This is a genomic window from Mesorhizobium sp. WSM4829 (assembly GCF_055811475.1).
On record NZ_JBVVQJ010000034.1, the window covers coordinates 1 to 55645 of the forward strand.

At 62.4% G+C, this 55645-nt stretch carries 58 protein-coding genes and 1 pseudogene (1 of these 59 cut by a window edge); 29 read left to right on the forward strand and 30 right to left on the reverse strand.

Features of this window, described 5'->3' with window-relative positions; all coding sequences use genetic code 11:
* The 5 genes and pseudogenes from AC0L17_RS26195 to AC0L17_RS26215 all read left to right on the forward strand — a co-directional run.
* Positions 1–923: pseudogene (locus AC0L17_RS26195) on the forward strand (FAD-dependent oxidoreductase); the annotation flags it as partial.
* Positions 892–1089, forward strand: a complete 198-nt coding sequence (thiS, locus tag AC0L17_RS26200; RefSeq protein WP_287100067.1) for a sulfur carrier protein ThiS — start codon at positions 892–894, stop codon at positions 1087–1089. The pseudogene AC0L17_RS26195 and the gene thiS, both read left to right, overlap by 32 nt.
* 4 nt (positions 1090–1093) lie before the next feature.
* On the forward strand, positions 1094–1867 hold the full coding sequence (locus tag AC0L17_RS26205; RefSeq protein WP_473517934.1) for a thiazole synthase: 774 nt from the start codon (positions 1094–1096) through the stop codon (positions 1865–1867).
* Entirely contained in the window at positions 1864–2469 is a 606-nt protein-coding gene (locus AC0L17_RS26210; RefSeq protein WP_473517935.1) for a thiamine phosphate synthase, read from the forward strand. The genes AC0L17_RS26205 and AC0L17_RS26210 overlap by 4 nt, the downstream gene beginning before the upstream one ends.
* Positions 2460–3224, forward strand: a complete 765-nt coding sequence (locus AC0L17_RS26215) for a hydroxymethylpyrimidine/phosphomethylpyrimidine kinase (protein ID WP_473517936.1) — start codon at positions 2460–2462, stop codon at positions 3222–3224. The genes AC0L17_RS26210 and AC0L17_RS26215 overlap by 10 nt, the downstream gene beginning before the upstream one ends.
* Before the next feature lie 116 nt (positions 3225–3340).
* On the opposite strand, the gene AC0L17_RS26220 is transcribed toward AC0L17_RS26215, so the two are convergent.
* The 7 genes from AC0L17_RS26220 to AC0L17_RS26250 all read right to left on the reverse strand — a co-directional run bounded on the left by AC0L17_RS26220 (position 3341) and on the right by AC0L17_RS26250 (position 10578).
* Positions 3341–4309: an ABC transporter ATP-binding protein gene (locus tag AC0L17_RS26220; protein WP_473517937.1), complete on the reverse strand. Its 969-nt coding sequence runs from the start codon at positions 4307–4309 to the stop codon at positions 3341–3343.
* A gap of 2 nt (positions 4310–4311) precedes the next feature.
* Positions 4312–5319 carry an ABC transporter ATP-binding protein gene (locus AC0L17_RS26225; protein ID WP_128247496.1) on the reverse strand — a complete coding sequence of 336 codons (1008 nt, stop codon included), beginning with the start codon at positions 5317–5319 and terminating at the stop codon, positions 4312–4314.
* A gap of 2 nt (positions 5320–5321) precedes the next feature.
* Positions 5322–6239, reverse strand: a complete 918-nt coding sequence (locus tag AC0L17_RS26230) for a dihydrodipicolinate synthase family protein (RefSeq protein WP_473517938.1) — start codon at positions 6237–6239, stop codon at positions 5322–5324.
* Positions 6240–6258: 19 nt separating this feature from the next.
* On the reverse strand, positions 6259–7161 hold the full coding sequence (locus AC0L17_RS26235; RefSeq protein ID WP_473517939.1) for an ABC transporter permease: 903 nt from the start codon (positions 7159–7161) through the stop codon (positions 6259–6261).
* Complete coding sequence (locus tag AC0L17_RS26240; protein WP_091590302.1) at positions 7161–8120, reverse strand: ABC transporter permease; 960 nt, start codon at positions 8118–8120, stop codon at positions 7161–7163. The genes AC0L17_RS26235 and AC0L17_RS26240 overlap by 1 nt, the downstream gene beginning before the upstream one ends.
* Before the next feature lie 81 nt (positions 8121–8201).
* On the reverse strand, positions 8202–9788 hold the full coding sequence (locus tag AC0L17_RS26245; protein ID WP_236371914.1) for an ABC transporter substrate-binding protein: 1587 nt from the start codon (positions 9786–9788) through the stop codon (positions 8202–8204).
* 40 nt (positions 9789–9828) lie between these two features.
* Positions 9829–10578: a FadR/GntR family transcriptional regulator gene (locus AC0L17_RS26250; protein ID WP_473517940.1), complete on the reverse strand. Its 750-nt coding sequence runs from the start codon at positions 10576–10578 to the stop codon at positions 9829–9831.
* A gap of 110 nt (positions 10579–10688) precedes the next feature.
* Here AC0L17_RS26250 and AC0L17_RS26255 point away from each other — a divergent pair, with 110 nt between their 5' ends.
* The 4 genes from AC0L17_RS26255 to AC0L17_RS26270 all read left to right on the forward strand — a co-directional run bounded on the left by AC0L17_RS26255 (position 10689) and on the right by AC0L17_RS26270 (position 14463).
* Positions 10689–11660 carry a Gfo/Idh/MocA family protein gene (locus AC0L17_RS26255; RefSeq protein ID WP_473517941.1) on the forward strand — a complete coding sequence of 324 codons (972 nt, stop codon included), beginning with the start codon at positions 10689–10691 and terminating at the stop codon, positions 11658–11660.
* Positions 11657–12652: a Gfo/Idh/MocA family protein gene (locus AC0L17_RS26260; RefSeq protein ID WP_473517942.1), complete on the forward strand. Its 996-nt coding sequence runs from the start codon at positions 11657–11659 to the stop codon at positions 12650–12652. Before AC0L17_RS26255 ends, AC0L17_RS26260 begins: the two co-directional genes overlap by 4 nt.
* On the forward strand, positions 12642–13595 hold the full coding sequence (locus tag AC0L17_RS26265) for a dihydrodipicolinate synthase family protein (RefSeq protein WP_473517943.1): 954 nt from the start codon (positions 12642–12644) through the stop codon (positions 13593–13595). The genes AC0L17_RS26260 and AC0L17_RS26265 overlap by 11 nt, the downstream gene beginning before the upstream one ends.
* Before the next feature lie 97 nt (positions 13596–13692).
* A complete protein-coding gene (locus tag AC0L17_RS26270; RefSeq protein WP_473517944.1) occupies positions 13693–14463 on the forward strand; it encodes a TIGR01458 family HAD-type hydrolase in 771 nt (256 codons plus the stop codon).
* 39 nt (positions 14464–14502) lie between these two features.
* Here AC0L17_RS26270 and AC0L17_RS26275 read toward each other — a convergent pair whose 3' ends face one another.
* Complete coding sequence (locus AC0L17_RS26275) at positions 14503–16035, reverse strand: FAD-dependent oxidoreductase (protein WP_473517945.1); 1533 nt, start codon at positions 16033–16035, stop codon at positions 14503–14505.
* Between the two features lie 279 nt (positions 16036–16314).
* On the opposite strand from AC0L17_RS26275, the gene AC0L17_RS26280 reads away from it, so the two are divergent.
* Both AC0L17_RS26280 and AC0L17_RS26285 read left to right on the forward strand, forming a co-directional pair.
* Positions 16315–17286: an SDR family oxidoreductase gene (locus AC0L17_RS26280; protein ID WP_287052323.1), complete on the forward strand. Its 972-nt coding sequence runs from the start codon at positions 16315–16317 to the stop codon at positions 17284–17286.
* Between the two features lie 88 nt (positions 17287–17374).
* Positions 17375–19087: an HAD family hydrolase gene (locus AC0L17_RS26285; protein WP_473517946.1), complete on the forward strand. Its 1713-nt coding sequence runs from the start codon at positions 17375–17377 to the stop codon at positions 19085–19087.
* A 165-nt stretch (positions 19088–19252) separates the two neighbouring features.
* Here the strand turns inward: AC0L17_RS26285 and AC0L17_RS26290 are convergent, their stop codons facing one another.
* Both AC0L17_RS26290 and AC0L17_RS26295 read right to left on the reverse strand, forming a co-directional pair.
* Positions 19253–19699, reverse strand: a complete 447-nt coding sequence (locus tag AC0L17_RS26290; protein ID WP_473517947.1) for a TIGR02588 family protein — start codon at positions 19697–19699, stop codon at positions 19253–19255.
* Positions 19696–20454, reverse strand: coding sequence for a TIGR02587 family membrane protein (locus AC0L17_RS26295; protein WP_245277751.1), 759 nt, complete (start codon positions 20452–20454; stop codon positions 19696–19698). Before AC0L17_RS26295 ends, AC0L17_RS26290 begins: the two co-directional genes overlap by 4 nt.
* Before the next feature lie 284 nt (positions 20455–20738).
* On the opposite strand from AC0L17_RS26295, the gene AC0L17_RS26300 reads away from it, so the two are divergent.
* The gene (locus AC0L17_RS26300; RefSeq protein ID WP_473517948.1) at positions 20739–21182 is read left to right on the forward strand and encodes a PPC domain-containing DNA-binding protein; all 444 of its coding nucleotides are present in this window, start codon (positions 20739–20741) and stop codon (positions 21180–21182) included.
* Between the two features lie 42 nt (positions 21183–21224).
* Here AC0L17_RS26300 and AC0L17_RS26305 read toward each other — a convergent pair whose 3' ends face one another.
* From AC0L17_RS26305 to AC0L17_RS26315, 3 genes are all read right to left on the reverse strand, one after another.
* Positions 21225–22499, reverse strand: a complete 1275-nt coding sequence (locus tag AC0L17_RS26305; protein ID WP_473517949.1) for a DUF763 domain-containing protein — start codon at positions 22497–22499, stop codon at positions 21225–21227.
* Positions 22500–22649: 150 nt separating this feature from the next.
* Positions 22650–23186 (reverse strand): GFA family protein, encoded by a 537-nt coding sequence (locus tag AC0L17_RS26310; protein WP_473517950.1) that lies wholly within the window; start codon positions 23184–23186, stop codon positions 22650–22652.
* Complete coding sequence (locus tag AC0L17_RS26315) at positions 23084–23731, reverse strand: alpha-ketoglutarate-dependent dioxygenase AlkB (RefSeq protein WP_473517951.1); 648 nt, start codon at positions 23729–23731, stop codon at positions 23084–23086. The genes AC0L17_RS26310 and AC0L17_RS26315 overlap by 103 nt, the downstream gene beginning before the upstream one ends.
* Here AC0L17_RS26315 and AC0L17_RS26320 point away from each other — a divergent pair.
* Positions 23725–24078, forward strand: a complete 354-nt coding sequence (locus AC0L17_RS26320; protein ID WP_473517952.1) for a KTSC domain-containing protein — start codon at positions 23725–23727, stop codon at positions 24076–24078. The two genes, AC0L17_RS26315 and AC0L17_RS26320, sit on opposite strands and share 7 nt — an antisense overlap.
* 79 nt (positions 24079–24157) lie before the next feature.
* On the opposite strand, the gene AC0L17_RS26325 is transcribed toward AC0L17_RS26320, so the two are convergent.
* Entirely contained in the window at positions 24158–24385 is a 228-nt protein-coding gene (locus AC0L17_RS26325; protein ID WP_236378400.1) for a hypothetical protein, read from the reverse strand.
* Between the two features lie 177 nt (positions 24386–24562).
* On the opposite strand from AC0L17_RS26325, the gene ku (AC0L17_RS26330) reads away from it, so the two are divergent.
* Both ku (AC0L17_RS26330) and ligD read left to right on the forward strand, forming a co-directional pair.
* Positions 24563–25432: a non-homologous end joining protein Ku gene (ku, locus tag AC0L17_RS26330; RefSeq protein WP_473517953.1), complete on the forward strand. Its 870-nt coding sequence runs from the start codon at positions 24563–24565 to the stop codon at positions 25430–25432.
* A gap of 3 nt (positions 25433–25435) precedes the next feature.
* Positions 25436–27985: a DNA ligase D gene (gene ligD / locus AC0L17_RS26335; RefSeq protein WP_473517954.1), complete on the forward strand. Its 2550-nt coding sequence runs from the start codon at positions 25436–25438 to the stop codon at positions 27983–27985.
* Positions 27986–28017: 32 nt separating this feature from the next.
* Here ligD and AC0L17_RS26340 read toward each other — a convergent pair whose 3' ends face one another.
* The gene (locus AC0L17_RS26340; RefSeq protein ID WP_473517955.1) at positions 28018–29058 is read right to left on the reverse strand and encodes an ATP-dependent DNA ligase; all 1041 of its coding nucleotides are present in this window, start codon (positions 29056–29058) and stop codon (positions 28018–28020) included.
* Between the two features lie 41 nt (positions 29059–29099).
* On the reverse strand, positions 29100–29903 hold the full coding sequence (ku, locus tag AC0L17_RS26345) for a non-homologous end joining protein Ku (RefSeq protein ID WP_473517956.1): 804 nt from the start codon (positions 29901–29903) through the stop codon (positions 29100–29102).
* 301 nt (positions 29904–30204) lie between these two features.
* Between ku (AC0L17_RS26345) and AC0L17_RS26350 the strand changes: the two genes are divergently transcribed.
* Positions 30205–30909 carry a phosphoribosyltransferase gene (locus AC0L17_RS26350; protein ID WP_473517957.1) on the forward strand — a complete coding sequence of 235 codons (705 nt, stop codon included), beginning with the start codon at positions 30205–30207 and terminating at the stop codon, positions 30907–30909.
* Between the two features lie 208 nt (positions 30910–31117).
* On the opposite strand, the gene AC0L17_RS26355 is transcribed toward AC0L17_RS26350, so the two are convergent.
* Both AC0L17_RS26355 and AC0L17_RS26360 read right to left on the reverse strand, forming a co-directional pair.
* Positions 31118–31333 carry a hypothetical protein gene (locus tag AC0L17_RS26355; protein WP_287216950.1) on the reverse strand — a complete coding sequence of 72 codons (216 nt, stop codon included), beginning with the start codon at positions 31331–31333 and terminating at the stop codon, positions 31118–31120.
* 16 nt (positions 31334–31349) lie between these two features.
* Positions 31350–31595, reverse strand: coding sequence for a hypothetical protein (locus tag AC0L17_RS26360; protein WP_128247512.1), 246 nt, complete (start codon positions 31593–31595; stop codon positions 31350–31352).
* A gap of 704 nt (positions 31596–32299) precedes the next feature.
* On the opposite strand from AC0L17_RS26360, the gene AC0L17_RS26365 reads away from it, so the two are divergent.
* Positions 32300–33622 (forward strand): NAD(P)/FAD-dependent oxidoreductase, encoded by a 1323-nt coding sequence (locus AC0L17_RS26365; protein ID WP_473517958.1) that lies wholly within the window; start codon positions 32300–32302, stop codon positions 33620–33622.
* Positions 33623–33872: 250 nt separating this feature from the next.
* Here the strand turns inward: AC0L17_RS26365 and AC0L17_RS26370 are convergent, their stop codons facing one another.
* The 3 genes from AC0L17_RS26370 to AC0L17_RS26380 form a co-directional block, all read right to left on the reverse strand.
* Positions 33873–34118 carry a hypothetical protein gene (locus tag AC0L17_RS26370; RefSeq protein ID WP_473517959.1) on the reverse strand — a complete coding sequence of 82 codons (246 nt, stop codon included), beginning with the start codon at positions 34116–34118 and terminating at the stop codon, positions 33873–33875.
* 164 nt (positions 34119–34282) lie between these two features.
* Positions 34283–34531, reverse strand: coding sequence for a hypothetical protein (locus tag AC0L17_RS26375; protein ID WP_023801331.1), 249 nt, complete (start codon positions 34529–34531; stop codon positions 34283–34285).
* Between the two features lie 85 nt (positions 34532–34616).
* Positions 34617–35438 carry an SIR2 family NAD-dependent protein deacylase gene (locus AC0L17_RS26380; protein WP_091590274.1) on the reverse strand — a complete coding sequence of 274 codons (822 nt, stop codon included), beginning with the start codon at positions 35436–35438 and terminating at the stop codon, positions 34617–34619.
* A 200-nt stretch (positions 35439–35638) separates the two neighbouring features.
* Here AC0L17_RS26380 and AC0L17_RS26385 point away from each other — a divergent pair, with 200 nt between their 5' ends.
* Positions 35639–35959, forward strand: coding sequence for a hypothetical protein (locus AC0L17_RS26385; protein WP_473517960.1), 321 nt, complete (start codon positions 35639–35641; stop codon positions 35957–35959).
* Positions 35960–36164: 205 nt separating this feature from the next.
* On the opposite strand, the gene AC0L17_RS26390 is transcribed toward AC0L17_RS26385, so the two are convergent.
* From AC0L17_RS26390 to AC0L17_RS26400, 3 genes are all read right to left on the reverse strand, one after another.
* Positions 36165–36452 (reverse strand): GIY-YIG nuclease family protein, encoded by a 288-nt coding sequence (locus tag AC0L17_RS26390; RefSeq protein ID WP_473517961.1) that lies wholly within the window; start codon positions 36450–36452, stop codon positions 36165–36167.
* A gap of 308 nt (positions 36453–36760) precedes the next feature.
* On the reverse strand, positions 36761–36898 hold the full coding sequence (locus AC0L17_RS26395; RefSeq protein ID WP_287216954.1) for a hypothetical protein: 138 nt from the start codon (positions 36896–36898) through the stop codon (positions 36761–36763).
* A gap of 18 nt (positions 36899–36916) precedes the next feature.
* Positions 36917–37378 (reverse strand): GFA family protein, encoded by a 462-nt coding sequence (locus AC0L17_RS26400; RefSeq protein ID WP_473517962.1) that lies wholly within the window; start codon positions 37376–37378, stop codon positions 36917–36919.
* A gap of 170 nt (positions 37379–37548) precedes the next feature.
* On the opposite strand from AC0L17_RS26400, the gene AC0L17_RS26405 reads away from it, so the two are divergent.
* Entirely contained in the window at positions 37549–38160 is a 612-nt protein-coding gene (locus AC0L17_RS26405; protein ID WP_473517963.1) for a TetR/AcrR family transcriptional regulator, read from the forward strand.
* Positions 38161–38233: 73 nt separating this feature from the next.
* Here AC0L17_RS26405 and AC0L17_RS26410 read toward each other — a convergent pair whose 3' ends face one another.
* The 4 genes from AC0L17_RS26410 to AC0L17_RS26425 form a co-directional block, all read right to left on the reverse strand.
* The gene (locus AC0L17_RS26410; protein ID WP_473517964.1) at positions 38234–39184 is read right to left on the reverse strand and encodes an NAD(P)/FAD-dependent oxidoreductase; all 951 of its coding nucleotides are present in this window, start codon (positions 39182–39184) and stop codon (positions 38234–38236) included.
* Between the two features lie 59 nt (positions 39185–39243).
* Entirely contained in the window at positions 39244–39717 is a 474-nt protein-coding gene (locus AC0L17_RS26415) for a DUF2269 family protein (RefSeq protein ID WP_473517965.1), read from the reverse strand.
* Positions 39717–41003 carry an SDR family oxidoreductase gene (locus AC0L17_RS26420; protein WP_473517966.1) on the reverse strand — a complete coding sequence of 429 codons (1287 nt, stop codon included), beginning with the start codon at positions 41001–41003 and terminating at the stop codon, positions 39717–39719. The genes AC0L17_RS26415 and AC0L17_RS26420 overlap by 1 nt, the downstream gene beginning before the upstream one ends.
* A gap of 141 nt (positions 41004–41144) precedes the next feature.
* Positions 41145–41363: a hypothetical protein gene (locus AC0L17_RS26425; protein ID WP_473517967.1), complete on the reverse strand. Its 219-nt coding sequence runs from the start codon at positions 41361–41363 to the stop codon at positions 41145–41147.
* A gap of 860 nt (positions 41364–42223) precedes the next feature.
* On the opposite strand from AC0L17_RS26425, the gene AC0L17_RS26430 reads away from it, so the two are divergent.
* Positions 42224–42514 carry a hypothetical protein gene (locus AC0L17_RS26430; protein ID WP_473491532.1) on the forward strand — a complete coding sequence of 97 codons (291 nt, stop codon included), beginning with the start codon at positions 42224–42226 and terminating at the stop codon, positions 42512–42514.
* A 2-nt stretch (positions 42515–42516) separates the two neighbouring features.
* Positions 42517–43209 (forward strand): DUF899 domain-containing protein, encoded by a 693-nt coding sequence (locus AC0L17_RS26435; RefSeq protein ID WP_473517968.1) that lies wholly within the window; start codon positions 42517–42519, stop codon positions 43207–43209.
* A gap of 587 nt (positions 43210–43796) precedes the next feature.
* On the opposite strand, the gene AC0L17_RS26440 is transcribed toward AC0L17_RS26435, so the two are convergent.
* The gene (locus AC0L17_RS26440; RefSeq protein WP_023801316.1) at positions 43797–44036 is read right to left on the reverse strand and encodes a hypothetical protein; all 240 of its coding nucleotides are present in this window, start codon (positions 44034–44036) and stop codon (positions 43797–43799) included.
* Between the two features lie 166 nt (positions 44037–44202).
* A complete protein-coding gene (gene tssH, locus AC0L17_RS26445; protein ID WP_473517969.1) occupies positions 44203–46977 on the reverse strand; it encodes a type VI secretion system ATPase TssH in 2775 nt (924 codons plus the stop codon).
* A gap of 333 nt (positions 46978–47310) precedes the next feature.
* On the opposite strand from tssH, the gene tssA reads away from it, so the two are divergent.
* The 8 genes in view from tssA to tagH are tightly spaced (at most 48 nt apart) and all read left to right on the forward strand, a layout consistent with a single transcriptional unit that may run on beyond the window.
* On the forward strand, positions 47311–48507 hold the full coding sequence (gene tssA, locus AC0L17_RS26450; RefSeq protein ID WP_473517984.1) for a type VI secretion system protein TssA: 1197 nt from the start codon (positions 47311–47313) through the stop codon (positions 48505–48507).
* 6 nt (positions 48508–48513) lie between these two features.
* Complete coding sequence (gene tssB, locus AC0L17_RS26455) at positions 48514–49053, forward strand: type VI secretion system contractile sheath small subunit (RefSeq protein WP_027154109.1); 540 nt, start codon at positions 48514–48516, stop codon at positions 49051–49053.
* Between the two features lie 2 nt (positions 49054–49055).
* Positions 49056–50561, forward strand: a complete 1506-nt coding sequence (gene tssC, locus AC0L17_RS26460; protein ID WP_236378436.1) for a type VI secretion system contractile sheath large subunit — start codon at positions 49056–49058, stop codon at positions 50559–50561.
* A gap of 48 nt (positions 50562–50609) precedes the next feature.
* On the forward strand, positions 50610–51065 hold the full coding sequence (locus tag AC0L17_RS26465) for an Hcp family type VI secretion system effector (protein ID WP_023801311.1): 456 nt from the start codon (positions 50610–50612) through the stop codon (positions 51063–51065).
* Positions 51052–51807, forward strand: a complete 756-nt coding sequence (gene tssE, locus AC0L17_RS26470; protein ID WP_473517985.1) for a type VI secretion system baseplate subunit TssE — start codon at positions 51052–51054, stop codon at positions 51805–51807. Before AC0L17_RS26465 ends, tssE begins: the two co-directional genes overlap by 14 nt.
* Position 51808: 1 nt before the next feature.
* On the forward strand, positions 51809–53683 hold the full coding sequence (gene tssF / locus AC0L17_RS26475) for a type VI secretion system baseplate subunit TssF (protein WP_473517970.1): 1875 nt from the start codon (positions 51809–51811) through the stop codon (positions 53681–53683).
* Complete coding sequence (gene tssG / locus AC0L17_RS26480) at positions 53647–54732, forward strand: type VI secretion system baseplate subunit TssG (RefSeq protein ID WP_473517971.1); 1086 nt, start codon at positions 53647–53649, stop codon at positions 54730–54732. Before tssF ends, tssG begins: the two co-directional genes overlap by 37 nt.
* On the forward strand, positions 54729–55645 hold the 5' portion of the coding sequence (gene tagH, locus AC0L17_RS26485; RefSeq protein WP_473517972.1) for a type VI secretion system-associated FHA domain protein TagH. The gene runs 565 nt beyond the window's last position; only the first 917 of its 1482 coding nucleotides appear in the window; the start codon lies at positions 54729–54731; the stop codon falls past the right edge of the window. Before tssG ends, tagH begins: the two co-directional genes overlap by 4 nt.

Here is a 55645-nt window from a genome sequence, read left to right on the forward strand (position 1 = left end):
CATTGCCGAGACCCGGCATGGCCTTGGCGGCAACGCATCATGGATGGCCGGCGGCATGCTGGCGCCCTGGTGCGAGCGCGAAAGCGCCGAGCAGCCGGTGCTGGATCTCGGACGCGATGCCGCCGACTGGTGGGATGCGGTCCTGCCGGATCACGTCACGCGGGCCGGAACGCTCGTTTTGGCAATGCCGCGGGATGCGGGCGAACTCGACCGGTTTGCAAGCCGCACGTCGGGTCATCGGCGGGTCGACGAAGACGAAATCGCGCTCCTGGAACCCGATCTCGCCGGCCGCTTCCGTCGCGGGCTGTTCTTCCCGGGCGAAGCCCATCTCGACCCACGCCGAGCAATGGCGGCGCTGCATGAAAAACTCGCCGCAAGCGGCGTCGAGTTCCGCTTCGGAATGGACGCCCGGCACATGACGGGATTCGACCGCGAGATCGACTGCATAGGAATGGCGTCCGGCGATGAAAGGCTTCGCGGCGTTCGCGGCGAGATGCTGGTCCTGCGTACACCGGACATCTCGCTGTCGCGCCCGGTCAGGCTGCTGCACCCGCGTTTGCCGCTCTATCTGGCGCCGCGCGCCGACCACCATTTCATGGCGGGTGCAACGATGGTCGAGAGCCTGTCCACGGAGCCGGTCACGGTACGGGCGATGATGGAACTCCTGAACGCCGCCTATTCGGTTCATCCCGCCTTTGGCGAGGCCGCGATCGTTGAGACGGGCGTCGGCATTCGCCCGGCGTTTTCCGACAACCTGCCGCGCGTCGAAGCGCATGGCAGGACCGTCGCGATCAACGGGCTCTACCGCCATGGTTTCCTTCTGGCCCCCGCCATGGCGCGTCGGGCGGCCGACCTTGTTTTCGATTCTGACAAACCGGTGGAACTTGCCTGATGAAACTGACGGTCAACGGCGAAGCGCATGAGATCACCGCCGCCACCCTGGCGGAGCTTCTCGCGGCGCTCGACTACGAAGGCAACTGGCTTGCAACGGCCGTGAACAGCGAGCTTGTGCACGCGACTGAGCGGGCGCTGTTCCAGCTGAAGGACGGCGACCGGATCGAAATCCTCTCACCCATGCAAGGAGGTTAGTGACGTGATCGAGCTTTACGGAACCAAGCTTCCGTCGCGCCTGCTTCTCGGCACCGCACAGTACCCCTCGCCCGCCATTCTTGCCGATGCGGTCAAGGCATCCTGCGCGTCCGCGGTGACCGTCTCATTGCGCCGCGAAATGGCCGGCGGCAAGGGTGGCGAGAAATTCTGGTCGCTTATCCAATCGCTGCGGCTGCATGTCCTACCCAACACCGCCGGTTGTCACTCCGTCAAGGAAGCCGTCACGACCGCAAATATGGCGCGCGAGGTCTTCGGCACGAACTGGATCAAGCTCGAGGTGATCGGCAATCATGACACGCTGCAGCCTGACGTCTTCAGCTTGGTCGAGGCCGCGCGAATCTTGTGCGACGACGGCTTTGCTGTATTTCCTTACACGACGGACGATCTCGTCGTCGCCGAGCGATTGCTGGAAGCCGGATGCAGGGTGCTCATGCCCTGGTGCGCGCCGATCGGTTCTGCGCTTGGACCGGTAAATATCACCGCGCTCCGCTCGATGCGCGGCCATTTCCGGGATGTCCCGCTGATCGTGGATGCGGGCCTCGGCCGCCCATCCCACGCGGCTCTCGTGATGGAACTCGGCTTCGACGCGGTGCTGCTCAACACGGCAGTGGCCAAGGCCGCCGATCCGATCGGCATGGCGCGCGCGTTCGGCAAGGCGGTCGATGCCGGCCGTGAGGCCTATCGCTCGGGCCTGCTCGAGCCACGCGACCTCGCCGTCCCATCGACGCCGACAATCGGCCGGGCAGTCTTTCAATGAAACTCGATCCTTTTTATCTGATCGTCGACAGCGCCGCCTGGATTGAAAGGCTGGCGCCGCTCGGCGTCAGGCTGATGCAGCTTCGCGTCAAGAACCTCGACGAGGCTGCGTTGCGCGCCGAGATCCGCAAGGCGAAGGCCTTGTGCGCCCGATACAAATGCCAGCTCATCATCAATGACTTCTGGCGGCTGGCGATCGAGGAGGACTGCGATTTCATTCATCTCGGACAGGAAGATCTGCAAGCGGCGGACCTTGCCCGGATAAGGGCTGCGGGTCTCCGTCTCGGCCTCAGCACGCACGACCATCTCGAACTCGAAACAGCCCTTGCCGCCAGACCGGACTATATCGCGCTCGGCCCTGTCTATCCGACCATCCTGAAACAGATGAAATGGGCGCCGCAGGGGCTCGAACGGCTTGGCGAATGGAAGCGCCGGATCGCGCCGACACCTCTGGTCGCGATTGGCGGCCTCAATCCCGACCGGATCGAAGGCGTCTTCGGTGCCGGTGCGGACAGCGCCGCGGTAGTGACCGACATCACATTGGATGCCGATCCGGAAGCGCGAACGCGCGAGTGGATTGAAAAGACGGGCCGATGGCGTTGAGGCGCGAACCGCATGTGCTTGTCGTTGGCGGCTCGGACTCCAGCGGCGGCGCCGGCATAGCCCGTGACATTGAGACGATCTCCGCCCTCGACTTGCGCACCTGCCTTGCAGTTACCACCGTGACGGTGCAGACGCATGAAGCCGTCACGGAAATCCACAATTTGCGACCCGGTCTGGTGGCCGATCAAATGCGTACCGCGCTGCAAGCCAACGCGGTAGGGGCGATCAAAATCGGCATGCTCGCGACGGAGCAAACCGTCGCTGCCGTCGCGGATGTGCTGCGCCAAAACCCACAGATACCGGCAGTCATCGACCCGGTGCTGGTCTCTTCTTCGGATTGGCCGCTTCTGGACACAGGCGCTATCGGCGTCCTGAAGCATGAACTCATCCCGCTTTGCCGTCTCGTCACACCCAACCTCATCGAACTGGCTGTCCTTGCCGGCTCAGACCTGGCCATCGACGAGGACGGCGTATTGCAACAAGGTCAGAAATTGCTCACCGCCGGATTGCAGGCCCTGCTGATCAAGGGCGGCCACGCCGCGGGGTGTCGATCGACGGACATCCTGCTGCGCGCCGATCAAGAGCCCATCCGCTTCGATGCGCCGCGTCTTGGCGGATCGATGCGCGGGACGGGTTGCGCGCTGGCCAGCGCCATCGCCGCGCACCTGGCAAACGGAAGCCTCCTTGAAGACGGCGTGCGCAAAAGCAAGCTGTTGGTTTTCGAGAAGCTTCGGAAATCGATCTCTCGGGATTGAGGCGGTTGAGCTTGGCGGGGGCTTTTCTGGGCAGCAAGCTGGCGGCCGGTTCTTCGCCTCCCTTCGGAGAGTCTCTCAGACAGCACGCGAAGTAAATCGCCATGTCGGCTCTTGTCTCAAGCGATGTCGTCGCGAATGCAGGCCTTCAGATGGTCGTCGGACGTTGTTGCCCGCAACGGCGGGACGATTCCGGCGCAAGCATCGAGGGCATCCGGGCAACGGGTTCGGAAAACACACCCGGTCGGCGGATTTGCCGGGCTTGGAATGTCGCCCTTCAGCACCTGCCGGCCTTGCCTGGCCAGCGGGTCGAGCGACGGAATGGCCGAGAGCAGCGCGCGCGTATAGGGATGCTGCGGCCGGGCATAGAGCGCGGCAGCAGGCGCAACTTCCATGATGCGGCCGAGGTAGAGAACGATCACCGTGTCGCAGATATATTCGACGACGGCCAGGTCATGCGAAATGAACAGCATGGTCAGGCCGAGCCGGACCTGCAGGTCGCGCAAAAGATTGATGATCTGCGCCTGAATGGAGACATCGAGGGCAGAGACCGGCTCGTCGGCGACGATGAATTCGGGTTCGAGCGTAAGCGCCCGGGCGATACCGATGCGCTGGCGCTGCCCGCCCGAAAATTCGTGGGCGTAGCGATCATAGGCATCGGCCGGCAGTTCGACCGCAGCAAGCGCCTTCTCAGCCTTCTCCCGCCGCTCGCGCCTGCTGCCGATGCCCTGAATATCGAGGCCTTCGGTCAGGATCTGACCGATGGTCATGCGCGGCGACAGGCTGGCGAACGGATCCTGGAAAATATACTGCATCTTGCGGCGCTGGCGGGCCAGCGGCCCGGCGCTCAGCTTGGTGATATCGACGCCGTCAAACCTTATTTCGCCGGACGTCGGCTCGATGAGACGCAGCACCGAGCGGCCGATCGTGGTCTTGCCCGACCCGGATTCGCCGACGAGGCCGACCACCTGGCCGCGCGCGATGTCGAAGGAAATATCGTCCAGCGCCCTGACGACGGGACCGCGCGCGAACGCCGTCGGCGCAAAATGCTTGGTCAGGTTCCTGACTGAAAGGAAGGGAGCGTCCACTGTCAGAGATCCTCCCAGCGCAAACAGCGGCTTTGCTGGGTCGACGTCGCCGCGAACAATGGCGGTACAGCAGTGCGGCAGGCATCGACAGCCAGGGCGCAACGCGGCGCGAAAGAGCAGCCCTTGGGCAGCAAGGCAAGCGATGGAACATTGCCGGCGATGGTCGGCAGCGGTGTTCCTGCTGCCTTGAGCGTGGTGGCTTGGCCAAGCCGCGGCACCGAACGCATCAGCCCGGCGGTGTAGGGATGACGCGGACGGTTGAACACCTCGCTCACCGGACCCGATTCCACGATGCGCCCGGCATACATCACCGCGACCCGGTCGGCGATCTCGGCAACGACGCCGAGATTGTGCGTGACGAATAGAATGCCCATGCCGCGTTGCGCCTGCAGCGCGGCCAGCAGGTCGAGAATCTGGGCCTGGATGGTGACGTCGAGGGCGGTGGTCGGCTCGTCGGCGATCAACAAGGTCGGATCGCATGACAAGGCCATGGCGATGGTGGCGCGCTGGCGCATCCCTCCCGACAGCTCATGCGGGTATTGCCGCGCCCGCCGATCAGGGTCGGGAATTCCGACCTGAGCCAGCAGCCGCACGGCATCAGTGGCCGCATCACGGTGCGATCTGCCGAGATGGATGCGGATCGGCTCGGCGATCTGTTCGCCGATGCTGTAGACCGGATTGAGGCTGGTCATCGGCTCCTGGAACACCATGCCGATGTCGTTGCCGCGCACCTTGCGCAGCGACTCGGGATCGAGGCCGGTCAGTTCGGTGACCGTGCCGTCCCTGCGCCGCAGCGCGATCGAGCCCTCGGCAATGCGTCCGACCTTCTTCGGCAGCAGGCCGATGATCGACAGGCTGGTGACCGACTTGCCCGATCCCGACTCGCCGACCAGCGCAACCGTCTCGCCCGAACCTATCACCAGGTCGACGTCCTGCACGGCGGCGATGTCGCGTCCGGCGATACGGAACACCGCTCGCAGACCGGAAATCGAGAGGATCGGAGCGTCCACGGTCAGCGCAGCAAGCCGACGTCGCGAAGGATGATGTCGACCTTTGCGGCTTCCTCGTCGTTCAGGCTGCGTTGCGGCCGCGCCATGGTGTCGGAGGCGATGATGCCGAGGCTCCTCATCGCGGTCTTGAAGGCACCGACCCCGGCCGAGCCGGCGCTCGTCCTGCCGAGCGAGATCCAGACGATCTCGAACAGCTTCAACAGCCGCTCCTGCTCCAGGCGGGCCTCGGCGTGCCGACCCGCCTGCATCAGGTTCCACAGCCTGACGTAGCCGTGCGGGTCGACATTGGCGAGGCCCGGCACGACCCCATGCGCGCCCATGGCAAGCACGCTGTCGACCAGGATCTCGGACCCGGTCATGCCGAAAAAATTCGGGTCGTTGGCCATGTCCTTGAGCACATAACGCAGATTGCCGTCGTCACCGCTGGAATCCTTGATGCCGGCGATAACGCCCTCGCTGGCAAGGCCGACGGTGGTCTGGCGCTCCAGCTTGACATGGACGCAGACCGGGATGTCGTAGGCGATGATCGGGATGTCGACTGCGTCCTTGATGTAGCGGAAGTGATCGCCGATCTCGGGCTGGCTGGTGCGGGCATAGAACGGCGCGGTGACCACGACGGCGTCAGCGCCGGCCGACCTGGCTGTTAGGGCGTGGTTGATGACGCGATCGGTTGTCGGGTCGATGACCCCGGCGAAGATCGGAACGCGGCCATTGTTGACCTTGACCGCGTGCTCGATGATGGCCCGGCGGCCGGCCTCGTCATGGAAGACCACCTCGCTGGTCGAGCCGAGCACGAACAGGCCGTGAACGCCGCCGTCGAGCAGGTTTTCGATGGTCCGCGTGAACGACGCAAAATCGACACTGAGATCGGAATGGAGTGGGGTGACGACGGGTGGCACGACACCGGTAAACAGGGGCATTTTTTCAAAAACCTTCAGGTCAGTTGAGATCGGAACGAGGGTCGAATGCATCGCGCAGGCCATCGCCGATGAAGTTGATGGCCAGCACGGTGAGCACGAGTACGGCGCCGGGAAACATCCATTGCCAGGGGTATTGCTCGAGCACCACGGTGGAGCGGGCGAGATTGAGCATGTTGCCCCAACTGGCTTCGGGCGGTGCGATGCCGAGGCCGAGGAAGGAAAGGCCGGCTTCGAGCAGAATGGCATTGGCGATCTGCAGCGTGGCGTAGACGACAAGAATGTCGATGCAGTTCGGCAGGCCGTGGCGGAACAGGAGATGCGGCAGCCCCGCCCCCATGCCACGGGCGGCGACGACGAAGTCACGCTCGCGCAGCTCGAGCAGCCGGGCGCGCACCATGCGCGACAGCACCGGCCAGGAGAGCAGCGAGATCACCAGGATGGTCGGCGCGATGCCGGTGCCGGCGATCGAAGCGAGCACGAGCAGGAAGATCACCGGCGGCAGCGTCATTGCGAGGTCGACGAAGCGCATCACCGTGCCGTCGACAAGGCGCCCGCCGAAGCTGGCGACAGCGCCGACCAGGAAGCCGATGACGATCGAGATTGCGACCGAGCAGACGGCGACCAGCAGCGAGATCCGTCCGCCTTGCAGCAGCCGGGCCATGACGTCGCGGCCGACGCCGTCGCTGCCGAGCCAATGAACGGCGGACGGCCCCTTGTTGATCGCCCTGAGATCGATGGCGTTGGGGCTGAACGGCCACCACAGGGAATAGGTCGAGACCGCCAGCAGAATGGGGACGACGATAAGCAGACCGGCGCGCGCCGCACGATTTTCAAAGAACCGGCCGAGCGCGCGGCGAAGCGGTCCCTTGGTTTGCGGCCCGGCTGTCGGGTCGATTGTCGGAGCTGGTGCGGTGATCGTCATCACGACACCTGGATGCGCGGGTCGACGACGGCATAGACGATATCGGTCAGGAGATTGACCAGAATGACGCAGATGCCGATTACCAGAGTGGCGCCCATGATCACCGGGTAGTCCCTTGTGCCGACGGCGTTGACCAGCAGCAGGCCCATGCCCGGCCAGTTGAACACGCTTTCGAGGAAGATGGCGCCGCCGATCGCTATGCCGACCGTCGACCCGATCAGGGTGATGACCGGTAAAAGCGCATTGCGGGTTGCATGCTTGATGATCACCCAGAATTCGCGCACGCCCTTGGCACGTGCGGTCCGCACATAGTCCTGGTTGAGCACTTCCAGCAGCGACGCGCGCATGTAGCGCATGATCAGCGCGGCGTGTCCGATGGACAGCAGGCAGGCGGGCAGGACCAGGTGCGCGAGCACGTCCGCTATGGAAAAAGGCGCGCCGGCGGTCTGCATGCCGCCTGATGGTGCCCAGCGCAGCAGCACCGAGAAAAAGTACAGTCCCAGAAGTGCCGTCAGAAACGCCGGGCTGGAGATGCCGACGAAGGAAACCACCGACAGCGCGATGTCGGGCAGCGTGTTACGGCGGACGGCGCTGAAGATGCCGGCGGAAATGCCGAGCACGATGGCGATGGCCAGGCCGGTGCCCATCAACAGCGCGGTCGGGCCGATGCGCTCCATGACCAGCGGCAGCACGCCAACGCCGCTGCGCTGGATCGAATAGCCGAAGTCGCCGCCGAGCGCAGCGCGAAGCCAGGCGAGGTATTGCACGGGAAGCGGCTGGTCGAGCCCAAGCCGGTCGCGCAGGACTTCGAGGTCGGAAGCCGACATCGGGCTGGACGGATTGATATAGGCATCGATCGGATCGCCGGGCGCCAGCCGCAGCAGGATGAAGATGAGGACGCTCAGGGCGACCAGCATCAACAGTCCTGTAGCGCTGCGGCGGGCAATGAAACTCAGCATTGGCTGTCCGTGGCGATGGTGAGCGGACCGGCATCGTGCCAGCCCGTATCATTGGCGGGCCGGAATGGCCCGCCAGCCGTTTTACTGGATGTCCCAGCGTTCCGGGTGAGCCGCATAAGGACCGCCGCCCGGCGCCGGCGTCCAGACAAAGTCACGCAGCTTGTTGGAGGCTACGCCATAGCGGTTGGCCACCCATAATGTCGCCCAGGGCAGATCCTTGTTCATCACCTTGCAGACTTGCTGCCAGGATTGATCGATCTTGGCCGGATCGGTCTGGGCGAGCGCAGCGTCCAACGCGGCGCTGAGATCATCGAACTCGATGCGCATGGTGTTGAAGCCTGCCGGCGGAATCTGGGACTTGTTGAGACCCGGGCTGATGCCGGCCGGATTGGGACCGTTCTGCAGGCCGGCATAGACCATCGCAAACGCGTTCCAGTCCGGCGTGCCTTCCTTGTAGACGATGCCGTTATAAGTCGGCGTATCGACGACGCGCGGCACCACATTGATCCCGACCTCGGCCAGCATCGACTGGATGGCAGCCATCACGTTGGCGGCTTGCGGCGAGCCGTAATAAGTCAGCAAGGTGATCGGCTTGTCGCCGTTGATCTTATCCCAGCCCGCCTCGGCAAGCAGAGCCTTGGCCTTGGCCGGATCATAGGCATAGGGTTCGAGACCTTCGGGAAGCAGGTGCGGCGCGACGTAGCCGCAATTGGCCGGTTTGGCCGCGCCGCCATAGAGGCTCTCGATGATGGCATTGCGATCGATCGCGTACATGATCGCCTGGCGCACGCGAACATCCTTAAAGAGCTCGACCTTCTGGTTGAGGCCGATGTAGTTGACCACATAGGAGGCGCCCTCGATCACCTTGAAATTGCTGTCGCTCTTGAAGGTTACCGCGTCGTCGGGCTCGACATAGGTGAACTGGATTTCGCCGGCGCGCAGCGCCGCAACGGCCGCCGCCGGGCTCTCGAAATACCTGTTGATAAGCACGTCGACCTTCGGCTTGCCGCCGCGATAGTCATCATCCGCGGCCAGTTCGACATATTGATCGCTGACATAGCGCTTGAACTTGAAGGGGCCGGTGCCGACCGGCGTCGTGGACCACCAGGTGCTCGTGGCCAGCGTTTCCGGCGGCATCGCGGCCAGGGCATGCTCCGGCAGGATCATCACCTGCGAGAGAATCGACAGGAAGGAGCCGTTGGGCTTCGACAATTTGACGACCACGGTGCGATCGTCCGGCGCGTCGACCGACGCGATGTCGCCAAGGCGCGCGGCAAACAGGCTGCCGGAGGCCTTGTTCCTGGCGAGCTCAAGCGTGAACTTGACGTCCTTGGATGTGAACGGCTTGCCGTCGTGCCAGCTCTCCTGGGCAAGGTTGAACGTGTAGGTCAGCTTGTCGTCGCTGACCTTGTAGTCCTTGGCCAGATCGCCTTCGAGTTCGGTCAGTTCGGCGTTGTAGATGACCAGCGGTTCAAAATAGGTGCTGAGCCAGGTAAAGCCGCCGGTCGCAGCCAACGGATTGAAGTTCTTGGGAAAGCCGCCGGGGCCGACATCGAAGCCTCCGGTGATGGTCTTGGCGCCCTGTGCCTGGACGCTGGTGGCAAGGCTAATGCCGCCGAGCAGCAGCCCGGTGATGGCCAGATGACGAGCTATAGTTCTGATGCGCATGGTTTCCTCCCTTGGCATTGTCAGGTAGTTCGGCGTTGGGTCAGGTAATCCGGTTTTTGGCGATCACTTGCTGAATACCCCTGTAGTGGTCGTCGAGGCGCTCGCGCGCCCGGTCGACGTCCTTGGCGGCGACCGCCTCGACGATCTCGTGATGGTCGCGCCAGGTCGCCAGCGGCGTCGGATTGTCGAGGCTGGTGAAATTCGAGGCCTTGTTGAACGCCACCCAGAAGATGTCGATCAGCGCGCTCAACATGTGATTGTTCTGGCAGCGGAACAGCAACTGATGGAATTGTTGGTCCTCTTCGGCAAAGCTCTCCTGCCGCTCGGCGCGCCGCCGCATGCTTTCGGTCAGCTGGCGCAGCGCGGCGATGTCTTCGGCGCTGATCATCTCGATGGTTTTTGCGATCAGGCCGGTTTCAAGGACACGGCGGATCTCGCGCAGTTCCTCGACGTCGCGCAGCGAATCCTGCAGGCCGTATGCCAGATTATCCAGCAACGGCTTGAACGAGAATTCCTTGACGAACACGCCGATGCCGCGACGCGTCTCCAGAATGCCGATCGACTCCAGCGCCTTGATCGCTTCGCGCACCGAGTTGCGGCCGACGCCGAGCCGCTGCGCCAGGAAGGTCTCCGGAGGCAAGGGGTCGCCCGCCTTGAGCTGGTTGCTCTGGATATATTTCCTGAGGCTTTCCTGCACGCTGACGTGAAGCAGCGGCGGTCGGGTCAGCGGTTCGATCGATTTTTGTTCCGGGCTCAACTTGGTTTCCGAACTCGATTTGGGTTCCGGCATTTTGCTCCCAGCGCCGCTGCAATTGCGGCCAATGGCGCGTCGCGAAGCGGTCGATGCTTGTAGCATAGCGACTTGTAGGATATCCTGCAAGCAAGAGGTTACATCGCTGAATGAAGATCGTCCTGGCCGGCTCAAGCCATTGGCACGCCGAAATGCATCTCGACGCTGCACGTTTTTGCGGCGCGGAGATTGCCGGCATCTGGGATGAGGACGCGCAGCATGCGTGCGCCTTCGCGACGCGCCAGCATTTGCCGTTCATCGCCGATTTTGCGAAAATCCTCTCCGGCCCGCCGGAAGCGATCCTGCTGATGGGGCACCCTTCGACGGTGCCGGCGCGGGCCCGTACCGTGATCGAAGCCGGCATACCGCTGATCCTGGAAAAGCCGGCGGCCAGCAGCACCGCAGCGTTGGCCGCGCTCAGCGAGTTGGCGAGGCAGCACCAGGCCTTTGTCAGCGTTCCCCTGCCCAACCGCTTTGGGCCGGCCGCCACTGCCTTTGAACGGCTGCGCAGCCAAGGCCGCGCCGGTGCGGTCGCGCATTGCCAGTTCCGGCTGGTCAATGGCCCGCCGCAGCGCTATGCGGCCGACGGCGTCGCCTGGTTGGTGGATCCGGCGATCGGTGGCGGCGGCGCACTGAGGAACCTCGGCATACACGGCGTCAACGCCGCGCTCGGCCTGGCAACCGGCGAGCTCAGGCTAAAAACCGTCTCGATCGAGAACCGCATTCACCGCGCCGCGGTCGAGGACCATGCGCTGCTTGTGCTGGAAGACGCTGCCGGAGCGTTGTTCGTCGTCGAGGCCGGATACACTTTTGCTTCGATGCGCCCCGGCGGCGATTTCGAATGGCGTATCGTCAGTGAGAATGCGACCCTCATCGACTATGGCGAGCGCGCCTTCTGTGCGACGCTCGACGATGGCGCTATCATCGAATTGCCGATCGAATTGCCGGTGACGCGCTACCGCCTGTGCATGAGCGACGCGCTCGACCGGCTGGCTCGAAAAGCGCCGCCGGCGACTTCGATCGATGACTATGTTGCGGCGATGTCGCTGATCGACGCCGCTTATGAAAAGGCAGGACGATGATTGGAATAGGCATTATCGGAGCGGGCGATTTCGGCGCCGCCCATGCAAGGGCAGTCAAGCAGGTGCAGGGCCTGCATCTCGTCGCATCGTGCCGCGGGAATAACGATGCCCTGGCCGCCTTCACCAGCGAACATGGTGGTCGCGGCTATACCGACTGGCGCAAGCTGCTCGACGACAAGGATGTCGACGCTGTTCTCATCGCCAGCCCTCACCATCTCCATGCCGAAATGGCCATCGGCGCGGCGAACGCCGGCAAGCACGTCATGTTGGAAAAACCGATGGCGCCGACGGCGGCGGCCTGCGATGCGATCAACGCCGCCGTGGCCGCCGCTGGCGTCAAGCTGATGGTCGCCCATCTCATGCATTTCGCGCTGCCTTGCATGGCGGCCAGGCAAATGGTTGAGCAAGGAACGCTCGGCCGGCCGCTCGTCGGGTCGAGCTGGATCATCAAGCTGTGGATGGAGCACAATCGCCGCGACTGGCATCTGCGCAAGGCCACCGGCGGCGGCATGCTGTTGACGGCCGGCATCCATGCGCTCGACCGCCTGGTCTGGCTCATGGATGACGACGTCGTGTCGGTGAGCGCCATGCTTGGCGCCATGTCCCATGACCAGGAAGCCGACGACACTGCCCTGCTCGGACTGCGCTTCGCCGGCGGCGGGCTCGGCCAAGTGCAGAGCGTCGGCTATCGCAATGGCGCGGCCGGCTACGCCATGGACCTGGTCTGCGAGCAGGCAACGCTGCGCATCGACATGGGCCGCGGCACGATGCTTGGCCGCGACACGGCCTGGACCGACCTGCCCGGCTCATTCGAGCCGAACTGGATGCATGCTGCACTGGTGCGCGAATGGAGCGCGATGCGCGATGCCATTGCCGACGACAAGCCGGTGCCGGTCGACGGTGCCTATGGCCGCAAGATCATCGCCATCATCGAGGCCGCCTTTGCGTCGAACGAAACGCGCCGCGAGCACGAGATCGCCGATGCGCCCTGAGTTCGACGACCACCTGAGCCACTTGCCCGCAGACGCGCCGCGCGGCGTCTGGGGGGCGGTGATGCTGGCCATCGACGATCGCGGGGCAATCGACTGGGAAGCGACGGAGGAAACGATCGCGCGGCTCTGCGCATCAGGCGTCGACGGCATCTATTCCAACGGCACGGCCTGCGAATTCCACTGCCAGACCGAGCCCGAGTTCGACCGGCTTTGCGCGCTGGTGGCCGCGATTGGCGGCCGCGCGCGCCTGCCCTTCCAGATCGGCATCTGCCAGTCCAATCCGCGCGTCGCGCGCGAGCGGCTGATGCGGGTGTCGGCGCTTCGCCCGGCGGCGGTGCAATTCACCTTGCCCGACTGGTGGCCGCCCAGCGACGGCGAGGTCATGCGCTTCGTCGGCGGCCTGTGCGAGACCGCGCCCGACATGCCGCTGGTGCTCTACAATCCACCGCATGCCAAGCGCCGCCTGACGCTCGAAGCCATCGCCAGGCTGCGTGCAGCGGTGCCGTCGCTGGTCGGCGCCAAGCTGCCGGGCGGCGACCCCGGCTGGTACGCCGACATGCGCCGCGAACTGCCGGGATTTTCGGTCTTCGTGCCCGGCCATGCGCTGGCGACCGGATTTGCCCAGGGAGCGCATGGCAGCTACTCCAACGTCGCCTGCCTTAACCCCAAGGGCGCGGTAATGTGGTGGCAGACGATCCGCACCGACGCGGCGGCCGCTGCCGAGGTCGAGACGCGCATCCAGGCCTTTCTCGCCACCCACGTACTGCCTTTTCGCGCTCGCTATGACGTCAGCGATGCGGCGCTCGACAAAGCGATGGCCGCGGCCGGCGGCTGGGCGCCGCTTGGCCCGCGACTGCTCTGGCCTTACAACTCGGTCCCCGACGAGGCGATCGCGACGCTGGCCCAAGCCGCACGAACGGCCTTTCCCGCATGGTGGCAGTGAGGGTCGTTAGTCGCGCGCCCTGCCCCGCTGATCCAAAGGAACAACCATGGCCTGTTCGGGATTTGACGCCTGACGCACTCGTGGTCATGCTGGACCGATGACAAGAGGTGTACTGCTGGACCTCGCAGGCGTCATCTATGATGGCGAGACCGCCATACCAGGCGGGATCGACGCCGTCGCGCGTTTGCGCCAGGCCGGCTTGGCCATACGCTTCATAAGCAATACCACGCGCTCGTCGAAACAGAGCGTTCTCGAACGTCTGCAGGCGATGGGGCTCGTCGTTACCAAGGCAGATGTTTTCACCCCGGCGCACGCTGCACGCGAATGGCTGCTTCGCAATGGCCGTGCGCCATATTTGCTGATTCACCCCGGCCTTGCGCCGGACTTTTGCGAACTGCCGGATCGCGACAAGCGCGCCGTCATCGTCGGCGATGCCGGAGACGCCTTCACCTATGCGGCATTGAATGACGCGTTCCGCGAGCTGAGCGCCGGGGCCGAATTGCTGGCCCTTGCTACCAACCGGACGTTTCGGGATGCCGACGGCGAGCTCAGCCTCGATGCAGGGCCATTCGTCGCGGCATTGGAATTTGCCTCGCTGAAACGCGCAACCGTTCTCGGCAAGCCCTCGCCGGCATTCTTTCTCTCGGCGCTGGCAAGCATGGACTGTCCGCCAGACCAGGCGATCATGGTCGGCGACGACGCCGAGGCCGACATAGCTGGCGCGCTGCGCGCCCGACTGTCGGGCGCATTGCTGGTGCGGACAGGCAAATACCGGCACGGCGACGAGAAACGGTTCGATCTGCCCCCGACCGCAACCGTCGCCGACCTCGCGGCGGCGACCGACTGGATTCTTGCGCGCCGGGACTGAACCGGCCGCACAGCGTGCGCTTCGCTCGAGATATCCGGGCTAGGTCGTCTGGCGCTCCATTTCCACCTCGGCCCCCAGACTTTCGATGTCGCGGAAGATCGAAGCGACAGCCAGCGTGCGCCCTTCGCGCTTGAAGCGGAGCAGGCAATCCCTGGCAACGATGTCGCCATGGATCGCGATCTCGTCCCATTGCACGGCATGGCCGACATAGTTGATGGGAACATCGTAGTGCTGGCTCCAGAAGAACGGCACGGCGACGAATTTCTGGCGATGGCCGAGCATGTTGAGGGCCGCGGTTTGCCCCTGCCGCTCGGCAACCACCCAATGCTCGACCCGAATGTTCTCGCCACTGTGAGGATCCGGCCACCGCGCAATGTCGCCGGCCGCGAAGATGCCTGGTGCGCTCGTCTCCAAAAAGGCGTTTACGACGACACCGCGGTCAAGGGTGAGCCCCGCCGTTTCGGCAAGCCCTGTCCGCGGTCGCACGCCGATGCCGGCGACGACGAGATCCGCCGCCAAAATATCGCCACCGCTGAGTTTCACCTCGCTGGCGTCGATGCTGCTCGCAGTGTCCTCGAGATGGAATACGACACCATTCTCCTCATGCAGGGCGCGGATGAAGTCGGCCATTTGCGGACCCATGATCCGTTCCATGGGCCGTTTTTCCGGCGCCACGACATGAACTTCAATCGAGCGCGAGCGCAGCGCCGCGGCAACCTCCAGGCCAATGAAACTGGCGCCAAGCACGACGGCGCGGCGCGCAGTCGTGGCTCGCTCGATGATCGCCTTGCAGTCTGCGAACGAGCGCAGCGTGTGAACATGTGGCTGGTCGGTGCCTTGTATGGTCAGGCGAACCGGTTCGGCTCCGGTCGCCAGGAGTAGCCTGTCGTAGGCAGTCCGGGCCCCGTCCGCGAGCACAACCTCGCCAGAACGCGTATCGATGCTGGCGACATCCGCATTGAGGCGCAGGTCGATGCCGTTCTTCGAATAGAAGCTTTCTCGGCGCAGCGGAACCCAATCCTCCGGTGCTTTGCCGGCGAGGTAGTCCTTGGAAAGATTGGGCCGATCAACCGGCGGCGCTTCGTCGTTGCTGAGCATGACAATGCTGCCTTGATAATGTTCGCGCCGCAGTGTTTCTGCCGCCCCGAAACCGGCGGCGCCGCCACCGATAATGACGATTTTTTCGGGAGCCTGGCTGGAGCCGCCAGGGCGCGGCTTGGACACCGTCCGCTTGCGTTTCTCGCCCACGACTATCCGATCATCGCGTTGTTCCACCGACCAGCACGCGAGTGGACTGAAAGCAGGGGCGCGCAAGGCCTCGCCTGTACGCAAATCAAAACACGCGTGATGCCAGGGACACCGGACGGTGTCTTCCGCCACAAGACCGTCGACGAGCGGCCCGCCATAATGTGTGCATGTCGCGCCGATGGCGAAGATCGCGGCCCCGCGGCGCACCAGCAGCACCGGCTCATCGCCGCAATGGCCGAGGAGCTTTCCGCCGTCGGCAAGGTCGGATAACGCGATACCCTCGACCAGATCCGGCCCGGTTGGTTTGGCATGATCTTCAGCCATTTTCCTCTCCCTTGGCGCGATCCAGAAGATCGCCTGTACGGCCGAGAAGCGGGAAATCGTCAGGTCACCAGCCTCGAAATACCTTCTGCTTGGCCAGCGCGCCTTAGGGTTCTCGGACACCGCTTGTGCCCAAACGTCCGGCCGCGTCATTCGTTGCCAGTTGCGCAGTACACGCCGTCGATTTCCTGGCGTTTGGATTCGTTGCCGAAGGAATGACGCCGTCGCGTAAACTTTTTCGCCGGACATGCGTTGTTCGTTCTCCAAGCCAAGGAGACAGCCATGCAGATGAAATCGGAAATCGCCGGCGAGGCCGCCAAGCAACGCCACATCCAGCGCGGCATCGACGCCAAGGACAAAACGAAGGGCAACGGCAAGCAACAAGGCGCCATGCAGGCCGGAGCACGCAAATATCCCGAGCCGCCCTTTCCCGAGCAGCACCAGCCGAAGCCAGGGCATGAATGGGCGATAGAGCCGGCGCCGCTTTACGACGCGCCATTCTATATCGGATCAAAAAAGCTGGACGGCAAAGTGGCCGTCATCACCGGCGGCGATTCCGGCATCGGCCGAGCCGTGGCCGTGCTCTATGCGCGCGAAGGCGCCGATGTGGCGATCGTCTATCTGTGCGAGGACAAGGATGCTGAAGAAACGAAGAGGGCCGTCGAAGCCGAGGGCCGGCGCTGCACGCTGGTCAAGGCCGACGTCAGCGAACGCGACCACTGCCACAAGGCTGTGACTAAGGTGGTGAAGGAATTTGGCCGGATCGACGTGCTGGTCAACAACGCCGCTTTCCAGGTCCATTCCAGCGACTTCAGTGAGCTGACCGAGGAGCATTTCGACACGACGCTGAAGACCAACCTCTACGGCTATTTCCACATGGCGCAGGAGGCCGTTCCGCATATGAAGCCTGGTTCGGCGATCATCAACAGCGGCTCCATAACCGGCATCGAGGGCTCGAAGCAGCTGGTCGACTATTCGATGACCAAGGGCGGCATTCATGCCTTCACGCGCGCGCTGTCCGGCAACCTCATCGAAAAGGGAATTCGGGTGAACTGCGTGGCGCCAGGCCCGGTGTGGACCCCGCTCAACCCGTCGGACAAGCAAGCCGGCGACGTCTCGAAATTTGGCGCAGACACGCCGATGAAACGGCCGGCGCAACCGGAGGAAATCGCGCCGGCCTATGTGTTCCTCGCCTCGCCGCATTGTTCAAGCTACATCACCGGCGAGATATTGCCGATCATCGGCGGCTACTGAGAACGTGTCGCCCGCACTGCCTCGATCATCGTGGACCTCTCGCCTGTGGCGGAGGTAGCGGCGATCTCAGATATGAAATGGTCGACAGATGTATTTCATTGCCTTGGCGACGGACTATGACGGCACGCTGGCGCACGATGGGATCGTAGTCGAAAAGACGCTTGCAGCCCTCGAACGGTTCAAGAAAAGTGGCCGCAAGCTCATCCTCGTCACTGGCCGCGAACTGCCCGACCTCAAGCGGGTTTTTCCCGAACTCGGCGTGTTCGACAAGGTCGTCGCCGAAAATGGGGCGTTGATCTACACGCCTGCCAGCGAGGAAGAACGTGCGATCTCACCGGCGCCGGCGCCGAAATTTGTCGCCAGTTTGAAGAAACGCGGCGTCAAGCCGCTTTCAGTCGGACGGTCGATCGTCGCGACCTGGGAACCACACCAGGCAACAGTTCTTGAGGTCATCAAGGAACTCGGGCTGGAGCTGGAAATCATCTTCAACAAGGGCGCGGTGATGGTGCTGCCCACCGGCATCAACAAGGCAGCCGGGCTGGCAGCCGCACTTGAGGACCTCAAGCTGTCGCCACACAATGTGGTCGGTATTGGCGATGCTGAAAACGATCATGCGTTCCTGCGGGCCTGCGGCTGCAGCGTCGCTGTCGAGAACGCCCTTGCGGCGGTCAAGGATACAGCGGATCTTGTAACGCGCGGCGCACGTGGAAAGGGCGTCGAGGAACTGATCGAAAAGCTGGTAAAGCGTGATCGGGAATTTGTCCGAAAAGGCCGTGACGGCATCCTTCTCGGTTCGGTCGGCGGCGACGAAGTCTATCTGACGCCGACCGACACGGTTCTGATCGCCGGAAGCTCCGGCATCGGCAAATCCACCTTGGCCACCGCGCTGACGGAACGCTTCGTCGAGAACGGATTTCAATTCTGCGTTTTCGATCCGGAAGGCGACTATGATGGCCTCGAAGGCGCCGTCCGGGTAGGCGATGCCTCAAGCGAACCGACAAAGGCACAAGTGCTCGACCTGATCGAAAAGCCCGACACCAATGTGGTCGTCAACGGGCTGGCGTTGCGGGTCAACGAGCGACCAGGCTTCTTTGCCGACCTGCTCCCCGGTCTTGGCAATTTCCGCTACCGTACGGCGAGGCCGCATTGGCTGGTCATCGACGAGGCGCATCATCTTCTGCCCAGGAAGCGCGACGACACGCGCGCCATCCTGTCGTTGGAATTGCCTGGCACTGTCCTGATCACCGTTCATCCGGAAGCGATCTCGACCGACGCCCTGCGTCTGGTCACTGCCGTCATTGCGCTCGGTCCCAAGGCCAAGAATGTCATCAAGGCCTTTTGTCAGGAGACGGACACCAAGCCGCCAAAGGATATTCCCTCGCCAAAAGGCGAGCGTGTGCTGTTCTGGCGGCCGCAAGCCCGCAAGAAAATTGCCATGGTCAAAGCGATCGAGCCGCGCCAGTCGCTCAAGCGTCACAGCCGCAAATATGCAGAAGGTCAACTCGACGAGGCCGGCAGCTTCTATTTCAGAGGTCCCGACAACGCGATGAACCTCCGGGCCCACAACCTGATGATCTTCGCTCAGATTGCCGAGGGCATCGACGACAGAACCTGGGAGCATCACCTGCGCGCCGGCGACTATTCCGAATGGTTTCGCCGACAGATCAGGGACAAGGATCTGGCGCGCGAGACCGCCGAGGCGGAAAAGGACGAAATGCTCTCGGCGCAGCAAAGCCGCAAGCACGTTCTGGATGCGGTGCGTCGCCGTTATACGGCTCCTGCCACCGCCCCGGAGGAATAGAGAGGAATAGGGTGCGAAAAGGATCGCCCACGCACGTCATTCTCGGAGGCACCGGCCGTGTTGGTTCTCTGCAGCCATGTCGCTTTTACAGCAGGGCGAAGCAGTGGCCGGGTTGACCGCATCATCCACGCCGAGTTCCATTTCATCCATGGCGTTTTCGATTGGTCAGGGTTCACTGTATCCACTAGCAAAGAGGCGCAGGTCATAGCCCTCGGGATCGCGACGAAAGATCAACGCGCCCTTCCGTTGGGATTTTTGTGGGACATAGTCGAGCGTAGCGCTGCTCTCCTCGACGACCTCATCGCCATTTCGGAGCTCACCTTTGATCTCGACAGCAGCAACTGATTTCCCCGCCCTGTTTGCAGCGGCGAACTCGACCACGTAGCCGCCCTCGGTGGCCGCGACGCCAAGCGGCAGCACAACGATCCGGGCGGTCCCATCGCGCGTGCTCACGCCATCGACGACAAGATAACCGAGCACGGCAAGCAGGACTACGGAGCTTATGCCCGCCACGACCCACTCCGTGACCGAAGTCCCGGGTTTGCGTGTCTTTGCTTTGTTGTCGGACTGCTGCTTCTGTTGCTTGTCGCCTTTTGCGGGGTTCCTTGTCACAGAATGAGCCTCGCAACCGCCGCCCCGAGCGCGCCAGGAAACGACAGAACCACGACTGCACTGAGTGTCTCCGAAAAGCCGGCGCCATCGGTCCTGCCGAAGGTCCATAAGATGTAGAGGTTCACAAGCATCACCAGGACATAGCCGACGATCGCATAGCGAAAGAAGATGCTGACGAATCCAGCGCCTGGCTCGGGACTGTGCGAGCCGCGGAATTCGAACTCATAGACGAAGGCGTGCATGAGAGCGAGGGTGACCACCACCAGGGCGATTTCCTGCCAGGGCTCCATCTTGTAGGCGATGAGGACGACCTCTTCCGTCGGTGCGATGTTCACCGATAGAAACAGCGCTCCGACCACCATCAGGAACAGCTCTCCGGTGTAGCCGGGCTCGGGAATGTCCTCCTCCTCCAACAAACTCGGGCCGAGCTGAGCGCGTGCCAAGGATGCCCCGAGACTGCCTGGGACAATTTGCACCGCAATTTTGCCAATCACCTCCCGTAGCGGCATTTCGGCGGTCACGATGCCGAAAATAAACAACACCGCCGTAGCCGCCACAGCGGCCACAAGTATCGCCACAAAAGCATCGGCGATGCGGTCGCGCAGCGCCACCGTGTGGCGAAAGCCTCCGTACTTGTGCAGCAGCACCAGCATTGGCAAGGTGACAGCGAGGAACAGGGCGAGCCGCAGTGGGTGAAGGTGAAAGCCAAGCGCCCAGGCCTCCATGGTCATCAGCACCGGGGCGGCGAAGATCAACGCTCCGGCAAAGGCACGGCCAAGGCCAATCCAGAACTCACGCGGCGTTGGCGCATGCCTGACGATGATCTCGGTTGGCGCCACGTCCGCTCCTCAGAGATAGCCTGAGGGGAACAATGTTTCCTGGACAATCTTGTTCCGGACCGCTGCAACTTCGGCACAGCCGAACGGCGCTGCGATGTTCAAAGCCAAGCCAAACCTGTTGGGAACTCGCGAGCCAGCTTTCCGTTCAACCTCTCGATCGAATGACAACCCAAAGCCGACACAGCGTCTGGAGTGAAATCATGAAATCGCAGCTCGTCGCCGAAAGCGCCGGACAAAGGACGTTCGTGGTGGTGCTTGATCCCGGCGAGGAAGCTTTCGCGGCGCTTACATCTTTCGCTGTCGATCACGACATCGGCGGCGCCTCGCTGACCGCGCTCGGCGCCTTCGAAAAGGCGACTGTCGGCTGGTTCGACATCGAGGAAAAAACCTATCGGAAAATCCCGGTGCTGGAACAGTGCGAGGTGCTCAGCGCGATCGGCGACGTTGCGATCGGCGACGACGGCAAGCCCAGCCTTCACGTCCATGCGGTGCTCGGATTGCGCGACGGCAGCACGAAGGGCGGACATCTGCTCGATGGCATTGTTCGGCCTACACTCGAAGTCACTTTGGTGGAAACACCTGGTCATCTGCGACGCAGAAAACGTCCGGAACTCGGCATCGCCTTGATTGATTTGGATGCCTGAACACGGATCAGGCCAGGTCCGCTGAACTGCGTTCCGGTCCGATCATCCCTTTTGTTTGATTTGTTTAGCATCCGCTTGCGGCTCGGGTGCGGCCTCCCAGCCGAACACGCTGCGGCCGCCGAGCTGATGCGACCGATCGAACTCTCCGGCGACGATTTCCTTCAGGCTCGGGCCGGTGACATAGCGTTCGACCTGCCGCGACTGCTCGTCCAGCCGCTTCAAGGCGCCGAGTTCTTCGTCGCGACCGAGCCTGGCCTTGTGGACGGCCGACTTCAGGACGCCGATCGTTTCGTCATAGACTTTCAGCGGCACGGGGAACGGATGCCTGTCCTTGCCGCCATGTGCCAGCGAGAAGCGGCCGGGATCGGAAAAACGGCATGGCGCGCCATGCAAAACCTCGGCGACCAGCGCCAGCGCCCGCACCGTGCGCGCACCGACGCCGGGCACCAGGAGAAGCTCGGAGAAATCGGCGGGGCCACGCTCGGCAGCCGCCGCCATGTTGCCATGAAGACGACGCATGACGACATCGCTTTCGCGAACGTCGTGGTGCGCCGGCATGACCAGGTGCGGCAGCATTGGCTGATCGGGCTCCGGTGCGACAGCCACGTCACGTTCGAGCGCGGCGAACTCCCTCAGAATGCGATCCGGTCCGAGATCCTGCAGGAGATTCAACTGGCCCTTGCGCGAGGCGTCGGCGCGGCGGTCGGTCAGGTTGACGATCTCGCCCTGGTTGGCGCCTTCGATGGCGGCATGCGGCTGGTCGACGAAACTCTTCAGGCCTTCGGACAGCCAGTGATAGCGGCGCGCCACCTTGCTGTCGCCGTTCATGCCCTGCTGCACCACGACCCAGTCGCCGTCATCGGTGACGATAAAGCCATGCAGATAAAGGTCGAAGCCGTCCTGGACGGCGGCGCTGTCAACCTTGGCGACGAGCCGGCTGGCCGTTGCCAGGCCTGTTCCATCGAAGCCGACGCGCTCGCCGATGACGGCAAGCTCATGCGGGGTCTTGCGCGAATGCGCGCCGCGGCCGCCGCACACGTGAATGCCGAGCTCGCCGGAGAGCGGAGCCAAGCCACGTTTGAGGGCGCCGATGACGCTGGTCGTGATGCCGGAGGAATGCCAGTCCATTCCCATGACCGCGCCAAACGACTGGAACCAGAAGGGATGTGCCAGCCGGCGCAGCAGTTCCTCGCGACCGTAATGGTGAATGATCGCCTCGCACATGACCGCGCCAAGCCGCGTCATACGGTCGCCGAGCCATTTCGGCACGCGTCCGCCATGAAGTGGAAGGTCTGCGCTTCCCGATCGTTGTGCCAAATCTTGCTGCCTGTGCCGATCTATGCCTTGCGCTCAACAGATAGTATCGAAAGCGGCGTGAAGAAGCGATGATGCCGGTTCGTTTGGATTACAAACTGATCGCAATTCAATTCAGCTGGGCCATTCGGGTACCATCGGCGGCTTTGCCGGTTACCGGTCGGCCGGATTTCCGACCGCCGGATCGCGCCGCCTTGAATACCTTCCCACACGCGGCAGATCGTCGCCAAATTCCACCCACGGCAGCTTCATGTCCCAATAGGCATGAGCCTGCGGCGCAAAGCGCTCGGGGTGGTCGAAGAAGCCGATCGTCAGATAAAGTTCCTCGGGAAGCCCCTGGTCGAGGTAGGCTATGGATGTCCCGCAATCGGCGCAGAAGGTGCGGAGCACGCCTCGGGTCCTTGAGAATTTTTTTGGCGCGCCGGTGAGCAATCTGAATTGGGCCGGCCGATAGCCGACCCAGACGGTCAGTGGGCTGCCTATCGCCTTGCGACAATCGTCATCGTGATCGGAGCAAATCCAGAACGGGTCACCATGCATCTCAGCACTTATCGAACCGCAAAAACAGGAGCCGGTCTCGATTCTGGTCATCGAACTATCGCTTCTGATCGAGGCGACCGTTGCGGGTGCAGGGTCCGCAGGGTGATCGAATAGCGGTGCGCGGAAACCGGCGGGATGCTGTGCTCCCATTCGGTGCGCGCCAGGCCCGTCATCAGGTAAGCCGACCTTGGCTCGAGGGTGACGGTCTCGCGAGCCCATCTCGTGCCGTTCTTCCGGCGGAGCCGAAAGCTGCATGGCGCAAGAAGAGAAACGCCGGCCACGGCATCGAACTGCGGCTTGTCGCGATGCCAGCCGATACCCGCGCCGGGCCGATACTCGTTGATCAAGACGTGCACGAAAGCATCGGCGGGCAGCCGCGCAAATGCCGCCACCTTGTCCCTGAGCGGCATCAGAAAAGCAGGGATCGGCGGCGCCTCGACCACCTTGCGTTGGTCAAAATCGTAGCGCAGGCCAAAACCGGCGACGCGCCGGTTTGCGAGATGGCCATGAAAGTCGAAAGGCTGGAAGGCGAGACTTTCGAGCTGCCGCACCAGTTCGGCCTCTTCCGCCGCTGTGATCAGCTCCGGCTGGTAGCGAAATCCTTCCGGCAGGTCGTCACGTGCGTGAAAGTCGGGCGCGAGAAACAGGTCGCCTTGCCCAGCGAATTCCGGCTGCCTGGTTTTGAGCGATGGCATCAACCCTAATTGGTGAAGCCGACCGCTGGCGGCAAGGCCTTGGGGCCAGCCGGATCATCGCCTCCACATGCGCGAGATGGAACCCGGATTGCCGGGGCGGGTTATTGCCCAGGCGCGTCGAGTGTTGGGAAATGCCTTCAACTGTTATCCAAAGCATCAATTACGACCCGGCGACGAGGATCCTCTCCGTATGGTTTGTCCCAAGCGGAAATCGCTACGATTTCAACGACGTGCCGCCGCAAACTTATGCGGCATTCCGCAAGGCCTGGTCAAAAGGCCGGTTTTTCAACGCCTTCATTCGCGACCGGTATAGCTACCATCTGGTCGAGCAGAGCCCGTCGGGATGAAACCCGGTGCCTTGTCGTCAGAAATTCATCCGGAAAGGGAACGCATGCCCTCGCAGAATCCAGTCGGCCGGCCGATCCCTCACTGCGCCGGCGGCGTACCGGGTTGATCGCCGCCGGTGGTCGTCTTCGGCGTCGGGTCCTTGTCGACCTCGGGATTTTGGTCGACGGTGTTGGTGTTGCTTTGGGTCGGCTCAGTGCTGCTGGTACTGCCCTGTGTCGGTTCGGCCTCGTTGCTGCAACCCGCCAGAGCCAGAGCCGCCACCAGCGCCGACAAAAACGACAGTCTCTTCAATGACAATCCCGTCATGGCCAACCGCTCCTTGCTGCTCGACAACGGCGGGTGGTGAATTTGGTTGCAGCGGAATGGCTTGTCTGCTGGGCCATGACCCCTCTGATGATCGCCGCGCAGGCGCCAAAGGAACAAATCCGTGCGCCGCCACGTTGCATTTCCAGTGCAAACGCTTGTGACAGTGAGGCTACCGTCTTGGCGCCGAGAGCAAATTGGAAGGGTTTTCTGAAAATCGGAGAACTCAGCTGCCCGGTGGCGCTCTATACGGCTGCCTCAACCTCAGAGCGGATCGCTTTCCACACGATAAACCGCGCCACGGGGCATAGGGTGCATCGCGCCTTCGTCGACAGCGATAGCGGCAAACCGGTCGAGAAGGACGACCAGGTCAAAGGCTTTGAGATCGGCTCGGGTGAGTACGTCGTGCTCGAACCCGATGAGGTGGCAGCCGCTGTCCCCGAGAGCGACAAGACGCTGTCGGTCTCGGCCTTCATCGGCTGTTCCGATGTCGACGATGTGTATTTCGACAAGCCTTATTACCTGGCCCCGTCGGACAAACACGCGGAGGAAGCGTTTGGGCTGATCCGCGAAGCCATGCGCAGGAAGAAGGTCGCCGCCATCGCCCAGACCGTCCTGTTCCGGCGCGTCCGGACCCTGCTCGTCCGCGCCTATGACGAAGGCCTGGTCGCAACGACGCTGAATTTCGATTACGAGGTGCGCTCGGCGGAGGAGGCTTTCGAAGACATCCCCGACTTGAAGATCGAGGGCGAGATGCTCGAACTGGCCGAACACATCATCAAGACCAAGAAAGGCAAATTCGATCCGACCAAATTCGACGACCGTTATGAGGCGGCGCTGGCCGAGCTTGTGAAGGCAAAGCTCGAAGGCAAGAAGATCGCCGTTCCGAAGCCGGCCAAGCGGGAGAAGGTCGTCGATCTTATGGATGCGCTGCGCCAGAGTGCCAGCGTTGGCGGCAAGCAGCCCTCGACAAGAAAGCCCGCGGCAAAGTCAAAGCCAGCGCGCCATGCCAAGGCGAAGCAGACAGCGCCGCGTCGGAAGGCCGGCTGACCGATGGCGCTCGAGACCTACCGCAAGAAGCGCAATTTTTCCGTTACCCCGGAGCCGCAGGGCCGCAGGGCGCCCAGGACCGGCAACAGCTTCGTCATACAGAAGCACGATGCCACCCGGCTCCATTATGATTTTCGTCTCGAAATGGACGGCGTCCTGAAGAGCTGGGCCGTCACAAAAGGGCCGAGCCTGATCCCCGGCGAGAAGCGTCTTGCCGTCCACGTCGAGGACCATCCTCTGGAATATGGCGACTTCGAAGGCACAATCCCGAAGGGCGAGTATGGCGGCGGCACCGTCCTCCTTTGGGACAGAGGCACCTGGAAGCCGATCGGCGACGCGCATCGCGGCTATGCGAAAGGCCATCTCGACTTCGAACTTCACGGCGAGAAGCTTGGCGGCCGCTGGCATCTTGTGCGGATGGCCGGAAAGCCCCGGGAGAAGCGCGAGAACTGGCTGCTGATCAAAGGCGACGATGACGCCGCGCGCACCGAAGGTGATCCCGACATTCTGGACGAGCGGCCGGAATCCGTCGCGACCGGCCGCAAGATCGACGACGTCGCCGGCGAAGAGCCCGGCTGGTCGTCCAAGACAGGGCGCATTCGCAAGCGCCGCGGCGGCAGCACCAGGCCAGCTCCAGCGGAAGAGGCCCCCGCCACTGTCAGCGTTCCCGAACCGTCAAAGATCAAGGGCGCCAAGAAGGCGGCGCTTCCCGATTTCGTCGAACCGACGCTGGCGACCCTGGTCTCGTCAGCGCCGTCGGGCGAGCGCTGGCTGCACGAGATCAAATTCGACGGCTACCGGCTGCAGGCCAGGATCGAAGCCGGCCGCGTCAAACTGTTGACGCGGAGCGGTCTCGACTGGACGAAGAAATTCGGCAAGGCGGTCGTTTCGGCGCTGGCCGATATCCCGGTCGGGACGGCGCTGATCGACGGTGAACTCGTGGTCGAGACGTCAGCCGGCGCATCGGATTTTTCCGCGCTGCAAGCCGATCTCAGCGAGGGCCGCAGTGATCGCTTTCACTTCTACGTCTTCGACCTGCTTCATCTCGACGGCTACGATCTGCGCGACGTTGCGTTAATCAATCGCAAGGAATTGCTGGAAAAAATCATCGGCAGTAACAGCGGCATCATCAGCTACAGCGGCCATTTTGAGGAGGACGGCGCCCTGGTGCTGCGACATGCCTGTCGGCTGAGCCTGGAAGGCATTGTCTCCAAGCTTCGCGATGCGCCCTACCGCGCCGGCCGCAGCAAGAACTGGGTGAAGTCGAAATGTTCGGCGCGGCAGGAATTTGTCGTGGCCGGCTTTATCCCCTCGACAACCTCGCGCAAGGCGATCGGTTCGCTTGTCCTGGGTGTCTATGACCACGGCAAGCTTCATCATGTCGGGCGCGTCGGCACCGGCTACACAGCGGCGGTCGCCGAGAGCCTGTTCAAGAAGCTCGAGCGGATGCGCGTTCCGTCAAGCCCGTTCGACGAGCGTCTGAGCGCCGAGGAGGCTCGGCAAGTCCGCTATGTCAGGCCGGATCTCGTCGCCGAAGTCGAGTTCCGGGCGTGGACCGCCGACGGCAATCTGCGCCACGCCTCGTTCCGCGGATTGCGCGAAGACAAGCCGGCGAAGGAGATCGTGCGCGAGACGCCGAAAACGAGCAAGGAGGTGGCTAAACCTCAGCGCCGGACCGTCAAGCTCACCCATCCCGACCGCCTCTACTGGCCGGACGAGGGCGTGACCAAGGAAGGTCTCGCCGACTACTATGCCGAGGTCTGGCGCTATTCGTCGCCCTATATCGTCGGCCGGGCGCTGGCGCTGGTGCGATGTCCCAACGGGATTTCGGGCGAGCAATTCTTCCAGAAGCATGCCTGGAAGGGACTGAACCCCAACATCGTACTGGTCCACGACCCCAAGGATCCGCCCGACGAGCGGCTGATCAGCATCAATGATCTCGACGGGCTGATCGGTCTCGTCCAGTCGGCGTCGCTGGAGATCCACCCCTGGGGCTCGACGGTGAGCGATTGGGAGCGTCCGGACACGATCATCATGGATCTCGACCCCGGCGAAGGCGTGAGCTGGGAGGCGGTGATCGAAGCCGCCGTCGAGACCCGCGACCGGCTGAAGGATGCGGGGCTTGTCCCCTTCATCAAGACCTCCGGCGGCAAGGGTCTGCACGTCGTGGCGCCATTGAAGCCGAAAGCCGAATGGCCAGCTGTAAAAGCCTTCACCAAGGCGATTGCCGACTCCATGGCCGCCGACAGTCCCAACCGCTACGTCTCGACCATCACCAAATCGAAACGGCGCGGGAAAATCCTGGTCGATTATCTGCGCAACCAGCGTGGTGCGACCGCGGTCGCACCCTATTCGACAAGAGCACGACCGGGTGCGGCGGTGTCGATGCCGCTTGCCTGGGACGAGCTCGGCCCCGGCATCGGACCGGCCTATTTTACCGTCGAGAACACACCGACCCGGCTTGCCTCGCTGTCGTCGGACCCCTGGCAGGATTTCCGCGCGGCCGCAGCGCCAATCGAAGACCGTGCAAACCGGCGCAAGAGAGCGGCTTGAGGACGGCACTGCGAGTGCATGCATCGGAATAATCAGGCGATCTGCTCGAGCGTGCATTGCTCGGGCGCCTTGTCTGGTCGCCAGCGCAGGAACTTGGTGCCGTGCCGGAAACGGTCGCCGGTGACGTGATCGAAGCGCACTTTGACCACCAGTTCGGGCCGCACCGGCTCCCATTCGCCGCTGCGCTCGGTGCTCCAGCGGCTCGGCCCGCCCGGCGCCTTTCCGGTAAAGCCCGGTGGCTCGCGCATGGCTTCGAGCTTGCGGGTAAGCTCGGCCCTGTCCTCCTTGGCAATGGTCGAGGTGAAACCGACGTGGTCGAGCTTGCCGGCCTCGTTGTACAGACCCAGCAGCAATGATCCGACCTGACGACTGCTGCTGAGATAGCGAAAGCCGCCGACCACACAATCGGCCGACCGCAGCCGCTTCACCTTCACCATCGCGCGCACCCCCGGTTGGTACGGACCGTCCAGCCGCTTGGCGACGACGCCGTCTGTCGCCCCATGTCCGGCATCCCCTAGCCAGGAGCGGGCTTCCTTCACATCGCGCGTGCAGTGCGAAAGCACGATGTTCCTGCGGTTTGCCGAAGCGACGAAAGCCTCAAGGATCGCTCGCCGTTTTTTCAGGGTCCGCGCCAACCAGACGGTTCCGTGCTGATCGCAGAGCATGTCGAACAGGACGATGCTAGCCGGCGTTTCGGCGGACAGCTTGCGGATCCTGCTCTCGGCGGGATGAAGCCGCATCTGGAGCGCGTCGAACGAAAACTTGCCGTCGACCGAGATGACGATTTCCCCGTCGACGACAAAACGGCGCGACGGCAGTTCCTTCAATGTCGCGACGAGTTCGGGAAAATAGCGTCCGAGCGGCTTGCCTGACTTTGCGCGCAACTCGACCGCATCATCCTGCCGAAATGCCAGGCAGCGAAAACCATCCCACTTGCGTTCATATTGCCATCCCTCTCCTTCGGGAATCGCATCGGCCGCCTTTGCCTCCATCGGAGGCGTATCGAGCGGCAGGAGGAAATCGCTGGATCGGCGGGTGCTGTCGAAAGCAGGATCGCGGGGTATGACCTTCATTGTGCTGCCTTTGTCCCCCAGCCCAGCCTGCTCCCAGGCGTTTATTTCCGCTTTCCGGGCTCCGAGCCGATGCTCTTGCGCAGCGCATCCATGATGTTGATCACGTTGCTGGCCGGTTGCTCGGCCTTGGCCTTCGCCTTGGCCGGGCCCTTCTTGCCCTTCTTCTTCGAGGCAATGATCTCCAGCAGCCGCGCCTGGACGGGATCTCCGGTCATGGCGGGATCCCACTGCCTGGTTCGCTCATCGATAAGGGTCGAGACCATATCCATCAGTTTCGGGTCGGGTTTGACGTCATCGATCTTGCCGAAATAATCCTCGGGATCGCGAACCTCTTCGCCATAGCGCAGTGTCCACAGCACGATGCCCTTGCCTCGTGGTTCAAGCATGACGGCGCGCTCGCGGCGGTACATAACCAGCCGCGATATTCCGACCGTCCCTGTCGACTGCATCGCGTCGCGAATGACCGAGAATGCCTCCTCCCCCACCGGGTCGTCAGAGGTGAGATAGTGCGGCTTGTCGTACCAGATCCAGCCGATGCTGTCGGCATCGACAAACATGTCGATATCGATGGTACGCGTGCTCTCGAGCGCAACTGCGTCGATCTCGTCGTCCTCGAGCAGGACGTATTCGTCCTCGCCGCGCTGGTAGCCCTTCACCTCGTCGTCTTCAGCAACGGGCTTGCCGCTGACGGCATCGACATATTGGCTGACCACCCGATGCCCGCTCTTGCGATTGAGCGTATGGAACCGGACCTTCTCGCTCTCGGTGGTAGCGGGCGTCATCGCCACCGGACAGGTCACGAGCGAAAGCTTCAGATAGCCTTTCCAGAAAGGACGTGGCGCCATCGAGCACCCCCGGCAGGAGTAAAACAGTCGAACGCAGCAGGGCGATCGATTGTTCCAGCAGCGTTTTTTTCGCGCGCCAAGGCCACGGCATTAGCCCATTGCCTGAGACGCCCTCCGGGCCAGCAGCAGAACCGGGGCCAATCGCATGGTTCGGCAAATTTTTACCAAGGTGAGACGAAACAATTGCCTCCTATCGTCGTTTCGCCAGTAAGGAATTTTGGTCGAGGAGCGCGACCGGCCGGGGTGTTTTCGACAATCCGGGCCTGAGCAGCGCGATGCCAGGGTCAAAAGGGTGAAGACCATGCGCTTTGACGCCTTGGGATTCAAAGATCGAACGGATGCGGGGCGCCAGCTTGCCGCCGCTTTGGCCAGGTTCGCGGCAACCGATCCACTGGTGCTGGCGCTGCCGCGCGGCGGCGTGCCGGTTGGCTTCGAAGTGGCGAAGGCACTCCGTGCCCGGCTCGACGTGCTGCTTGTGCGCAAGATCGGCGCGCCGGGCCATTCCGAATATGGCATCGGCGCGGTCGTCGACGGGGAAAATCCGCAGCTCGTCCTCAACGAGGAGGCGATGGCTTTGGTCCGGCCGTCAGACGAATACGTCGAAGCAGAGAAGCGGCGGCAACTGCTCGAAATCGAACGTCGCAGAAACCTCTATCTCGGAAGCCGGCCTGCGGCTTCGGTCCTGGGCCGGACCGTCATCGTCGTGGATGACGGCATTGCGACTGGAGGCACGGTCAGAGTGGCGCTCAAGGCGCTAAGGAAGGATCGCGCCGCGCATCTCGTGTTGGCCGTCCCGGTCGCACCTCGGGACACGCTGGACCTGATCAAAGCCGATGCGGACGAAGTGGTCTGTCTCGCCACGCCTGAGCCGTTTGTTGCGGTGAGCCGGTATTATGAGGATTTCGAACAGACCACGGACGCGGAAGTGATCCGGCTGCTGCGTGAGGCAGAACAGTTTGAGAGCAGGTCGTCGACGCGATCTGCCGAAGGAGCACGCCATGGCTAGCAAGGACCGACAACCGATGGCGATCGTCGAGCGCGGCGATATTTCTGCGCGAACTCAAAATGACCAAATCGCGCCATCGATAGAACCGCTCTTCAGTGGCGAATAGGCCTGGCCTGAGCCAAACGGCCCCTCCCCTTGCGCTCGCAGCCGACCTGAAGCGCGGCCCCGGTCAGGGCCGCGCCACCGCGCGCCAGCGGCGGTTGAGCCGTCAACCGCGCAAACGATTGGCAGCGTGATCCTGGCGCTGCTCAGTCGCGATCTGCCTGGAATCCAGACCGCGTTGCTTCGTGTGCTGGGCCTTGTCGCGGTTGGACAGGACTTTGTTTTCCTCGAGCTTGTCCTTTGGGGTGGTGGTCATGGCGCCTGCACCGGAACCCTTTCCCCGCGCACCCGCTCCGATGTGCTTCTTGCTACCTTTTGCCATGGGCTTGCTCCAATTCTTAGTCGTCGGGACGGTTCTTGTGATGAACGCTCTCCTGATTTTCTCCGCGAAGGATGTTGCGATCGTCAGGGTCAACGAGGTCGGGTGTCTTGGACCTGATTTCCGACCCCTTGCGCCGCGCTTCACGTTCCGCTGCTGATCGCTTCAGGTCAGCCTCTGCGTCGAAATCTTTGCCGGCGCCCTTCGTGTTCTCCCGCTTTTCAATGATGCGCAATTGCTGCTCATGAGTTCTGCGTCCAGCCATTGGTTTCCTCCAAGGTGCCTTTGCCTTCGACTTTTTGAGGCCCAGATCGCTGGCGGAACCGTCCACTTCCGGTGATTGCAGTTGGCCACGGTCCTTGCCGAAGCGGACCAATCGTGCGCCACCACGATCTGAGCCTGTCCTTATGGCGATAATGGCAGGGCGGCGGGATCGTTCCGAGATGGTGGCCGAATAAACCGTCTATTCGCTCATCTGCTCCGGGCTGCTATCCGCATTTGCCATGATCCGTCAGTTTTTCTCCCCGCGGTGTTCCGATGGAACATCAGAGCATCTGCGTCATTCGGCGACTGATCGCCTATGTCCACGTCTGACGCCCCGCCGCAGCGAGCGCGTAAAGCTGCAAGAGGATGGACCGCACGATCAAGGACGCCACGGTCAAACGCTTCTACTACGAGAGCCACGATCAGCTCAGGTAACACCTCGCCGACTTCGTTGCTGCCTACAACTTCGCTCGCAGGCTCAAGACCCTCAAGCGCGATCCAACGGACTCGCGAGCAGGTTACGCCGCCCTGCGCCGAACTGGAACTCGGTCGGGCTTGAGCAGCTCGTATCGATCAAGGGATCAAAAACCCGCACATCTGGCGAAGTCCTGGATGATTTCGGCACATTCTTTCGAGCGCACGATGCGATGAAGGGCTGATCGGAACTTTGCTTCCGCATTCTTGGCAGCCGAGGTTGGTTGGAACATGTCGCCCCGAGTCGAACGCATTCACAGCGATGAGCGTCTCCCGGCCGAGGTCGACGTCGTCATCGTCGGCGGCGGCATCCTCGGCTCTACGGCCGCCTATTTCCTGGCGAAGCGTGGCCTCTCTGTGGCTCTGCTCGAGAAGGGCCACGTCGCCTGTGAACAATCGAGCCGAAACTGGGGTTGGTGCCGCCAGCAGAACCGCGATCGGCGCGAACTGCCGCTCTCGGTGATCTCCATGCGACTGTGGGACGAGCTGACGCGCGATATCAATCGGGACCTTGGATTTCGACGCTGCGGTCTCGTCTATGCCACTCACGACGAGGCTGTGCTCGCCGGCTGGGAAAGGTGGCGCGAGGTCGCCAGGGAGTACGAGGTCGACACCCGCATGCTGAGCCGGGCGGAGGTGGCCGAGCGCGTCCCCGAAGCGCGCGACAAATGGGTCGGCGGGACCTATTCGGACCGGGATGGTAAGGCCGAACCTGCGCTCGCCGCGCCGGCTATCGCCGATGGGGCCAGAGCTCTGGGCGCCACCATCCACCAGGAATGCGCCGCGCGGGCGCTCGACTTGGCCAATGGCAAGATTGCCGGCGTGCACACGGAGAAGGGCTACATCAGAACCAGCGCGGTGCTGTGCGCCGCTGGCGCCTGGTCCTCGCGCTTCCTTAGGCCGCTCGGGATCAGTTTCCCCCAAGCGAGCATCCGGCAGACCGCGCTGCGTTCCACCCCGACAATCAACATAGGCGAGGCGGTCTCCACACCCTACTGCACGATCACGCGCCGACTGGACGGCAGCTATACGCTTGCGATCAGCGGCAAGGCGAACCTCGAAATCACGCCCCAGGCTATCCGGTATAGCCGGGAATTCATGCCGCAATTCTTGCGTCGCCTGAAGAACGTCAGGCTCGGCATCGGCCAATCGTTCCTTTCGGGGCCGGATTCAATGCCGGCGCTGCTGACCAGCGACGATCGGATCTTCGAACAGAATCGGGTGCTGGATCCTCCACCCTTAAAATGGCTGGTAAGCCAAGTGGTGGAGAGTGTCCGGAAGACCTTCCCCCAACTCGGCGATATAGAGATCGATAGTGCCTGGGGCGGCTTCGTCGATTGCACGCCGGACGCAGTGCCTGTGGTGTCGCAGGTGGACGGGGTGAAAGGCCTCGTCCTCGCGGCGGGCTGCTCGGGCCACGGCTTCGGTTTGGGCCCGGGGCTTGGCTATCTGGCCGCAGAGCTTGTCGTAAACGACACGCCTTCCGTCGATCCTACACCGTTCCGCCTGTCGCGTCTGGTTGACGGCTCGAAGCTGGACATCGCCGCTATCTGAAGATCAGCCGGAAGTCAGGCCTGACGCGCACCAAGCGAAGTCAAAGTGTCAGCAGACGGGTGAGCGGAATCCCAGCCGCCGCGCATGCCGGACGAATATCGCAAGAACATGCGCACAGCCCTGCGGGAAACGCCGGGCCGCAAGGAGATCGAAGCAAACCTCGCTCGGGAGCCGCTGAAGACGATGATGGGCTGACGGCGCTTGCCTGTTTGGCGACCAAGCGCCGTTGACCTGCAGGGTTCCTGACCGGTCACTGCTTGGCGGCGCTGGATGTCTTTTCGCTCGCGGAATCTGGCGTGGACTGCCTGGGCGGGTCCTGCCCTTCGGATTGACGGGTTTTGTCCTCCACCTCGTCCCTTGACCGGGTCAGGCCCATGCCGCCGGCAGGCTTCTTGTTACCGGCCGCCTCCTGGGAGAATTGATCCGACGCGTCCGCACCTTTCTTGGGAGGGTACTTGGTCGCGCCATGTTCGTAACGGGTCTCGTTTTCAGTCACGGCGTTTCTCCGATTGCCTCACTCGCTTGCATGGCGATTAAACGGTCCTGTGACGTCAGGGTTCCGACTGCCGGCACTCCTGATGGCCGGCGTATGCGGCGCGGGCAGCACCCCGCGGTCACACGGCTGCCGATTTTCGGCGACGCTCAGGCGTCCTGCGCCGGTCAGGCGTCCTGCCATGGCGCGTGCAGGATGTCGGCGCCCGGCTGCTCGTCGAACAGAACCGCGCAGCCGCGCGCCCACGCCACCGGCGACAGTGCGTTGGCCACGATTTCGTCCGGCGAGATGAAATCACCGGTCAGCACCCGCAACTCTTCGACGGCTTTGGCCATCGACACCAATCGCCCTGCGGCGCGGTCGGTGGTGCAGGCGTCGATGACGGAAACGAGATCGATCATTTGGAACTGGCCCATCATAGGCCTCCGCAAACAGCATCCCTTCGCAGCTATGAACGTCGCAACGATCTACAATGTTCCCGGCCGGCCGAACGCATCGGCACTAAGCCTGGTCTATCGCGTCCTTGAGCTTGCTCAGGAATGCCACCAGAGCATCCTCCGGCCGATCGGCCTCGTCGGTCAGCATGTCGATACCCCAGCGTCCGAGGACCGCTTCCTGGACGACGCTTGGTTGCGGCATGAAGACGAACGATTTCGGACGATTCCTTTCATAACCGGACCGGCGCCAGGTTTCCCAAAGCCGATACAGCAACAGACGGATGTTCATGTCTGACATGCTGTAGCCGATGAACAGGACGGTGCGCCCGAGTGCGTCGGCGCGAAACTTCACGTCCAACGGCGACTCGAACGACAGCCGCTCGAAATAGTCGGACTCCGCCAGGACCAGCGATGCGTCGTCGTCGAAATCGCCGTGATATTTGATGATCTGGGTAACCTCGCCGTTCACCTTGGCGATATCCTTGGCATTGGCCACTTTTACGAACGCGCGGTCGTGGACTTCGAACGCAACCTCAAGGTTTCGATCATAGTTGGTGGTGTAGATGATCGGGAAATCGAGTGACACGATCAGCTTGTGGATCGCCGATCCCTTGACTTTTTCCCGCGAGACGCTCCATTCGCGATCCATCCAACTGCGCAAGGGGCCGAGACTGCCATGCTTTAGCCGGTAATATTCGGCAAGAGCCTGGTAACTGGACTCTGGCCTGTCGACCACGTCTCGATCGAGGCCGAGTTCATCCACCATATGCTCGATGAGCGTCTCCCAAGATGGCAGGCCGACGCTCATCGACACACCCGCCCCAACGAACAAGATCGCTCGTCGCTCTTTCACGGATTGAGCCAGTTGCTCAAGTGCAGACGGCATGACCAACTCACCAGGCAATGATCCAAACACAACTGCGAAAGCCGCCCTCTGTTCCGGAGAAGCCGGATCAGCGCCAAGTCTGTTCAGAAACCGGGTCTGTTCAGAAACCGGGTCTGTTCGGAAAATCGGGTGTGTTCAGCAAATGCGGCGCAGACTGGAACCGCTGAGCCAGATCGAAGTTTGGTGTCAGGGGAGAGACCATGATGGCCGTCCGACGACATCAGACCAAAGCGAGAGGCGATATTCAGGCCGGGGCGACACAGGACAAGACCCCGGGGTTCGACCCTGCCGCGGCACCTGAAAAGACCGACGCCGAAGCGGCCGGTATGCCAAATCCTGTCGCCGAGGCTCGTCCACGGCGACAGCCTGAGTTCACGAATGAAGCAAGCTTCGGCGATGCGATGCGGCCGGCAGCAAGCGAGCCTGGTCTTCAGCCTGGCAAGAACTGGCCGGTACTGGTGATTGCCGCAGTCGTTCTCGTAGCGGCCGCGGCCTTCGTGCTGGCAGCCATGCTGGGATAGTTCCTCTGCACAGAGGATTTGGTTCTTTGACTGACGGCCGCTGACGACCGGTCTGCAACCGCCAATCTCCAACGTCTGCGATTAGCCGTAAGCCACCCACGCCTTCGTCATCCTAGGTCGAAGCAAGGAGCGAAGCGACGCGGCGCAGAACCTAGGATCCATGCCGTGACATCCGCCGAAGAATGCAGCGGAGCAGAACCGAATGCTACCATCCGGTCCCGCGAAAAAGCTCGAACCACTCCGGATTGGTCTTCTCAATCAACTCTATCTTCCACTGGCGCGGCCAGCGCTTCAGCGACTTCTCGCGCTGGATGGCATCACGAATGTCGAAATATTCTTCGTACCAGACCAGACGCTGCACGCCGTAGCGGCTGGTGAAGCGCGAGCCCTGGCCGGATCTGTGCTCCGGCATACGGCGTCCGAGATCGTTGGTGACACCGATGTAGATCGTGCCGCGCTTCTGGCTCGCGGTCATATAGGCATAGCCGGTCATGGTGGAAGGGTAATTGCCACCGTTGCGGATACAAGTGCCATTCAGAGCCGCTGCATTCTTCGGCTGATGTCACGGAATGGATCCTAGGTTCTTCGCCGCGTCGCTTCGCTCCTTGCTTCGACCTAGGATGACGAAGTGGAGGGATGCTCCGGCTAATCTCGAAAGTGCGCGCTGCCCTGAGATCGGCCCGTTTGCGGGGAGTGTCTATGTTCGCTGCCGATCGGTCCGCTAGCGAGGTACGTTTCCGGGCACAGATATACGTAAGCCATCCCCCGTAACTTCCGTAAGGATCTGGCCGCGCCGCCATGTCACGCCCAAAAGCATAGTTCAGTTCGGTGAGCGCCGTGATGAACCTGGCCGATCTTGCCGAAGATCGAGCCGATGATGCCGCATGACGACAGGTAGATGCCGGACAGCGCCGAGACCATCACGTCGATGGCACCCAAGTAAATCGACTCACCAATTCACAAGCCACTCATGATCATTTTCCCGACTGCCAAAAGGCTCGGGTAATAGCCGCTGTACTTGGGCAGGCTGCCGGGCATGTCCAGCACACGACGGTGATAGAATATATCCATCCGAACCGGCGGCAGCCGGGCCCCGGGCTCGAAATTGCTGGCCGGGATGAACATCGTCCTGAACGGCCCAAAGCCCGCAACCTCCACAACCGGCTTGCCGCAGGTCCGGCAGGCCCCGCGATTGAAGTTCGGCGGCGGACGGTATTTCTTGAATGAAATATTGCCGGCGTTTTTCAGCACGACACCCTTGGCGCGAACGGCGACCACATCCGCGAACGGTTTGCCGTTGAAGGCCTGACAGATCAAACAGTGGCACCGGAACCTGGCTTTCGGCGACGTATGCACCTCGAACGAGCAAGCGCTGCATTCGCAGGAGCCGTGTAGCGGCAACGATGGGTCGGTGGTCATGGGCTGATGCTCCTCGGTTTCATTGGGAGACTGCCTAGCCGATCTGCGTCGGTGATTTTGCGATTGCGTTCATGGTCCACTTCGATGTAGACAGGAGAAACTTACGCCCTTGATGTAGCCCCTTAAGTAGCCACTGTCAACAATGTATTCACAAGAAACTTTGAGGTGCCATGCAGGACGTACCCAGCCGCCCCTATCACCACGGTGATCTCCGCCGTGCCGTTATCGAGACGGCGTTGGATATGCTTCGGGAGGAGAAGGGCTGGCAGTTCACGCTGCGGGAAGTCGCCCGCCGGGCTGGAGTAAGCCACGGGGCACCCTACAAGCACTTCCCCGATAAGGCCGCGCTGCTTGCGGAGATCGCTATGATTGGGTTCGACCGATTGCGCGAGTCCCTATCGGCAGCGAAGTCTGAAGCGCCGAAAACTCTGCGCGACGAAATTACTCCGATAGCTCGTGCCTACGTCGCGTTCGGAACGGACAACCCGGCTCTCTACCGCCTGATGTTTAGCGCGGAGGAGGGAAAAGCGGTGGGAATGCATCTCAATGAGCGGGCGCTGTCGGTATTCGATATTCTCCTCGAAATCCTCCGGCGCGGCCAGGCCGCGGGGAGCATTCGCAAGCGGCCGATAGAAGGTCAGGCGGCAGCCGGCTGGGGGCTCATCCACGGCATGACCATGCTTGCGATCGATGGGCTCCTGGTGCCTGAGAAGGTGGGATCGGCCCCCTTGGATGCGGCCTTGAGCACACTGTTGGAAGGGCTGGCGAGCCCAGCAACATGACATTAACTGGCGCCATCCCGTTCGTCTTATGATCCGCCTACCGTATATCTGTGCCCTTCAATGTTCAGAGGCCTTATTCGTACCCGAGGGCAAGGTCATTGTGAACATCTGTCGCAGCGATCGCAGCCTGGCCGAAAGCGACTGCGATCTGGTTCAGGGCCCTGACCAGGTCGCCGATGGCATACACCCCCTCGACCGAGGTCCGCTGATGCTTGTCGACGACGACATAGCCCTCGTCGCAGCATTTGACGCCCATTGCCAGCGCGAGTTCGGAACGCACCCGGCATCCCATCGCCGGATAGATGACGTCAAACTGGCGCATCTCGCCGTCCTTGAGGATGGCCTGGTAGCCGCTGTCGGTGGGAACAAACTTTCTGAATGCGTCGCAAACAGCAATGTTCTCTTCCATGGCCACGCGCCGTGTGCTGGCGGAAAAATCGGGAAGATAGCGTGCGAGCATTGTGACGTGCTGCGTATACTGCTTGAGGAACAAGGCCTCTCGCAGCACCTGCGCCTCGTGACCGATGACCGCGACCTGACGATCTATGACTTCGTAGCCGTCACAAACCGGGCAAAGGCGTACGCTGCCTCTGGCGATGGCCTCGCGCAGTCGCGGAATTGCAGGCACGACATCGACGATACCTGTCGCCAGGAATACCTTGCGAGCGACGATCCGCCCGCCGTTGGTCTCGGCGCCGAACCCGCCTACGGTCGGCTCGACCGATGATGCCTGATCCTGGACCAGTTTCGCTCCGAACTTGGCGGCTTGGGCGCGAAGCCGCTGAAGAAGATCGGGGCCGCTGATCCCTTCCGGAAATCCCGGACAGTTACGGCTTTCCGCAATCAACCTCGCGCGCGCTTCACCCGCGTCGACCACGACGACCCGATGACGGAACCTGCCGAGATAGATAGCCGCCGCCAGCCCCGCAGGTCCACCGCCAACAATGAGAACATCCGCTTCGGTCGCGGACGAGGCTGAATGTCGGCGTTTGCGCGCGGGTCGATCCATCCGCGCCGAACGCATTCATGGGAAAGATGTTCCAGCGCCGAAATCGAAGCCACGACATCTGTCGCGGCAAGGCGTTACCACTCGATCGTCGGCCGCGCGATCATCAGCCAGAAAATCCCGAGGACGACAGCAAAGGCGGGAAAGCCGAAGGCGAACCACAGCCGGAAAAGCCTGGTATACCGGGCCGGCAGCGGGGCCCCCGTTTTGGCGGCTTCGGACGCCAGATTGCGCATTTCCATCTGCATCCATACCACCGGCAGCCAGAACACACCGGTGACGATATAGAGCGCAATGGACAGCACGATCCAGCCTTCGGAGAGCGAGTAGCCCGCCAGCCAGGCGAGCGCGAATCCGGTTATCGGCTGCGCCACGACGGCAGTTGCCGTGAAGAGAAAGTCGGCGACCACGACGATGCGCGCCACTGCTGCAATTGTTGCCGCGTTGCCGGTCCTGTGGGCGAGAAGCATGAAGAACGCGATGCCGGCGCCGGTGCCAAGCAGCACGCTGGCACCGATGACATGCAGGAACTTCAGCACGAAATAGAGCATCAGCGCTCCTCCAGGATCGCCAAGGCAACGAAGTGAAGGACGATGATCGGCAAGACCTTCAGGAATGGCCCAAGTGGCTCGTTCCACAGGTCCGGGCGCAGGAAAGTGCCCACGGCCAGATAGAGCAGCGAGAGCGCGATGCCAGCGTAGAGGCCTTTTCGCGCCGTTGGCCGCCAGGCTATCAGTGCGCCGACGACGATGTCGGCAAGAGCGCCGGCGATCACGGCAGGCGCCGACAAGATGCCAGCCCCCGTGCTTTGCATGAGGCCGATGCCGTTGCCGTAGCCAGTGGTCAGCGACACAATCCCTGTCATGATCCAGAACAACGGCAGCACGACGAAGATTGCAGGCTTGACGACATAAAGCCCGGCAAACCATTTTTCCTGCACCGTCGCAGGATTGAGCGCGAGGAACTGCGCCAGGCTTTGTGGCCGCATGCCGGTCAGGGAAATCCAGTCCGAGGGATCTCCGAGCGCGCCCCGTGCGATCTCCCTGGCGGCATTGGTGCGCATTGGGGGCCGCCAGCCGAGCATCGCGGCAAAATCGCCGAGGCAGTAGGCAATCCGCGCACCCCATCCCGGCAAGACCAGCCTGGCTGCAGGAGCCCAGCCGAGCCAGCGGCGGAAAGTACCGACGATCTCATCCATGGTCAGCTGTTCGGGACCGGCAAGCTCCAGCGCCAGACGAGACGGGCTGCCGGGATTGAGAAAGAAGAGCACCGTCGAGACCACATCCTCGAGCTGCACGACCTGCAGCCGGCCGGTATCTGGCATTGACGGCAGGACCGGCAGCGAGGCCAGGCCGCGAAACAATGCACTGGCCCCAAACACAGGCCGGCCGAGCACCACGGAAGGGCGAAGGATTATCCAGTCCAGGTCAAGCGCCATCAGCGCCTGATCGCCGGCATATTTCGTCGCCGAGAACGACGAAGGCTGTGCCCGATCCACTCCCATTGCCGAGAAGTGGATCACCTTGGCAACGCCGGCCCGCGCGCAGGCGAGAAAAAGAGCCGCCGCCGCATCGCGATGGACTTGCCCGGTCTTTTCGCGCGGGCTGTCCTGCAGAACGCCGGCACAGTTCACCACGGCATCGACGCCAGTCAGATGCGGCAGCCAATCTTCAGGGCGTAGCGCGGCTGCCATATCCAGCACCAATGTCTGGTAATCACGGGCGGCATTTGCCCGAGGGCTACGGGCGATGCCGACCACCTCATGTCCTTCGGAGACGAGGCGGGCGCAGATCGAAGCGCCGATAAAGCCGGTGGCTCCAACAACGAGAATTCTCATCGGACCCCGATCTCCGGCAGCCACGAGATCGTCGCCGTTCTATTCGGCGCGTATCTCTTCCATATCATCGATGTTTTTCCGGCGCTGCGAAAGCACACGTCCAGTTGCTCAGGGTTGCTGATGACCGCATGACCACGGTCTCTAACGCGATGGGGCGGAATCCTCATTCCTGTACTCATGAATGAGACCAAGGATTTGCGAGCGGACCAACTCGCGAGCCTCGGGCCGAACGAACGGCATCAAGAGTTCGACCCGTTCCTCGACGCTCTCGGGAAGATCCGCAGCAGGATCGACGAGGTCGTTGCCGTGCGCGTAGAGATTTTCCGTCAATTTCTTATCAAGGTCGGAAAAAATGCCCATTGATCTGCTCCAAACCAGCTTCTCTGCTTAATAGAAGGTTGACGAAAATGTTCCCCGGATGATCGATCACAACAGCTGCTTCTCCGGCCGAAGCGCTGGGACTGGTCCAGCTCCACTTGTCCGGGCGGCAAGGAATTCAGGCAGTATCTTAATGTGGGAGAATTAGAGAGACATTTGCGCGAGGTGCGAAAAAGCAACGCCAATACAGCTGATTAGTGACGACGTAGGTACTCTCGCAGATGTGGTATTGGCCGTCCGGCGATTCCTGCACACGGTCCCGTGGGATGTTGAAATTATGCGGCAAGTAAGTGTAACCACCGTCTATCCTGGACCGTACCGACGACCGAGGTATGGCGCGGCAATCAGAGCCACCGCAACACTTGAATTTCGTCAGTGGGTCGATCCTGTCCTCGTACCAATCATGGGCGCTGGCGGCAGTTGCGGTGGCGATACACATCGTGAAGACGAGGCTTCGCATGGCGTTCCCCCAGGTATTTGGCAGGCGCTGCTCGTTCGAGCGCCCATGTATATTAGCGTTCCATTAGAAACACCATTGGCCTCCGACCGACTGACGCAGTTCCAGCAAGCGACGCTCGCGCTGAATGACCGCATTGGGTCAACCCTGCCAACAACCGGGAGTTGTCTCACTCGTTTCCGTGTCGGCCAGGACGCGGTGAAAATGCGTTGGATTGAGGGCTAAATGCGCGCTCCCGATTATTGCGGTAGGCGATTGCTGCAGGTCCGTTTGCAGCCCCACATTGAAATCCCGTCACACTTGTAACTCTCACCTCTCCGGCTGCCCGAGATAGCGTCTTTTTATCGAAACCGTGGAAACGGCGAATTCGACCGCAGGACCGGAAATGACGATGTTTGCAGCAAAAGAGAAAGCCACTTCGTTGCTCGGGCAGGCGGTCGGTTTTGCCCGCTGGCTCGGGCTCGCCGCCGCACCGACCTTTGCCCTGATGGCCTGGATTTCTACTGTCGGCTCGAGCATGACCATGTGCTCTGCCGCCCCGCCTTTCATGCCGATCAACGACATGGCCCTGATGTACCTGCTGATGAGCCTCTTTCACGTATCGCCGTGGCTGAAGCTGTTTTCCGCCCGTTCGCAGCACTGCAACACTTCCGTCGCCCAAACCCAAGGAGACTGACAATGCAACACGCTGTTGTTTCACGCGATAACTGGCTGACCGCCCGCCGGGACCTCCTGCGAGCGGAGAAGGAACTCACGCAGCTTCGCGACAAGGTCGCACGCGAGCGGCTCGCCTTGCCCTGGGTGCGGATCGACAAGGAATACGTGTTTGACACGTCGGATGGTCCGCGTGCGCTCGCCGATCTCTTCGACGGCCGCTCGCAACTTCTCGTGCAACATTTCATGTTCGCGCCGGGATGGAAGGAAGGCTGCCCGAGTTGCTCGTTCATGGCTGATCACACCGACGGCATGAACAAGCATCTGGCGCATCACGATGTAACCATGATCGCCGTCTCGCGCGCGCCGCTTGCCGATATTGAGCGCTACCGCAGACGTATGGGCTGGCAGTTCCGATGGGTGTCCTCGAACGGCAGTCCGTTCAACTACGATTTCCGGGTCAGTTTCACGCCCGAAGAGGTCGCCAGCGGGCACATCGACTACAACTACGGCGAATGGCGGGACACCGGCGAGGAATGGCCTGGCCTGAGCGCCTTCTACAAGGATGAGGCTGGCACCGTGTTTCACACGTACTCCACCTTCGGCCGCGGTGTAGAGGTGATGATGGGCACCTACGCCATGCTCGACCTCATGCCAAGGGGGCGCAACGAAGCTGAGGGAATGGACTGGGTGCGCCGCCACGACCGCTACGCGTAGGCCCGCGAGGACGGTGGAATGATGCCGGACGGTAAAACGAGAAATATTCGTCGCACCTGCAAGCTGTTGCTTCCCCAACAGCGTGTGTACGTGACGACGATTGTCTTGGGCGCCGATCAATTCGCGAACGGCGTCGGCAGGGGTCTTACGGCCCGCTCTCTCACGCGTCACCTACGGTCACCGGAATGAGTGCTGTGACTTCAGGGTGATGGAGGGTTCTCGTCAGCCAGTTCTTGCTCTCGCCGGTCAAGCTCCTTCTGAAGCTTCAGAGCTAATGCGAGAAGCCTCGGCGACAGAGTTGGATCGCCTTCCAGTCCTAATCGCTTGCGTAGGCTCCGACGATTGTCTTCCGAACGGACCAGTTCTCGGAAGCCACGATCGCTCTCTCTGGTTGCCATGACGGTCACCTTCAGCTTTGAACGCAACTCGTCGATTGCCAAAGGGTTCCATGAGGGGCCGGATTATCTCGCTAAAGCGCGTCTCGGCTGAATGGATTCATGTGACGCTAAGTTCTTGTTTTATGCATGTTGTTATCGCAAAACCGCTTACGCGACATGCATTAGATCTTTCGAGCGGTGATCGGATAACTAAGCGGGATTGAGCGGATACTGCTCGTGCTCATCGAAAGCCACCAACAGGCCCAGGGCAGCAGCGACTTCGAGAATGGCTTCGGTCAGATCGTCATTGGATGCGACCAAACCAGGTGCAGCCTGCCGAACCTGGTTTAATGCCGCTTTGACCGAGACGGTATCGCCATAGCCGGCCCTGTTGAGGACTGCGGCAATCGCCTGATCTAGAACTGGACCGACCCTATGGACGATGCTCATCCACCTTCCCCCCCGGGAACGCGAGAGGGTATAGTAGCGTGTCTGGGGCCAGGATGCAACCGACGCGCGAAACCACGCCAAATTGGCTCTGGTGCTCGGGCGCAAAATGCGGCGGATCAACCCTGAGCGGTGCTACGGCGCCGGTTAACCACAGATTGCAGCTCAGCTATTCGAAGGAATAGGTGAAACCTCCTTCGGAGGCTCCGACCGTCACCTTCGTCATCTTTTCGCCCTCGAGCGACCGGTTCAGAACGCCACGGCTCAACTCCGGCAGAAGCGTGTTAGTCAAAATGGCGTCGATCATTCGCCCGCCGGATTCGATCTCGGTGCAGCGGGCTTTGACCAGATCCATGACACCGTCACCGATCACCAACTCGGCATCGTTGCTCGAGCGCAGGCGGCGGGCGATCTTGGCGAACTGATGGCGGGTGATCGCTTCGATCATCATGTCCGAGAGCGGGTAGTAAGGGATGGTCACCACCCGGCCAAGAAAGGCCGCTGGGAAAACCTTCAGCAGCGGGGCGCGCAGTGCTGTGTCGAGATCGTCGAGCCCCGCCCGCACCGTGCCGCTGCTGGTCCGGTCCATGATGACTTCGGAACCAACGTTCGAGGTGAGCAGGATCAGCGTGTTCTTGAAATCGATCCGCCGGCCTTCACTGTCGTCCATCATTCCCTTGTCGAAGACCTGGAAGAAGATTTCGTGCACGTCCGGATGCGCCTTCTCGACCTCGTCAAGCAGGATCACCGAATAGGGCTTGCGCCGGACCGCCTCGGTGAGGATGCCGCCCTTGCCGTAGCCGACATATCCGGGTGGCGCGCCCTTCAAGGTAGAGACCGTGTGCGCCTCCTGGAACTCGGACATATTGATCGAAATGAGGTTCTGCTCGCCGCCATAGAGCGTCTCGGCCAGGGCCAGCGCGGTTTCGGTCTTGCCGACGCCCGAGGGACCGCAGAGCAGAAACACCCCCACCGGCTTTTCGGGCGCGCCGAGCCCGGCGCGGCTAGTCTGCACGCGCTTGGCAATCATTTCCATGGCGTGATCCTGACCGACCACGCGCTCGGACAGCGTGACGGCGAGCCGCAGCGCCTTTTCGGTCTGGCTCGACAGCATCCGGCCAGTCGGGATGCCGGTCCAGTCCTGCACCACCGCCGCCACGGCGTTGCGGTCGACCGACGGCAGGATCAGCGGCGTCTCGCCCTGCGCTTCTGCGAGTTCGGCCATCAGCTCGCGCAGCCGCGCGAGATCGGCAGCCGGATCGGGTGGAGAAGGATCGGCAGTGGCCGTTGCTTCCGCATCGGTTTCGGGCGCATCGGGCGCATCGGGTTCGGGCGCTTTGATCTCAGATACATCGGCGCCTGCGGTTTCGGCCACCGCCCCCGAAGGCTCCACGGCGTCGAGCGGCACACCCTCGCCGCGCAGCCTGGCGCGCAGTTCGAGTATCTCGCCAACCAGCGCCTTTTCCCGATCCCAGCGTTGCTGCGCGGCAGCAAGCGTGAGTTCGGTCTCGGCAAGCCCGGTTTCGACCCGAGCCTGCCGGTCGGCCACGTCGATGCCGATCGCTGCCTCGCGGCCGATGATGGCGCCCTCGACCTCCAGCGCCTGGCGGCGGCGCATGATGTCCTCCACCTCGGCCGGGGTGGCGTGCTGCGAAATGGCGACACGGGCGCAGGCGGTGTCGAGAAGGCTCACGGCCTTGTCGGGCAGTTGCCGTGCCGGGATGTAGCGGTGGGAGAGGCTGACCGCCGCCTCGATCGCCTCATCGAGTATCTGCACCTTGTGATGCTGCTCAAGAACACCGGCGACACCACGCAGCATGAGAACGGCGACCGCTTCCGACGGCTCCTCTATCTTGACGACCTGGAAGCGACGGGTAAGCGCCGGGTCCTTCTCGATGTGCTGCTTGTATTCGGCCCAGGTCGTTGCTGCGATGGTGCGAAGCTCACCGCGCGCCAGCGCCGGCTTCAGCAGATTGGCCGCATCACCGGTTCCTGCCGCGCCGCCGGCGCCGATCAAGGTGTGCGCTTCGTCGATGAAGAGGATGACCGGCGTTTCCGAGGATTGCACCTCGTCAATGACCGCCTTCAACCGTTTTTCGAATTCGCCCTTTACGCTGGCGCCCGCCTGCATCAGGCCGACATCAAGCATGCGCACGCTGACGCCCTGCAGCGTCGGCGGCACGTCGCCCTCGGCAATGCGCAAGGCAAAGCCCTCGACGACCGCGGTTTTGCCGACCCCCGCCTCGCCGGTCAGGATCGGATTGTTTTGCCGGCGCCGCATCAGGATATCGACGATCTGCCTGATCTCGGGATCGCGCCCGACCACCGGATCGATCTTGCCGTCGCGGGCGCGCTGGGTCAGGTCGGTGGCATATTTGGCCAGCGCCGAATCCCCGCCCGGAGCCCGCCGCGGTGTTTCGGCGGCGGCAACCGCAGTCGCGGCGCCGGCTTCGAGCGAACCCTCCATGACGTCCGCGAACCGCGCAATAACGGCCTGCGCATCGATCTTGTCGAATTCGCCGCTGATCTTCGACAGCAGGCCTTCCAGCACCGGCGTCTTCAGGCAGGCGAGCAGAATATGCGCACTGCGCACTTCCTCGACGCTGAATTCCAGTCCCGCCAGGCCCCAGGCCTCCTGGATGGCGTGAAAGATATGATCGGAAAATTCCTCGATGGAAGTGGCGCCGTAAGGCAGCTTGTCGACGGCGCGGGTCATATCGGCCGTGAGCCGGCTCGCATCCACCCCGGCGTCTGCCAACATCAGTTGCACATCCGAGCGCTCTGAGAGCACCAGCTGCTCGATGAAGTGAACGAGCTCGACATAAGGATTGCCGCGCAGCTTGGCGGTGTCGGCCGCAGCCTTGAAGGCGCGCAAACAGATGGGATTGAGCTTGCCGACCAGTTCCTTGCGTTTAAAGCTCTGCGACGACCGGCGCTGTTCCATCGAACTTGCCCCTCCAATCTGCCAGCCAACAAATTGCCACATAAGCAGCGACTTGACAAAGAGCGTTTATGAGCAGGGCGTCCGGGTGTTCGATTCAGTCGATTTCCTCCGTCCCGCCAGGCGCCGGCGCCATCGGCTGCAACGCCATCGAACGCCCCGCCTTTTGGCGATGCACTCACCCGACAGGGTTCGACAATTGCGCTAGCGCTTTCGAGCCCAGCGCGCCGGTTGCAGGCGCGTATTGAGATTGAGCATCAACTAAATTGTGGTAAAGTGTCGCAGTGTGGTAACGTTGGGTCAGGCACGGCCCAAGAGCCGCGCGCGGGGGATGGTGTGATCGATCTCGCACTCTGGCTGAATCCGCTGGACGGTGAAAATCCGTCGGGCGAGGATTTGCGCAACGATCCAGCCTTTCATGAGCTGGAGCGTCTCACCGAGCCGCAGGTCAAGGTCGTCCATGGCGGCCACAACCAGCCCTCGTCGCAAAGCACCATTCCGGTCGACTGGCCTGCCGTCCTCGACAAGGCGGAGGAATTGCGTGCGCATGGCCGGGATCTGCGCCTGCTCGTCATTGTCACGCGCGCGCTGGCCAATGAGCAGCGGCTCGCCGGGCTCGCGCATGGCCTGACCCTTGTTGCGCGGAGCTTCGATCAGCATTGGGAGACCATGCACCCGGCCCTGCGGCCCAGTGCTTCACCACGCGACGCCGCCTTGCGTCGCATCAACGCCCTGCTCGACCTCCAGAATGGCCAGGACGGGCTGCTGGCGGACTTGCGGCGAATGATTTTCTTCGCGCCGCGCCCTATGGGACCGATCAGCGGACGCGACCTGGAACAAGCCGCACTCGACGAACGGGTGATGCTTCTGGAAGCGGCTTCGGGATTGAATGCGGCGGAAAAGGCAACGCTGGCCAGCGCGCACGGTCAACTGCTGAACCGGGTTCATAGCGGGTGCAAGGCGCAGGCCGATCAAGCCAATGCGGAGATGATGTCGCTCATTGCCGATGCTCATGCGGCGATCACCGCTCTTGATGCGGTCGAGACGGCTCTCAACGGCCGTCTGCAGGGCGGTGGCGCCGCTGTTCCGGAATTGAAACGGTTTCTGCAGCGTTTGCTGTCGACCCTCGAACGGAATTCGGCAATCGAAACGGCGACGAACGGCGCGGCCGAGCCAGCCGCCACGACTGCAGATCCGGAAATGCCTGCTCGAAACGGTCAAATGGCTGCTCGCAAGGATCATGGAGCCGATACCATGGCAAGTCTGGCGAGTTACGCGGAACCGAGCACGGGGCTGCCGGAGCGGATTTCCTCGCGCGACGACGTCGTCAAATGCCTCGACCTCGTCGTCGCCTTCTATGACCGCACCGAACCGTCGAGCCCGATCCCGCACCTGGCCCGCCGGGTGCGCCGGATGGTGCATATGGATTTCGTTGAACTGATGGAAGATCTCGCCCCGTCGGGGCTGAAGGAATTCCGGCTGCTTGCCGGCGTTCCCGATGCCAAGAAGACGGCCCAGAAGGATGAAAGGTAACGAGCCATGGCAGCTGAAAGCAAAGCGAAAGTCATCGAACGGAACCGCGCTCCGCGCGTGCAGATCGCCTATGACGTGGAAACCTATGGCAGCCCGACGACGATCGAATTGCCGTTCGTCATGGGGGTGATGGCCGATCTTTCCGGCGCTTCACAGACCAAGGAAGCGATGAAGTCGGTGCTGGACCGCTCCTTTGTCGAGACCGACGCGAACCGCTTCCCGCGTTTCATGGAGGCGCTTGGACCGCGCGTCAAAGCCCGCGTGAAGAATACGCTGCCCCAGGCTGAGGGCGCCGAGCGGGATGAAGAGCTGGCACTCGATCTTACCTTCACCAAGATGGGCGATTTCGCCCCGGACAAGATTGCCGAGCAAGTCCCGCAACTGGCCGAGATCCTCAAGATGCGTCGCCAGCTCGAAGAACTGCTCGGCTTCATGGATGGCCGCGTCGACGCCGAAAAGCGCATAGCGCAGCTTCTGAACAACGAGCCGCTTCTTGGCAAAATCGCCAGCCAGGCATTGTCGGACGAAGACAAGGTTGAGGTGTAGTCATGGCCGAACAGCAAAAGACCGCAGCCGTCGCCGCCGAGGCGGAGACCATCGATCTCGGAGAATTCAGCGGGCTCCTGGAAAAAGATTTCAAGGTCAAGAAGGACGACAGCGAGAAGCTGCAGCAGCTCGTTCGCAATCTCGCGCTGGCGGCACAGTCGCGATCCGACACCACGACCATCTCGTCCAACGCGATCAAGTCGATCAAGTCGCTGATCGCGGGCATCGATAAGATGCTGTCGGAGCAGGTCAACGAGATCCTGCACGCGCCGGAAGTGCGCGAAATGGAAGGCACATGGCGCGGCCTGTGGTATCTCATCAACAACACCGAGACGGATCAGAAGCTGAAGATCCGGGTGATGAACATTTCCAAGGAGCAGCTCGCCGACACGCTTGAAGACTATGAAGGCCAGATGTGGGACCAGAGCCCGATCTTCAAGAAGGTCTATACGGACGAGTATTCGATGCTGGGCGGCGAGCCGATCGGCTGCCTGATCGGCGCCTACGAATTCTCCAACCATCCGCGTGACGTCGGCCTGTTGCGCAACATCTCGGGCGTCTGCGCCTCGGCGCACACGCCGTTCATTGCGGCGGCCTCGCCGCGCCTGTTCCGCATGGACAGCTGGCAGGAACTGCCGAACCCGCAGGACCTGCAGCAGATCGTCTCCAACGCCGCCTACGCCTCGTGGCAATCGCTGCGCGAGAGCGAGGATGCGCGCTATATCGGCCTGACGATGCCCCGTGTCCTGGCACGGCTTCCCTACGGCACGGATACCGTTCCGGTGAAGGGTTTCACCTTCGAGGAAGAGGTCCAGGGCGACCACAACAAATATGTCTGGATGAACGCCGCCTTCCCGATGGGCGTGAACATAAACCGCAGCCACAAGCTCTATGGCTGGGGCACGCAGATCCGCGGCGTCGAGAATGGCGGCACGGTCATCAACCTGCCGGTGCACTCCTTTCCCACCGACGACGGATCGGTGGCGATGAAATGTCCGACGGAAGTCGCCATCGACGACCGGCGCGAGGCGGAACTGGCCAAGCTCGGCCTGATGCCCATCCTGCACCGCAAGAACACCGATCTGGCGGCTTTCATCGGCGCGCATTCGCTGCAGGACGACGAGACCCGCGCCGGCCGGCTGGTCGATCCCGACGCGCAGTCGAACGAGCGACTGAGCGCCAACCTGCCCTATCTGTTCCCGGTTTCGCGGTTTGCGCATTACCTCAAGGCCATCGCGCGCGACAAGATAGGGTCGTTCAAGGAGCGGTCGGACATGCAGATCTGGTTGACCGAGTGGATCAACCGATACGTGCTGGCCAACCCGGCCTTTGCCGACGACAAGGCGCGCGCCAAGCGCCCGCTTGCCGCCGCTGAAGTCCAGGTGGACAGCGTCGAGGGGCGGCCGGGCTACTACAACGCCCGCTTCTATCTGCGCCCGCATTACCAGTTGGAGGGCATCAACGCCTCGCTTCGTCTGGTGTCGGAACTACCGTCCGTAAAGGCTTGATTTACAGCAACATAATCCTGTTTGTTTTGAAAACGCTGGAGGAAGACAATGCCCGTGAAAATTGATGGTTTTCTAAAAGTTCCGGATATCAAAGGGCCAAGCGTTCGAGACGGCCATGAGGACGAAATCGAAGTCCACGGGGTCGATTATAAGATAATCGCGCCATACGATCCGAATTCGCTCTCACGCCGCGGTCGCGTGTCGCTGGGGATGATCAAGTTCACCAAGCATTATGACAAGTCATCGCCCTATCTGAAAAAGGCGCTGTTCGACAACAAGGCACTGGACGAAGTGGTGTTCTCCGCCCGCCGGACCATCGATGGCGAGACCAGCGACTATCTGGTCGTCACCCTGACCGACGCCTCGATCATGGAATACGACATGTCGCAGGCCGAGGACGAGGAAGACCTGATCGAGGAGGAGGTCAGCTTCGCCTACAAGAAGATCAAGTTCGTCTATGACAAGGATGACGAAATCGAAATGGATGTCTATGTCGGCAAGTGAGGCGCGGCGGCCCGGCGCCGACAAGCTACAGGTTACCGGCAGTTCGCGGGCGAAACGCGAGGCGGTCCAGCCCTCTCTTTGGGACCGCCTCGTCAACGATCTGCCGGGCGTCACCTCCGAGATCGACGGGCTGCGCCAGACCTTGCAGGACGAGTTGGGCGCCGACCGGCTGGACACGCTGCTTGCCGGCAGCGCGCGGCTTATCGATGCCGACGCGGAGCTGACGTCCGATCAGAAGCGACGTCTGCACCGCCTGGGCTTTCAGACCCAACACCGCGCCGAGATCGAAAGCCGTGGCGTGGTCGTATCGGCCCGTGTCCTCAGGGAGGCGGTGCGGCGCGACATCGAGGCCCTGTTCAACACCGAGCGTTTCGAAGCCGTTCCGCTGCTTTCCGATTTCGAAACCGAACAGGCTGCAGACAATCCGCCGTCGCTGGCCGATTTTCCCGAAGTGCGCCGAAGCGTGGTCAACTACGGCGTTCCGTCGTTTTCGGGCCGTTCGTCGCGCGACTTTGATCGCGATACCCTGGCGCGCGAGATCCGCTCGGTTCTTGCCACGTTCGAGCCGCGTCTCAAGGAAAGCGCAACCAAGGTAGCGGTGACCCTTGGCGACAAGAGTGCGGGCCTGAAGATCGAGATAGACGCTGTGCTGATCATGACGCCGACGCCGGAACGCATGCGCCTGCGCACGACAGTCAACCTCGATAACGGCTTGGCGCGGACCGAATTCAGGGAAAGCTGAGATGGATCGGGTCTTCGTAGAATATTACGAGGAGGAACTGACCCATATCCGCGGACTCGCGGCGGAATTTGCCGACATGCATCCGGCGGTGGCACGCAATCTATCTCTCGATACCGTCCCCTGCCCGGATCCGTATGTCGAGCGGCTGCTTGACGGCGTCGCTTTCCTGGCTGCACGCACCCGATTGAAAGTCGACGCCGAGCGTTCGCGGTTTTCACGCAGCGTTCTGGATGTCCTTTACCCCGATCTGGTTACCCCGGCGCCGGCAACGGCGATGGCAGTGCTGAAACCCGGCCAGCAGGTCCAGTCGATGATTGCCGGCCATGTCATCAAGCGGAACACGCGGCTGGTGTCCAGTCTGCAACCCGGCCTGTCGACGCGCTGCACATTCACCACCGCGCAGGAAATCACGCTTTGGCCGATAACCATCAATTCGGTCAGCTATTTCCAGGATCGCAGCGGGTTGGCGGCGGCCGGCATGACACCGATCGGCGGCGCAGGCGGCGAGGCGGCGCTGAGCATCACGCTGGGTCGGACCGGAAAAGGCAAGCTCGGCGAACTGGCGCTCGACCGGCTTGATTTCTATTTTGCCGGGCGCACCAAGGCGCCATTGCTGTTCGACGCGATTTTCGGCGCCTGCTCGGCCGTTGGCGCCCGCGCCGAGGGCAAGGCCAATCCGCTATCGCGGTTGCCGGAACCCGAAATGGTCGGCATCAGCGACGACGAGGCGTTGATGCCGCGTACCCGGCCGACCTTCGAAGGCTACCGCCTGCTGCGTGAATATTTCATGATGCCCGAGCGCTTTCACTACGTGCGGGTTTCAGGACTGCAACCGGTCGTGCGCCGATGCGAGGCCGGGGTCGAGATCATCTTCATGTTCCGGCGCCCGGTGCCCGAGCTTGCCGATGTGACGCCGGCGGATTTCGAACTTTTCGCGACGCCGATCATCAACCTGTTCGAGCGTGACTGCAACGTCATCGAGCTTGATCCCCGCAGAACGCGGCAAGTGCTGCATGCCGACCGCACGCGGGCGCGCGACTTCGAAATCTATCGGGTGACCCGCGTCGAGGACGCCGATGCCGAGGGTCCTGACGCCGAAATTCCAGAACTCTTCAGCCTGGGGCAAAACCGCAGCAGCGGCTGGGTCTATTCCACCGAACGGCGCCCTCGCCGCGCCACCGAAGATGAACGGCGCGACGGACTGACCCGCACTTCTTACACCGGAGACGACGTTTTCCTTTCGGTTTCACGGCCGCCCGGAAGCCCGGCCAACCGGCCGCTGAAGCGTCTCGACATCATGGCGCTTTGCACCAACCGCGATCTGCCGATCCTCGACGACAACCCTACCCTGACGCTGGAGACAGGCGATCCGGTCGAAACGGTCCGGCTTACCGGTGCCTTGCGCCCGCCGCAGCCGGCGATCCCGGCGGCGCTGCCCGCGGGCGCCGAAAGCGAATCCCGAGCCGATAATCTCGCATGGCGGCTCGTGGCGCAGCTGGCCCTCAACTTCCTCAGCCTCGCCAAGGAAGGCCGCGGTGTCGATCCGCTGCATGCGCTGCTCGATCTTTATGCCGACCGGGGAGATCCGAGCCTGGCTCGCAACGTGCACTCGATCGTTCGCATCGACTCGCGCTCCGTCATCGAACGGCTGCAGATCGATGGGCCGATGTGCTTCGGACGGGGCACGGAAGTGACATTGCATGTGGACCAATCGGTCCTGGCCGGGCAAAGCACATTGCTGCTTTCGGCCTTGCTTGCACGGCTGTTTGCCCGTCACGCCGGAATAAACGGCTTTGTGCGGACCCGCACGCGGCTGCTGCAGAAGCAGGAGGATGTGCCATGGCCGATGACGCCCGGCAATCGCTACCTGATCTAGGCAAGCTCGACCCGGGCCGGGCCGAAGCGCTGGATGATACGTTCGACTTTTTCGAACTGTTGCGCCGGCTCGAACAACGCGGCGGGCTGTTCGGCTATTCCGGCCGCGCCGATCGCGAGCCGGCAAGGCTCGGGCAGCATGTGCGTCTCAGCTTTTCCGCCAGGGACGTGGTTGAATTCCGCGAAGCGAAGGACAACTCTCCGGGGAAGGACCGGACACCGGCCCGGGTCACCGTTGCAAATCTCGGGCTGATGGGACCGGAAGGCCCGATGCCGCTTCATTTGACACGCTGGGTGCTCGATCGTCTGTCGCAGCGCTGGTTCACCGGCGCTGACGCACGACAGACCGTCGACACGACGTTCGTGGATTTCGTCAATATTCTCCAACACCGGATGATCGCCCTGTACTATCGGGCCTGGGCGGACGCGCATCCGGCGGTACAGGTCGAACGTGCGGTCGGCGGCCGGGTCAGGGCCATGCTTGAAGCCATGGCGGGAACCGGGCTTCCCGGCACCCAAAATCCCGATCTCGACGCAGTAAAACTTCGCCAGGCCGCGTCGCTCGCCAGCCAGGTCGACGGTCCGGAGCGGCTGACGCTGTTCCTGGCGGAAGCGTTCAAGGTGCCGGTCGCGATCAAGGAGTTCGTTGCCACCTGGATGACCATACCGGCGACGCTCCAGACCCGGCTTACTCAGGCTTACGCAGTGCTGGGTCGCGGGGCGACGATCGGCCCGCGCGTTTTCAGCCGCCAAAGCAGGATCGAGCTCCGCGTCGGCCCGATCGGCTATGAGGAGTTCAAGTCGTTCCTGCCGGGCGGCCAACGTCTGAAACTGTTCAAGCAGGCGGTTCGCGACATGGTCGGGGAATCGCTCGACGTCGATCTGCGGATCGTGCTGGCGCGCGAAGCCGTGCCGCCGCCCCGTATCGGAGCGGTACAGCTCGGCCGAACCACCTGGCTTGCGCGGCCCGCTGAAAGGGGCGATGCTGACGATATGCGGCTGCGGACGATCGTCGGATGGCGGCCGGAAATGGCGGAGGTCGCGGCATGAGTCTGCTGCTGACGCTGGAGCACGGACCACGCACCCAGGCGGTACGGCAGACCCGGCTGGACGAGGGTGAACTGGTGATCGGCCGTAGCGCGGACGCGGACTGGCAGATCGACGATCCCGACATGTTCGTTTCACGCGCCCATTGCAGGATCACCGGCGGGCCGGATGGATATTTCGTCACCGACACATCAAGCAGCGGTCTGTTCATAAATGATTCCGACAGCCCGCTCGGCGCTGGCACGTCGGCCCGTCTTCAGAACGGCATGCGGCTGAGGCTGGGCGACTACATCGTATGCGTCGATCTGCAGACGCCGGTCGCTCAGGCACCAGCGGCCAGACAATCGTTCGCCGAACCGTCACCGCCGGCATCGCGAGCGCCGGTAAGCATCGGCCGCGATGACTTCTTTTCAGCCACGGTCGAAGAAGAGCCGCGCCGGCCGCGTCCCGCCGATCTGCCGAACCCGTTCGAGCAACCCGTTCCAGGAGCGTTCGAGCGCGCCAACCAGCGCAGTTCGCCTGCCTTCGACGACCCGTTCAGCCTCGACCCGGTATCGACGCCGGCGCCGAATGGCGCTGGCTATTCCGAACCGCGTGGTGCGCCGGACGCCGCAGACCCATTCAGCTTCGATCCGGTACCTTCCGGTGCAAGCGAGCCCGTTCCAGGCCAGCCCGTTTCAAGCCAGCCCGTTTCAAGAAAGTCCTCCGAATTCGATGACGGTTTCGGTTTCGGGCCGGCCGCGTCGCCCGATTTGAGAAACGGCGCCGGCTCGACCGGTCAACGCAAACACATCGCCCCAGAGCCGCAGCCGGCCAATCCCTGGGATTTGCCTGGGCCCGCGGCAGCTAGCCCTTCTCCGCCACGTGCCGCGCCCAGGCCCGCCCCCTCCCCGGCAGCGGCGCAACCGGCGAACAC

Coding starts and splice junctions, on each gene's coding strand:
- thiS (WP_287100067.1), top strand. CDS start 892: ATGAAACTGACGGTCAACGGCGAAGCGCATGAGATCACCGCCGCCACC.
- AC0L17_RS26210 (WP_473517935.1), top strand. CDS start 1,864: ATGAAACTCGATCCTTTTTATCTGATCGTCGACAGCGCCGCCTGGATT.
- AC0L17_RS26215 (WP_473517936.1), top strand. CDS start 2,460: ATGGCGTTGAGGCGCGAACCGCATGTGCTTGTCGTTGGCGGCTCGGAC.
- AC0L17_RS26230 (WP_473517938.1), bottom strand. CDS start 6,239: ATGCCCCTGTTTACCGGTGTCGTGCCACCCGTCGTCACCCCACTCCAT.
- AC0L17_RS26235 (WP_473517939.1), bottom strand. CDS start 7,161: ATGACGATCACCGCACCAGCTCCGACAATCGACCCGACAGCCGGGCCG.
- AC0L17_RS26240 (WP_091590302.1), bottom strand. CDS start 8,120: ATGCTGAGTTTCATTGCCCGCCGCAGCGCTACAGGACTGTTGATGCTG.
- AC0L17_RS26245 (WP_236371914.1), bottom strand. CDS start 9,788: ATGCGCATCAGAACTATAGCTCGTCATCTGGCCATCACCGGGCTGCTG.
- AC0L17_RS26250 (WP_473517940.1), bottom strand. CDS start 10,578: ATGCCGGAACCCAAATCGAGTTCGGAAACCAAGTTGAGCCCGGAACAA.
- AC0L17_RS26255 (WP_473517941.1), top strand. CDS start 10,689: ATGAAGATCGTCCTGGCCGGCTCAAGCCATTGGCACGCCGAAATGCAT.
- AC0L17_RS26260 (WP_473517942.1), top strand. CDS start 11,657: ATGATTGGAATAGGCATTATCGGAGCGGGCGATTTCGGCGCCGCCCAT.
- AC0L17_RS26265 (WP_473517943.1), top strand. CDS start 12,642: ATGCGCCCTGAGTTCGACGACCACCTGAGCCACTTGCCCGCAGACGCG.
- AC0L17_RS26270 (WP_473517944.1), top strand. CDS start 13,693: ATGACAAGAGGTGTACTGCTGGACCTCGCAGGCGTCATCTATGATGGC.
- AC0L17_RS26275 (WP_473517945.1), bottom strand. CDS start 16,035: ATGGCTGAAGATCATGCCAAACCAACCGGGCCGGATCTGGTCGAGGGT.
- AC0L17_RS26280 (WP_287052323.1), top strand. CDS start 16,315: ATGCAGATGAAATCGGAAATCGCCGGCGAGGCCGCCAAGCAACGCCAC.
- AC0L17_RS26285 (WP_473517946.1), top strand. CDS start 17,375: ATGTATTTCATTGCCTTGGCGACGGACTATGACGGCACGCTGGCGCAC.
- AC0L17_RS26300 (WP_473517948.1), top strand. CDS start 20,739: ATGAAATCGCAGCTCGTCGCCGAAAGCGCCGGACAAAGGACGTTCGTG.
- AC0L17_RS26310 (WP_473517950.1), bottom strand. CDS start 23,186: ATGGGAGCACAGCATCCCGCCGGTTTCCGCGCACCGCTATTCGATCAC.
- AC0L17_RS26320 (WP_473517952.1), top strand. CDS start 23,725: ATGGCATCAACCCTAATTGGTGAAGCCGACCGCTGGCGGCAAGGCCTT.
- AC0L17_RS26315 (WP_473517951.1), bottom strand. CDS start 23,731: ATGCCATCGCTCAAAACCAGGCAGCCGGAATTCGCTGGGCAAGGCGAC.
- AC0L17_RS26325 (WP_236378400.1), bottom strand. CDS start 24,385: ATGACGGGATTGTCATTGAAGAGACTGTCGTTTTTGTCGGCGCTGGTG.
- ligD (WP_473517954.1), top strand. CDS start 25,436: ATGGCGCTCGAGACCTACCGCAAGAAGCGCAATTTTTCCGTTACCCCG.
- AC0L17_RS26340 (WP_473517955.1), bottom strand. CDS start 29,058: ATGAAGGTCATACCCCGCGATCCTGCTTTCGACAGCACCCGCCGATCC.
- ku (WP_473517956.1), bottom strand. CDS start 29,903: ATGGCGCCACGTCCTTTCTGGAAAGGCTATCTGAAGCTTTCGCTCGTG.
- AC0L17_RS26350 (WP_473517957.1), top strand. CDS start 30,205: ATGCGCTTTGACGCCTTGGGATTCAAAGATCGAACGGATGCGGGGCGC.
- AC0L17_RS26355 (WP_287216950.1), bottom strand. CDS start 31,333: ATGGCAAAAGGTAGCAAGAAGCACATCGGAGCGGGTGCGCGGGGAAAG.
- AC0L17_RS26360 (WP_128247512.1), bottom strand. CDS start 31,595: ATGGCTGGACGCAGAACTCATGAGCAGCAATTGCGCATCATTGAAAAG.
- AC0L17_RS26365 (WP_473517958.1), top strand. CDS start 32,300: ATGTCGCCCCGAGTCGAACGCATTCACAGCGATGAGCGTCTCCCGGCC.
- AC0L17_RS26375 (WP_023801331.1), bottom strand. CDS start 34,531: ATGGGCCAGTTCCAAATGATCGATCTCGTTTCCGTCATCGACGCCTGC.
- AC0L17_RS26380 (WP_091590274.1), bottom strand. CDS start 35,438: ATGCCGTCTGCACTTGAGCAACTGGCTCAATCCGTGAAAGAGCGACGA.
- AC0L17_RS26385 (WP_473517960.1), top strand. CDS start 35,639: ATGATGGCCGTCCGACGACATCAGACCAAAGCGAGAGGCGATATTCAG.
- AC0L17_RS26390 (WP_473517961.1), bottom strand. CDS start 36,452: ATGACCGGCTATGCCTATATGACCGCGAGCCAGAAGCGCGGCACGATC.
- AC0L17_RS26400 (WP_473517962.1), bottom strand. CDS start 37,378: ATGACCACCGACCCATCGTTGCCGCTACACGGCTCCTGCGAATGCAGC.
- AC0L17_RS26405 (WP_473517963.1), top strand. CDS start 37,549: ATGCAGGACGTACCCAGCCGCCCCTATCACCACGGTGATCTCCGCCGT.
- AC0L17_RS26410 (WP_473517964.1), bottom strand. CDS start 39,184: ATGCGTTCGGCGCGGATGGATCGACCCGCGCGCAAACGCCGACATTCA.
- AC0L17_RS26415 (WP_473517965.1), bottom strand. CDS start 39,717: ATGCTCTATTTCGTGCTGAAGTTCCTGCATGTCATCGGTGCCAGCGTG.
- AC0L17_RS26420 (WP_473517966.1), bottom strand. CDS start 41,003: ATGAGAATTCTCGTTGTTGGAGCCACCGGCTTTATCGGCGCTTCGATC.
- AC0L17_RS26425 (WP_473517967.1), bottom strand. CDS start 41,363: ATGGGCATTTTTTCCGACCTTGATAAGAAATTGACGGAAAATCTCTAC.
- AC0L17_RS26430 (WP_473491532.1), top strand. CDS start 42,224: ATGACGATGTTTGCAGCAAAAGAGAAAGCCACTTCGTTGCTCGGGCAG.
- AC0L17_RS26435 (WP_473517968.1), top strand. CDS start 42,517: ATGCAACACGCTGTTGTTTCACGCGATAACTGGCTGACCGCCCGCCGG.
- AC0L17_RS26440 (WP_023801316.1), bottom strand. CDS start 44,036: ATGAGCATCGTCCATAGGGTCGGTCCAGTTCTAGATCAGGCGATTGCC.
- tssH (WP_473517969.1), bottom strand. CDS start 46,977: ATGGAACAGCGCCGGTCGTCGCAGAGCTTTAAACGCAAGGAACTGGTC.
- tssB (WP_027154109.1), top strand. CDS start 48,514: ATGGCAGCTGAAAGCAAAGCGAAAGTCATCGAACGGAACCGCGCTCCG.
- tssC (WP_236378436.1), top strand. CDS start 49,056: ATGGCCGAACAGCAAAAGACCGCAGCCGTCGCCGCCGAGGCGGAGACC.
- AC0L17_RS26465 (WP_023801311.1), top strand. CDS start 50,610: ATGCCCGTGAAAATTGATGGTTTTCTAAAAGTTCCGGATATCAAAGGG.
- tssE (WP_473517985.1), top strand. CDS start 51,052: ATGTCGGCAAGTGAGGCGCGGCGGCCCGGCGCCGACAAGCTACAGGTT.
- tssF (WP_473517970.1), top strand. CDS start 51,809: ATGGATCGGGTCTTCGTAGAATATTACGAGGAGGAACTGACCCATATC.
- tssG (WP_473517971.1), top strand. CDS start 53,647: ATGGCCGATGACGCCCGGCAATCGCTACCTGATCTAGGCAAGCTCGAC.